This window comes from Azospirillum oryzae (assembly GCF_900177515.1).
In the GTDB taxonomy this organism is placed as follows: domain Bacteria; phylum Pseudomonadota; class Alphaproteobacteria; order Azospirillales; family Azospirillaceae; genus Azospirillum; species Azospirillum oryzae_A.
In genome coordinates this window covers 811,751-869,421 of sequence record NZ_FXAK01000005.1, presented here as the reverse complement: position 1 = coordinate 869,421, position 57,671 = coordinate 811,751, and the positions used below count along the sequence as shown (strand labels likewise).

The 57,671-nt window shown below is 68.3% G+C and carries 43 protein-coding genes (2 of these 43 running past the window's edge); 21 read left to right on the top strand and 22 right to left on the bottom strand.

The window, feature by feature from the left end:
• Window positions 1-110: the start of a hypothetical protein gene (locus tag B9N97_RS12200; RefSeq protein ID WP_085086633.1), read on the bottom strand. The gene continues 844 nt to the left of window position 1, outside the view; only the first 110 of its 954 coding nucleotides appear in the window; it begins with the start codon at window positions 108-110; the stop codon falls past the left edge of the window.
• 234 nt (window positions 111-344) lie between these two features.
• Here B9N97_RS12200 and B9N97_RS34925 point away from each other — a divergent pair, with 234 nt between their 5' ends.
• On the top strand, window positions 345-536 hold the full coding sequence (locus tag B9N97_RS34925; RefSeq protein WP_143266623.1) for a hypothetical protein: 192 nt from the start codon (window positions 345-347) through the stop codon (window positions 534-536).
• A 19-nt stretch (window positions 537-555) separates the two neighbouring features.
• Here the strand turns inward: B9N97_RS34925 and B9N97_RS12195 are convergent, their stop codons facing one another.
• From B9N97_RS12195 to ptsP, 4 genes are all read right to left on the bottom strand, one after another.
• Window positions 556-873 (bottom strand): hypothetical protein, encoded by a 318-nt coding sequence (locus B9N97_RS12195; protein WP_085086631.1) that lies wholly within the window; start codon window positions 871-873, stop codon window positions 556-558.
• Window positions 874-1,053: 180 nt separating this feature from the next.
• The gene (locus tag B9N97_RS12190; RefSeq protein WP_085086629.1) at window positions 1,054-2,820 is read right to left on the bottom strand and encodes a fructose-specific PTS transporter subunit EIIC; all 1,767 of its coding nucleotides are present in this window, start codon (window positions 2,818-2,820) and stop codon (window positions 1,054-1,056) included.
• A gap of 84 nt (window positions 2,821-2,904) precedes the next feature.
• Entirely contained in the window at window positions 2,905-3,867 is a 963-nt protein-coding gene (gene pfkB, locus B9N97_RS12185) for a 1-phosphofructokinase (protein WP_085086627.1), read from the bottom strand.
• Entirely contained in the window at window positions 3,864-6,395 is a 2,532-nt protein-coding gene (gene ptsP / locus B9N97_RS12180) for a phosphoenolpyruvate--protein phosphotransferase (protein ID WP_085086625.1), read from the bottom strand. The genes pfkB and ptsP overlap by 4 nt, the downstream gene beginning before the upstream one ends.
• Before the next feature lie 272 nt (window positions 6,396-6,667).
• Here ptsP and B9N97_RS12175 point away from each other — a divergent pair, with 272 nt between their 5' ends.
• The 11 genes from B9N97_RS12175 (at window position 6,668) to B9N97_RS12125 (ending at window position 23,949) form a co-directional block, all read left to right on the top strand.
• Window positions 6,668-7,681 (top strand): LacI family DNA-binding transcriptional regulator, encoded by a 1,014-nt coding sequence (locus B9N97_RS12175; protein ID WP_085086623.1) that lies wholly within the window; start codon window positions 6,668-6,670, stop codon window positions 7,679-7,681.
• A 608-nt stretch (window positions 7,682-8,289) separates the two neighbouring features.
• A complete protein-coding gene (locus tag B9N97_RS12170) occupies window positions 8,290-9,657 on the top strand; it encodes an oligosaccharide flippase family protein (RefSeq protein ID WP_085086621.1) in 1,368 nt (455 codons plus the stop codon).
• 29 nt (window positions 9,658-9,686) lie between these two features.
• Window positions 9,687-11,537: a glycosyltransferase gene (locus tag B9N97_RS12165; protein WP_085086619.1), complete on the top strand. Its 1,851-nt coding sequence runs from the start codon at window positions 9,687-9,689 to the stop codon at window positions 11,535-11,537.
• Window positions 11,534-13,678, top strand: a complete 2,145-nt coding sequence (locus B9N97_RS12160) for a hypothetical protein (protein ID WP_085086617.1) — start codon at window positions 11,534-11,536, stop codon at window positions 13,676-13,678. The genes B9N97_RS12165 and B9N97_RS12160 overlap by 4 nt, the downstream gene beginning before the upstream one ends.
• 59 nt (window positions 13,679-13,737) lie before the next feature.
• On the top strand, window positions 13,738-16,062 hold the full coding sequence (locus tag B9N97_RS12155; protein ID WP_085086615.1) for a GumC family protein: 2,325 nt from the start codon (window positions 13,738-13,740) through the stop codon (window positions 16,060-16,062).
• A gap of 57 nt (window positions 16,063-16,119) precedes the next feature.
• Window positions 16,120-17,277, top strand: a complete 1,158-nt coding sequence (locus B9N97_RS12150; protein ID WP_085086613.1) for a glycosyltransferase — start codon at window positions 16,120-16,122, stop codon at window positions 17,275-17,277.
• The gene (locus B9N97_RS12145) at window positions 17,274-18,299 is read left to right on the top strand and encodes a glycosyltransferase family 2 protein (RefSeq protein ID WP_085086611.1); all 1,026 of its coding nucleotides are present in this window, start codon (window positions 17,274-17,276) and stop codon (window positions 18,297-18,299) included. Before B9N97_RS12150 ends, B9N97_RS12145 begins: the two co-directional genes overlap by 4 nt.
• Window positions 18,296-19,816 carry an O-antigen ligase family protein gene (locus B9N97_RS12140; RefSeq protein WP_244560688.1) on the top strand — a complete coding sequence of 507 codons (1,521 nt, stop codon included), beginning with the start codon at window positions 18,296-18,298 and terminating at the stop codon, window positions 19,814-19,816. Before B9N97_RS12145 ends, B9N97_RS12140 begins: the two co-directional genes overlap by 4 nt.
• Window positions 19,801-20,988 carry a glycosyltransferase family 4 protein gene (locus B9N97_RS12135; RefSeq protein ID WP_244560687.1) on the top strand — a complete coding sequence of 396 codons (1,188 nt, stop codon included), beginning with the start codon at window positions 19,801-19,803 and terminating at the stop codon, window positions 20,986-20,988. Before B9N97_RS12140 ends, B9N97_RS12135 begins: the two co-directional genes overlap by 16 nt.
• Window positions 20,989-20,998: 10 nt before the next feature.
• Window positions 20,999-22,264: a glycosyltransferase family 4 protein gene (locus B9N97_RS12130; protein ID WP_085086609.1), complete on the top strand. Its 1,266-nt coding sequence runs from the start codon at window positions 20,999-21,001 to the stop codon at window positions 22,262-22,264.
• On the top strand, window positions 22,261-23,949 hold the full coding sequence (locus tag B9N97_RS12125; RefSeq protein ID WP_085086607.1) for a DUF2190 family protein: 1,689 nt from the start codon (window positions 22,261-22,263) through the stop codon (window positions 23,947-23,949). The genes B9N97_RS12130 and B9N97_RS12125 overlap by 4 nt, the downstream gene beginning before the upstream one ends.
• A gap of 10 nt (window positions 23,950-23,959) precedes the next feature.
• Here B9N97_RS12125 and B9N97_RS12120 read toward each other — a convergent pair whose 3' ends face one another.
• Window positions 23,960-25,147, bottom strand: coding sequence for a glycosyltransferase family 4 protein (locus tag B9N97_RS12120; protein ID WP_085086605.1), 1,188 nt, complete (start codon window positions 25,145-25,147; stop codon window positions 23,960-23,962).
• A 342-nt stretch (window positions 25,148-25,489) separates the two neighbouring features.
• On the opposite strand from B9N97_RS12120, the gene B9N97_RS12115 reads away from it, so the two are divergent.
• Both B9N97_RS12115 and B9N97_RS12110 read left to right on the top strand, forming a co-directional pair.
• Window positions 25,490-28,261, top strand: coding sequence for a carbohydrate-binding domain-containing protein (locus B9N97_RS12115; RefSeq protein WP_244560686.1), 2,772 nt, complete (start codon window positions 25,490-25,492; stop codon window positions 28,259-28,261).
• A 721-nt stretch (window positions 28,262-28,982) separates the two neighbouring features.
• A complete protein-coding gene (locus B9N97_RS12110) occupies window positions 28,983-29,777 on the top strand; it encodes a LuxR C-terminal-related transcriptional regulator (protein ID WP_085086603.1) in 795 nt (264 codons plus the stop codon).
• A gap of 55 nt (window positions 29,778-29,832) precedes the next feature.
• Here B9N97_RS12110 and B9N97_RS12105 read toward each other — a convergent pair whose 3' ends face one another.
• Window positions 29,833-31,890, bottom strand: coding sequence for a putative bifunctional diguanylate cyclase/phosphodiesterase (locus B9N97_RS12105; RefSeq protein ID WP_085086601.1), 2,058 nt, complete (start codon window positions 31,888-31,890; stop codon window positions 29,833-29,835).
• A gap of 660 nt (window positions 31,891-32,550) precedes the next feature.
• Here B9N97_RS12105 and B9N97_RS12100 point away from each other — a divergent pair.
• Window positions 32,551-33,387 carry a formate/nitrite transporter family protein gene (locus tag B9N97_RS12100; protein ID WP_085086599.1) on the top strand — a complete coding sequence of 279 codons (837 nt, stop codon included), beginning with the start codon at window positions 32,551-32,553 and terminating at the stop codon, window positions 33,385-33,387.
• Window positions 33,388-33,479: 92 nt separating this feature from the next.
• On the top strand, window positions 33,480-35,204 hold the full coding sequence (locus B9N97_RS12095) for a bifunctional protein-serine/threonine kinase/phosphatase (RefSeq protein WP_244560685.1): 1,725 nt from the start codon (window positions 33,480-33,482) through the stop codon (window positions 35,202-35,204).
• A gap of 28 nt (window positions 35,205-35,232) precedes the next feature.
• Here the strand turns inward: B9N97_RS12095 and B9N97_RS12090 are convergent, their stop codons facing one another.
• Window positions 35,233-35,421, bottom strand: coding sequence for a zinc-finger domain-containing protein (locus B9N97_RS12090; RefSeq protein WP_085086595.1), 189 nt, complete (start codon window positions 35,419-35,421; stop codon window positions 35,233-35,235).
• 179 nt (window positions 35,422-35,600) lie between these two features.
• Between B9N97_RS12090 and B9N97_RS12085 the strand changes: the two genes are divergently transcribed.
• From B9N97_RS12085 to B9N97_RS12070, 4 genes are all read left to right on the top strand, one after another.
• Window positions 35,601-36,599, top strand: coding sequence for an ABC transporter ATP-binding protein (locus B9N97_RS12085; RefSeq protein ID WP_085086592.1), 999 nt, complete (start codon window positions 35,601-35,603; stop codon window positions 36,597-36,599).
• Window positions 36,589-37,596 carry an alpha/beta hydrolase gene (locus B9N97_RS12080; protein WP_085086590.1) on the top strand — a complete coding sequence of 336 codons (1,008 nt, stop codon included), beginning with the start codon at window positions 36,589-36,591 and terminating at the stop codon, window positions 37,594-37,596. Before B9N97_RS12085 ends, B9N97_RS12080 begins: the two co-directional genes overlap by 11 nt.
• Before the next feature lie 97 nt (window positions 37,597-37,693).
• The gene (locus tag B9N97_RS12075; RefSeq protein WP_085086588.1) at window positions 37,694-37,885 is read left to right on the top strand and encodes a hypothetical protein; all 192 of its coding nucleotides are present in this window, start codon (window positions 37,694-37,696) and stop codon (window positions 37,883-37,885) included.
• 138 nt (window positions 37,886-38,023) lie between these two features.
• Window positions 38,024-38,263, top strand: a complete 240-nt coding sequence (locus B9N97_RS12070; protein WP_085086586.1) for a hypothetical protein — start codon at window positions 38,024-38,026, stop codon at window positions 38,261-38,263.
• Between the two features lie 171 nt (window positions 38,264-38,434).
• On the opposite strand, the gene B9N97_RS12065 is transcribed toward B9N97_RS12070, so the two are convergent.
• Window positions 38,435-41,755, bottom strand: coding sequence for a maltotransferase domain-containing protein (locus B9N97_RS12065; protein WP_085086584.1), 3,321 nt, complete (start codon window positions 41,753-41,755; stop codon window positions 38,435-38,437).
• A 216-nt stretch (window positions 41,756-41,971) separates the two neighbouring features.
• Here B9N97_RS12065 and B9N97_RS12060 point away from each other — a divergent pair, with 216 nt between their 5' ends.
• On the top strand, window positions 41,972-42,832 hold the full coding sequence (locus B9N97_RS12060) for a polyphosphate kinase 2 family protein (RefSeq protein WP_244560684.1): 861 nt from the start codon (window positions 41,972-41,974) through the stop codon (window positions 42,830-42,832).
• Window positions 42,833-42,843: 11 nt separating this feature from the next.
• On the opposite strand, the gene leuD is transcribed toward B9N97_RS12060, so the two are convergent.
• The 13 genes from leuD to B9N97_RS11995 all read right to left on the bottom strand — a co-directional run.
• The gene (gene leuD / locus B9N97_RS12055; RefSeq protein ID WP_085086580.1) at window positions 42,844-43,455 is read right to left on the bottom strand and encodes a 3-isopropylmalate dehydratase small subunit; all 612 of its coding nucleotides are present in this window, start codon (window positions 43,453-43,455) and stop codon (window positions 42,844-42,846) included.
• Entirely contained in the window at window positions 43,456-44,862 is a 1,407-nt protein-coding gene (gene leuC, locus B9N97_RS12050; RefSeq protein ID WP_085086578.1) for a 3-isopropylmalate dehydratase large subunit, read from the bottom strand.
• Entirely contained in the window at window positions 44,859-46,265 is a 1,407-nt protein-coding gene (locus B9N97_RS12045) for an FAD-dependent oxidoreductase (RefSeq protein ID WP_085086576.1), read from the bottom strand. The genes leuC and B9N97_RS12045 overlap by 4 nt, the downstream gene beginning before the upstream one ends.
• On the bottom strand, window positions 46,262-46,876 hold the full coding sequence (locus B9N97_RS12040) for a cysteine hydrolase family protein (protein ID WP_085086574.1): 615 nt from the start codon (window positions 46,874-46,876) through the stop codon (window positions 46,262-46,264). Before B9N97_RS12040 ends, B9N97_RS12045 begins: the two co-directional genes overlap by 4 nt.
• Window positions 46,873-48,957 carry a hydantoinase/oxoprolinase family protein gene (locus B9N97_RS12035; RefSeq protein ID WP_085086777.1) on the bottom strand — a complete coding sequence of 695 codons (2,085 nt, stop codon included), beginning with the start codon at window positions 48,955-48,957 and terminating at the stop codon, window positions 46,873-46,875. The genes B9N97_RS12040 and B9N97_RS12035 overlap by 4 nt, the downstream gene beginning before the upstream one ends.
• A 19-nt stretch (window positions 48,958-48,976) precedes the next feature.
• On the bottom strand, window positions 48,977-50,734 hold the full coding sequence (locus tag B9N97_RS12030) for a hydantoinase B/oxoprolinase family protein (protein WP_085086572.1): 1,758 nt from the start codon (window positions 50,732-50,734) through the stop codon (window positions 48,977-48,979).
• Complete coding sequence (locus B9N97_RS12025) at window positions 50,731-51,633, bottom strand: isocitrate lyase/PEP mutase family protein (RefSeq protein ID WP_085086570.1); 903 nt, start codon at window positions 51,631-51,633, stop codon at window positions 50,731-50,733. The genes B9N97_RS12030 and B9N97_RS12025 overlap by 4 nt, the downstream gene beginning before the upstream one ends.
• Window position 51,634: 1 nt before the next feature.
• Window positions 51,635-53,062, bottom strand: a complete 1,428-nt coding sequence (locus B9N97_RS12020) for an MmgE/PrpD family protein (protein WP_085086568.1) — start codon at window positions 53,060-53,062, stop codon at window positions 51,635-51,637.
• A 26-nt stretch (window positions 53,063-53,088) separates the two neighbouring features.
• Window positions 53,089-53,802, bottom strand: coding sequence for an ABC transporter ATP-binding protein (locus tag B9N97_RS12015; RefSeq protein ID WP_085086566.1), 714 nt, complete (start codon window positions 53,800-53,802; stop codon window positions 53,089-53,091).
• Window positions 53,795-54,541, bottom strand: a complete 747-nt coding sequence (locus tag B9N97_RS12010) for an ABC transporter ATP-binding protein (protein WP_085086564.1) — start codon at window positions 54,539-54,541, stop codon at window positions 53,795-53,797. The genes B9N97_RS12015 and B9N97_RS12010 overlap by 8 nt, the downstream gene beginning before the upstream one ends.
• Complete coding sequence (locus tag B9N97_RS12005; protein WP_085086562.1) at window positions 54,528-55,526, bottom strand: branched-chain amino acid ABC transporter permease; 999 nt, start codon at window positions 55,524-55,526, stop codon at window positions 54,528-54,530. Before B9N97_RS12005 ends, B9N97_RS12010 begins: the two co-directional genes overlap by 14 nt.
• Window positions 55,523-56,395: a branched-chain amino acid ABC transporter permease gene (locus B9N97_RS12000; RefSeq protein ID WP_085086560.1), complete on the bottom strand. Its 873-nt coding sequence runs from the start codon at window positions 56,393-56,395 to the stop codon at window positions 55,523-55,525. Before B9N97_RS12000 ends, B9N97_RS12005 begins: the two co-directional genes overlap by 4 nt.
• A 110-nt stretch (window positions 56,396-56,505) precedes the next feature.
• Window positions 56,506-57,671, bottom strand: partial view of an ABC transporter substrate-binding protein gene (locus tag B9N97_RS11995; protein ID WP_085086558.1) — the 3' portion only. 79 nt of this gene lie beyond the right edge of the window; the window shows 1,166 of its 1,245 coding nt (coding positions 80-1,245); its start codon lies off the right edge, out of view — the gene reads right to left on this strand; the stop codon is at window positions 56,506-56,508.

Below are 57,671 nucleotides of genomic sequence, written 5' to 3'. Positions count from 1 at the left end.
ACCGGGGCCAGCCGGGGGAAACCGAGAGTGGCGAAAGCGGCGGCATTGCCGGACAATGGCGCGACGCGAAGGCCGGCAATGCCGCCATTCGGCGCCGTGACATCGTTCATCCCAACCCGATCCTTCACGCCAGCGATCCCGATCATGCACACTGTGGAAGAGATGGAGACCCTGCGAAGTCCGCTGGACAATCCGGATGCTCTCTAACCATTATGCGTGCGAAACAAAGGGGTGCAAGCAATAAGCGGTGTCAGGACTGACATGGAACTGTTTCAGCTCCACAACGAATTTTCTTGTCTTTCAACGCCGGCGCGCATGCCGAAGCCTGCAGAACAAGGTGTCGAGTGAGCCGGACTGAAGCCGGACCGCAGAGTGCCGAACGGTTGTTCCGCCGCAAGGCGCTGGAGCGTCTTACGACAACCGAGGATTTCGACCAGCCGCCGACCCTGGTCAGCCCGCGCGGGCTGCGGCTGCACCTGCTGCTTGCCGTCCTATGCATCGTGGCGGCGGTCGCGGTCTTGGCCGCCGTCGCCTGAGTTCCGGTCGGCAGCCCGCTCAGCCGTGATGGCGCAGATAGGCGTTCGGATCGCATTCCTCTCCCAGCGCCATGGCGCGGGCACGGTGGATGTGCTGCATCAGCACGTCTCGGAACTCCTGCGCTGTCAGGTCGCTCCATTCCGGTGTCTCGCTGGCGAAGGTCATCTGCGCGGCGGTCGCTTCGAACAGGCGCAGCCATTCGTCCGCCTTGCCGGCCGGATCGTCGTCCTTGCGGAACATCTCCGCCATCAACTTGGTCATCAGCGTGCCAAGCGCCAGCAGGTTCACATGCAGCAGCATGTTGCCCAGCATCACATCGGGCTTCTCGTCGAGCATGGGTCCGTCACTCCGGGCGATGTCTTGACGCTTCACACGGACGGCGGGGCGAAAGCTGGCGCGGATTCATCGGCAAAAAAGAGGCCCCTCCCCGCGGGTGCGGAAAGGGGCCAGGGTCGGGAGGACGCCCGAGAGGAAATGGCCTGAGAGGAAAAGGCCCGAGAGGAAAAGGAATGACGGTCAGGCGTGCGCGCCGGCCCCCTGGACCGCAGTCTTCGGCGCCGCCGCCGTCGCGGCGACCGGCTTCTTCAGGATGCGCAGAGCCAGCGCGGTCACCACGGTGCCGACCACCAGGGCCACCACATAGCCCAGCAGATGCGTCACCGCGTTCGGGATCGGCAGGACGAAGATGCCGCCATGGGGCACCTTCAGCTCAGCCCCCACCGCCATCGAAATGGCACCGGTCAGCGCACCGCCGATCATCAGCGCCGGGATGACGCGCAGCGGATCGCGGGCGGCGAAGGGAATGGCGCCTTCGGTGATGAAGGCGATGCCCAGGACGGCGGCGGCGTTGCCGGCCTCGCGCTCCTCATGGGTGAAGCGGTCGGCGAACAGCTTGGTGGCCAGCGCCAGACCCAGCGGCGGCACCATGCCGGCGGCCATGGCGGCGGCCATCGGGGTATAGACCTGCGACGCGATCAGGCCGGTGGAGAAGGCGTAGGCGGCCTTGTTGACCGGACCGCCCATGTCGAACGCCATCATCGCCCCGATCAGCAGGCCGAGCAGGATGGCGCTGCTGCCCTGCATGCCCTTCAACCAGGCGCTCATCCAGGCCAGCGCCTCGGCGACGGGGGTGCCGACGACGTAGATCATCAGCAATCCGGTCAGCAGCGATCCCAGAAGCGGCAGGATCAGCACCGGCTTCAGCCCTTCCAGGTTGCGGTGCAGCTTGATGTGCCGGTTGAGGAAGGCGGTGCCGTAGCCGGCGATGAAGCCGGCGACGATGCCGCCGAGGAAGCCGGCACCGATGCTGCCGGCCAGCATGCCGCCCACCATGCCGGGGGCGATGCCGGGACGGTCGGCGATCGAATAGGCGATGTAGCCGGCCAGCGCCGGCACCATCAGGGCGAAGGCACCCTTGGCGCCGATCTGGAACAGGGCATAGCCCAGCGTCCCGGCGTTGGATTCCTCATAGACGTAGATGCCGCCCAGCGCGAAGGCGAGCGCGATCAGCAGGCCGCCCGTCACCACGAAGGGCAGCATGAAGGACACGCCGGTCATCAGATGCTTGTAGGGGCCGGTGCGCTGGGCCGACCGCTCGGCCTTGCCGGTGGCGACGGCGTCGGCCAGCGGGACCGCCGGGCCGTGCGTCTTCGCCTCGGCCAGGGCGCGGTTGACCAGCGCCTTGCCGTCGTTGATGGCGGGCTTGGTACCGCTCAGGAACACCCGCTTGCCGGCGAAGCGCGACAGGTCGATCTGGGTGTCGGCGGCGATCAGCACGACGTCCGCCTCGCGGATCTCCTCGTCGGTCAGCGTGTCGCGCGCACCGACGGAGCCCTGCGTCTCCACCCGGACCTTGTGCCCCAGCGCGGTCGCCGCCTGCTGGATGCCCTCGGCCGCCATGAAGGTGTGGGCGATGCCCGTCGGGCAGGAGGTGATGGCGACGATCCGGCGCGGCGCCGCTGCCACCGAAGCAGAGGCAGAAGCGGAACCAAGCACGCTCGCCAGCACGGCGCCGGGGTTGCCCAGCACCTCGTCCAGAGGAGCGGAAACGCGCTTCACCGCGCCGAAGCGTGCCTCGTCCAGATCGCCGCCGCCGACCAGGATCACGCCGTCCGCCGTCGCCGGTGCCGCAGCGTCGAGCGGGGATTGGATGCCGAGGCTCGTGCGGATTTCCACTTGGATGCGGTGGCCGGCCGACGATGCCGCCTTGCGCAACGCTTCAGCGGCCAGAACAGCCTGGGTGGTGAGGTCTCCCGCCGCGATCACTGCCAACAGGTTCGCCATTGTTTCCTCCTCGCGGGTTCGTGCCCCCGCCTGTCACTCTATTGAATTCTGTCCGATGCCGCTGGCCGGACCAGTTGAGCCGGATCAGTCCAGCCGGGTCAGCGTCACCTGTGCCGCAAGCGCCCGCACCGTTGCCGGATCGGGCAGGTTGGGGCCGAAGCAGCCGAGCTTGGCGGCGGCAAAGGCCACCGACAGCCGGGCCACATCTTCCAGCCCGCCATCCTGCTGGAAGGCGGCGATCAGCCCCGCCACCATCGCGTCGCCCGCCCCGACGGTGCTCAGCGCCTGGACCGGGGGCAGCCGGCCATGCAGCGCGCGTGTGCGGTCCCCGTCCATACCGACGAACAGCGCGCCCTCGGCCCCCAGCGACACCACCACAACGGCGACACCGCGCCGGTTGAGGTCGCGCGCCGCGTCCAGAAGGTCGGCATCGGTCGGCAGCGGCCGGCCAGCCCAATCCTCCAGCTCGTGCCGGTTGGGCTTGATGCAATGGGGCAGTGCGCCGGTTGATGCCAGCGCCGCCGCCAGCGGCGCCCCGCTGCTGTCCAGCACCACGCGGGCGCCGGCCGCAGTCAGATCGGCGGTCAGTACGGCGTAGCTGTCGGTGGGCAGGCCATTCGGCAGGCTGCCGGCCAGCAGGACCGGCGTGCCCGGCTCCACCAGCCGGCGAACCGCCTCCCGCACGCGGCCGAGCGCGCCGGGATCGGCGGAGAGGCCCGGCAGGTTGATGTCCGTCGTGTCGTTGGCCGCAAGGTCGGCGATCTTGATGTTGACCCGCGTTTCGCCCGGCAACCGCAGGAAGGCGTCGGTGATGCCCTTGGCCTGGAACAGCGCTTCGAACGGCGCGGCATTGCCGGTGCCGAGCAGCCCGGTGGCGACCACCGGCGTTCCCCAATCGGCAAGGCAGCTGGCGACGTTGACGCCCTTGCCGCCGGCATTGTGGCGCACCGCCTTGGCGCGGTGGACGCTGCCGGGTTTCAGCGCCTCGACCGTGATGGTCTGGTCGATGGCAGGGTTCAGCGTGACGGTGACGACGGGTTTCGTCATGACGCCTCTCCCTCCAGTGCGCGCACCTCGTCGGAGGATTCGCAGTCCAGCGCCCGCTGGGCCAGCGCCCGCAGACCCGCGAGGTCGCTGTCGCGCAGCCGGTCCTTGACGCCGGGAATGTCGCGCGGGGTCATCGACAGCTCGCGGACGCCGAGGCCGGCAAGCAGGGCGGCGCCGAACGGATCACCGGCGATGCCGCCGCAGACGCCGACCCAGCGGCCATGCTTCTCGGCTCCTTCCACCGTCATGCGGATCAGGCGCAGCACCGACGGGTGCAGGCTGTCGGCCTCCGCCGCCAGTTCGGGATGCTGGCGGTCGACGGCCAGTGCGTACTGCGTCAGGTCGTTGGTGCCGATGGAGAAGAAATCGACATGGCGGGCCAGCACGTCGGCCTGGATGGCGGCGGCCGGCACCTCCACCATGATGCCCAGCGGCACCGCCGGGGCGTCCAGCTCCGCCCGGATGCGGTCGCAGACGGCGCGCAGGGTCTCGATCTCGCGCAGCGTGGTGATCATCGGGAACATGATCAGCAGCGCATCCGGTTTCGCTCCCTTGGCGGCGCGGTAGAGGGCGCGCAGCTGCGGTTCCAGCAGTTCCGGATGGCGCAGCAGCAGGCGGGCGCCGCGCACGCCGAGGAAGGGGTTCTCCTCGTGCGGCAACTGCAGGTGCGGCACCTGCTTGTCGCCACCGATGTCGAGCGCGCGGACGATCAGCGGACGGCCGTCCAGCGCCTCCAGCATCGCGCGGTAGGTCTGGTACTGCTCCTCCTCGCTGGGGGCGTCGCCGCGCTCCAGGAACAGGAACTCGGTGCGCATCAGGCCGACGCCTTCGGCCCCCTGCGACAGCGCCACCGGCACCTGATCCGGGCGGTTGACGTTGGCGCCGATCTCCACCGTGTGGCCGTCGCGGGTGCGGGCGGGCAGGCCGCGCCGCTCCTCCTGCTGGGCCTTCTTGACGCGCTGCTCCTCGATCCAGCCATGTGCGGCGGCGAGGTCGGCGTCGGTGGGCTCCAGATAGAGGCGACCGGACTGGCCGTCGAGGATGGCGGTGGTGCCGTTGGCAAGCTCGGTCAGCGCGCCGCCGCCCGCCACCATGGCCGGCAACCCCAGCGTGCGGGCCAGGATCGCGGTGTGGGAGGTCGGACCGCCCTGCGCCGTCGCCAGACCGATGACCCGGCCCATGTCGAGCGCCGCGGTGTCGGACGGCGACAGGTCGTCGGCGACCAGGATGCAGGGGGTGTCCGGCAGGTCGCGGATGGAGCCGCCGCGCAGGTCCGGATCGATGCGGGTCAGCACCCGGCGGCCGACGTCGCGCAGGTCGGCGGCACGGCCGGCCAGCACCGGGTTGGGGTTGGCGGCCAGCTTGGCGGCACTGCGCTCCACCGCCTCGTTCCACGACCAGCCGGGGCCATGCCCCTCCACCATCAGCTGGCAGGCGAGCGTGATGACGTCGGTGTCGTTCAGCAGCTCCGCTTGCGCCGCGAAAATTCCCGCTTCGGCGGGTCCCAGCCGGCGGGCGGTGTCGTCGGCCAGCGCCTTCAGCTGCTGGCGGGTCAGGTTCAGTGCCTCGTGCAGGCGGTTGCCGCCTTCCAGCAGTGGAGCCGGACGGTCGGGAACCGTCAGGTCTGCTTTCGGCATCACATGCACCGGCCCGATGGCTAGGCCGGGGCTGGCGCCGACCCCGGCGACCACCGGCATCTCGCGCCCGGCCGTGGTCGGCGGGGTCCAGCCCTGCACCACCGCCTTCGCCTTGCGCGCCGCCGCGGCGGCGTCCGCCTTCTCCCGCGCGCTCAGGCCGGTGATGGTGGCGCGCAGGCGGTTCAACACCGCGTGCGCGTCGGAGCCATCGGCGGACACGGTGATGCGGTCGCCGGGACGCAGGCCAAGCTGCAGCAGCGCCACCAGCGTCTTGCCGTCCACGGCCTCGTCGCCATGTCGGACGCGGACGCGGCCGGAAGCCGCGCGGGCGGTCTCGACCCAGGCGGCGGCGGGGCGGGCATGCAGGCCGGTCGGGTAATCGACCACCCACTCGAAGCTCTCGGCCAAGTCGCCGGCCTCTGACGCGGGCGTGGCCGGCGCGGCGCTCTCGTCCGACAGGGCGGCGACGAGGTCGGCGGGATCGCCGGTGGTGAAGAGGGCATTCAGCCGCGCCTCGTCCTGCATCAGGCGGGTCAGGCGGCGCAGGATGGCGATGTGGGCGTCGGACTGGGCGGCGATGGCGACGACCAGCCGGGCGGTCTGCCCGTCGTTCCAGACCACGCCGTCGGGCACCTGCAGGATGGCGATGCCGTTGCGGCGGACCAGATTGCGGTCGTCCACCATGCCGTGCGGGATGGCGACGCCATGGCCGAGGAAGGTGTTCGCCACCGATTCCCGGCGGATCATGCTGTCGGCATAGGCGGGGTCGATGCAGCCCGCGGCGATCAGCAGCTGCGCCGCTTCGCGGATCGCCGCCTCCTTCCCGGCCGGGGCGGCGCCCAGGCGGATCAGATCGGGGGGAAGGCTAAGGGGGTGCGTGTCGGTGGCCATGGCAACCGTCTCCTCCGCGGGTTCTTGTCTGTCCTCTTGATCCTCAGTGAAAACGATTACAGACGGACTGTCAACGGCTGCCGCAGTGCAGCATCAGCACTTTTTCGGAGGAGCGGCTTGTCAAGCAGGCTGAAATGAGGAATGCTTCCGGCATCTAACTGGAAACGTTTTCAGAAGCCGCCCTCGCCTGAACCCGCTCTGGTCATGCCGGGCCGCGCACGGCTAAGATCGCCTCCCCTTACGGGGCACCCCCTACCACCACTGGTTTGCAGATGAACGCCTCCGGCAAGACAGCCAGCATCAAGGACGTGGCCCTGGCCGCCGGCGTATCCGTCGCCACCGTGTCGCGCGTGCTGAGCAACGGCCCGGTCAGCGAGGCGTTGCGCAAGCGGGTGGAGGATGCGGTGCGCGCCACCGGCTACCGACCCAACCTGTCCGCAAGGCGGCTGCGCTCACAGCATTCGCAGACCATCGGGCTGGTGGTGTCGGACATCCGCAACCCCTTCTTCACCGCCGTCAGCCGCGCGGTGGAGGATGCGGCCTATCGCGCCGGCATGCGCGTGATCCTGTGCAACAGCGACGAGAATCCGGAGCGGGAGGAGTTGTACCTGCGCCTGATGCAGGAGGAGCGGATCACCGGTCTGATCTTCGCCCCGACCTGCGCGACGCTCGACCGGCTCGACACGCTAGACCTCGACTTTCCCGTCGTGCTGATCGACCGCAACGCGCCGACCGCCCGCCACGACGCGGTGGTCCTGGACAACCCGCGCGCCGCGGCCATGCTGGTGGAGCATCTGCACGCCCAGGGCTATCGCCGCATCGCCGGCCTGTTCGGCAACACCAGCACCACCGGCCAGGAACGTTACGAGGGATATCGCTCCGCCATGTCGGCCCGCGGTCTGGCGCCGGCCGCCCGCTTCCTCGCCCCCTATGCCGACGCGGCGGAACAGGCCGTGGTGGCGTGGATGGCGGAACATGACCGGCCGGAAGCCTTCATCGTCAGCAACAGCCTGTTCCTGATGGGCGTGGTGAAGGCCGCCCGCCGGCTGAAACTGCCGATCCCCGACGGGCTGGCGGTCGCCGGATTCGACAATGAACCCTGGACGGAACTGGTCGGTCCCGGCCTGACCGTCATCGAGCAGCCGGTGCAGGACATCGGTCAGTCGGCGATGGCCCTGCTGTTCGAACGGCTGGAAGCGCCGGACCGTCCCCGCCGCCGCCTCGTCCTGGGCGGCACCTGCATCGTGCGCGGCTCCACCGCCGCGCGGATGGCCGACGCCGACTGAACCGGCGGGACTGAACCCGCGCGTCCTGCCGCGAGCAGGCGAGCGGCCCGGATCGCAACCCTTCGTGGACCGTCCTGACCGGGCGGGATCCGGCGTCCGCATCGAACGGGCTGCGACAGCCTCGCCGCACCCGGCAGCGAAACGCAACCGCGCTTCACCCTCCCCTCTCGTGTGCCGCCGGTCCGGCAACGGACTACTCCCGATGCCTGAACATGGGCGTTGCCGATAACCGACGCCCGAAAGATACGCTAAGACTCCCGGTTCCTGACAACGGACGATCAAAGAAAAATACTCCCCCGGTGTGCGGGAAGAACAGTTCCGAAAGCGGCGTTGACCGTCGTCCAACACCCCACTACCGTTCAGTTTGCAATGCACAACAAAAATGCTCGCCCGAGCTAATAACGGCGACCGCAGATTTCTGTTCCATTCCGCGTTAATTTTTAAACTAACCAAGTAAATGTTGGGTCAAGCAACTAATTCTTGGTGGCGTTCATGACCCATGATGGTCGCCCCTGGTGGGGGCCAGCCAGCCGACAAAACAAGAAACACGGATTCGGGGGAAGACGCGGTGCGCACACTTCAGGGACTTCGACGGGGGTGAAGGCGCGATGCTGAAAGGTCTGACCGGACGCAAGGCGGCGGCGAAGGGGGGCAGCTTCGCCCGGCATGGCGTGACGACTGTACTCGTCACCGCCGCCACGATGGCGCTTGGACTGCTGACGGGAATCCTCGTCGCCCGCACCATCGGTCCGGAGGGTCGGGGGGCGCTGACCGCCGTCCTCACCACCATACAGATGCTGGGCTGGCTGTTCGGCATGGGCTGCGGCAAGGCGGTCACCTATGCGCTGTCGCGGGACCATTCGGCCGGCGGCCGGCTGCTGAGCACCTGGACGCTGATCCTGCTGCCGCTGGCGGCGCTGGCGATCGGCACCGGCTATCTGCTGCTGCCGCTGCTGCTGGCCGCGCAGCCGGTGGAGACGCTGGAACTGGCGCGGCTCTATCTGCCCATGATCGCCATGGCCCTCCTGGCGGAGCTGATGCTGGGGCTGATCCTGGGCGACCAGGACTTCCGCAGCTTCAATGCGCTGAACTTCATCCAGCCGGCCGGCGTCGCCACGCTCTACGCCATTCTTTGGCTTGCCGGCCACTTCACGGTGGAATCCGCCGTCATCGTACAGGCGGCGATGAGCACGCTGGTGCTGGTCGTGGCCACGGCCCTGCTGGTCCGCCGCCACGGAATCGGCCGTCCCGATCCGGCGCTCGGCCGGCAGACGCTCTGGTACGCGCTGCGCACCCACGGCGACGTGGTGGGCGGCGTCATCACCCAGCGGCTGGACCTGCTGATCATCCCCGCCTTCCTGCCGGCGGCCCAGGTCGGGCTCTATGCGCTCGCGACCAGCCTGTCCTGGCTGATCGTCAGCCTGTCCAGCGCGTTGGCCACCGTGGTGATGCCCGCCGCCACCCGGCGGGGCCAGTCGGGACGGTCGCTGGTGCTGAACAGCCTGCAGGTGACCTTCGCCATCGGCGGGCTGCTCGGCGGCGGGCTGTTCGTCTTCGCCGACATCGCCATCGGACTGGTCTATGGCCCGTCCTTCGCCGACAGCGCGCTTCCGCTGCGGTTTCTGCTGCCGGGTGCCGTTCTCTACGCCGCCGCGTCGATCCTGCTGAACGGGCTCTATGCGGAGAACAGGCCCTTCACCGCCACCATGGCCAACCTGCTGGGCATGCTGGTCACGCTCGGCGGCCTGCTGCTGTTCCTGCGCAGCGGCGGGATCCTGGCAGCGGCCATCGTCTCCACGGTGGCCTACACGCTGGTGTTCGCCACCGCGGCGATCCTTTACCGGCAGGCGACGGGGCTGCCCTGGCGCGTCTTCCTTCCCGACCCTGCGATGCTCGCGGCACTACCGCGGCGCCTGATCGCACTCGCCAAACCGTCTCCGGCGACCGCCGCTCCGGCCGGACCCGCAGGCAAATGACAGAACCTACAGGATTTGGGGGAACCACAATGCGACTGTCGCTCTTGACGCCCGAATACCCACCCGGCGAAAAGCTCGGCGGTATCGCCACCCACACCCACACGATGGCCCGCGCGCTGGCGCGGCTGGGCCATGCCGTCCAGGTGGTGACCCCGTGGAAGGCCGGCGGCCTGCCGGCCGGCATCACCATCGAGGATGGCGTGACGGTGAACCGCGTCGATCCGGGGCCGCGCCTGCATGCGGTCGTGGACCGGTTCCGGACCAACCGCCGGCTGGCCGACGCCGTCCGCTCCTTCCGTCCCGATGTGGTCCATGCCGCCGAGTTCGATGCCGACGCCTGGTGGCTGAGCCGTTTCAGCACCATTCCCGTGGTGACGCGGCTGGCGACGCCGACCGGGCTGGTGATGGACACCAACACCCAGCCCTGGGTGCCGCACACCCACCTGCTGAACGCGCTCGAACGCGACCAGACCAAGCGCAGCGCGGCGATCTACGCCTCCACCCGCGCCATCGCCCGGCGGGTGGCCGATTACTGGCGCATCCCGCCGGAGCTGATCCAGGTCATCCCCAACAGCATCGACCTCGCCGCGGTGGCGGCGAACCGGACGGCCGAGCCGCCGATGGCGCTGCCGAAGCGCTTCATCGCCTTCTTCGGCCGGTTGGAGGGGCGCAAGGGCATCGCCACGCTGGGCCGCGCGATTCCCGGCGTGCTGGCCGCCAATCCCGACCTGCACCTGATGATGATCGGCGGCGAGGACCCCGCGAGCGCCGCGATCATCGACCAGTTCCGCCGCGATGTCGCTCCGGTCGCCGACCGCGTCCATTTCACCGGCGCCCTGCCCCGCAACGACGCGCTGGCCGTGGTGGCGCGGGCGGAGATGGCGGTCGTCCCGTCCCTGTGGGAAAGCTTCGGCTTCGTGGTGGTCGAGGCGATGGCGCTGGGCGTGCCGGTGGTCGCCAGCGACTGCGGCGGATTCCCGGAAATCATCGAGCATGGCCGCACCGGCTGGCTGGTCCCGCCGGGACAGGCGGAGCCGCTGCGCGACATGCTGATCGCCCGGCTGGCCGACCCCGAGGGGCTGAGGGCCGCCGCCGCCGCCGGACTGGAGCATGCGAAGAGCTTCGACGTCGATACGGTCGCCGCCCAGGTCGCCGCCCTGCTGGAGAACGCCAAGGCGGAGCGGTCGCAGGCTGCCGGGTCCGGCATCTACAACAATGGCTATCGCCGCCATTTCCGCCCCGACCACCCGACCACCCCCTTCTACCGCATTTATGACGAGAAGCGCCGCGCGGTGGCGGCGGAGCTGGAGCGGTTGCCGAGGATGCGCATCCTCGATGTCGGCGGCGGGTACGGCCGCATCACCGGTCCCTTCGCCGGCCGTCACGACGTGACGCTGGTCGACATCTCGCACGAGATGCTGGCCGAGGCGAAGGAACGTTTCCCCGCCCTGACCGTCCAGCAGGCCGACGCCCGCAAGCTGCCCTTCGCCGACGACAGTTTCGACATCGTCATCGCCATGGACCTGCTCTGCCACCTGCCCGACCTGGAAGCCGGCGTGCGCGAGCTGCAGCGGGTGGTCAAGCCCGGCGGCCGGATCGTCTGCGACACCACCAACGCCAACCCGCTGTGGGTGATCGCCTATCCCCGCTACTACCGCTGGCGGCCCGACCGGCTGCTGGCGACCATGCGCTGCCACGGCGTCCTGCCGGAATGGAAGGCGCTGGTCCGTCACCACTGGGCGCCGGAGATGCGCAAGGCCATCGCCGCCACCGGCCTGACCCTGCAGAAGACCGACCATTTCGGCCCGCCGGGGGTGGCGAAATGGCACCTGTGGTGGTGCCAGCGCGGCGGCAAGGGCACGGAGGGGCACGCATCGTGACCAAACCGCCCCTGCTCCTCTTCCTCGCCCATGGCGCCGACCCGCACCGCGTCGCCATCGCCCCGGTGCTGGCCGCCGCGGCGGAACGCGCCGGCTGGGCCTTCGACCTCTATTACGATGGGCGGCGCAGCGGTCGCCATTTCGGCGGCTGGGAGGATGGCAACCGCACCGAGGCGACCGGGACCGGCAGCCTGATGGCCGGCGGCCGGCACCTGGACCACGCGCTGTGGCTGACCACCCGTTACCGCGTCGTGGCGCTGGGCGATCCCGCCTCCCCCTTGTGGCCGGTGGTGGAGGCAGGGGGGGAATGCGCCCTGCGGAGCACCGACCCGGCCGCGCTCTATGAGGCCGCCTTCCGCCTGCTGGAGCAGCCGATCCCGGAAGAGGTCGCGGTGCTGGACATGGCGCCGCAGACCCCGCTCGGCATCGTCGCCGCGCCGTTCCTCTACCCGCAACTGATGGCGAAGCCCTACCTCGGCATCGATGTCGGCGCCGACGCCGGACTGCGGCAGCGGCTGGAGGCGCTGGGCGCCCGCCATTTCACCGGCCATTGCGTCGACCCGGTGCGGGCCCGCCACTTCCCCGGCGGCCTCGACGCGGTCGAAGGCAGGGTGGCCGGGGAAAGCTATGCCAGCTTCAGCGCCGCGCTGGCCCACCGCCATGCCGGCTGGGGCCGGGGAACGTTTCTGGGCGATCCCGACCTGATCGCAGCGCAGCTGCCGCTGGCGGCGGCCAAGCGTCTGCTGCCGCTCTACGGCCGGCCGCAGACCGACGTGATCGAGCGCGCCGCCGACCTGATCCGCAACGGGGCCGACCCGGTCTATGGCCGCCAGTTCGACGATCATGACTTCTTCGCCCTGGGCCGTCTGGGCCGCGGTTTGCAGATCGTCGATCCCGATCCGCCCTTCGCCAGCACGGCCGACGTGCCGTTGCGCATTGCGGAGCCGCCGCGCCCCTTCACCGACTATGAGCCGGACGACGCCACCCTGCGCCGCTGGGCAGCGGAAGGGCGGGTGCTGACCACGCTGGTGCTGTGGTCCGGCATGATCCGCGAACTGCACTGCATCCCGCGTATCCTCGATCTGGTGGCGGCGACCGGCCTGCGCTGCGGGCTGGTGGTCACCGTCGACAGCCTGACCCAGTCCAGCCCCGCCGACCTCGCGCTGCTGTCGGTGCCGGAGGAACGCGGCGGCGTGCTGGGCCGGGTGGAGCTTCTGCTGGGCAGCACCGGCCGCGGCGTCTGCGCCGAAGGCGAGATGCCAAGCGACGAGCTGGCCCGGCTGCTGGCCGACGCCCGTGCGGAGATGGCGACCATGCTGCCGCCGGGGCTGATGCCGCGCGGCTGGTGGCCGCTGGTCGACTCCCCCCTCGTGCCGGGCCGCACCCAGCGCCTGCATTGGGAGGAGGGCCGGCCCGTCCTGCGCATCTCGCCCCGTCCGCGCCCGTCGGAAACCCCGGCCGCCAGCGTGGAGGCCGTGTCGGAGGGCACCCCCCGCAAGGCGCCGACGCGGGCCGGGGCTCCGGCCATGGACGCCCGGCGCATGATCGGCAATGCGCTGCGCCGCTACCGGCTCGACCGCTTCTACGAGGCGTGGCGGCCCTATGACAGCGCCCGCCCCGGCCCCCTGCGGCGGGACGTCGCCGCCGCCGTCCGCTCCGCCGGATTCGATTACATGTGGACCAAGGCCGCCTTCGGCTCGGCCGAACCGGCGCTGGTCGACGGGGAGTTCGTGGCCCTGCCCTTCACCGCCGGCGATTGGGACGGCTGGTCGCCCTTCTACACCATCCGCAACACCGCGCAGGTGCGGGCGGCCGAACGCCGGCTGACCCGCGGCGGGCGGCCGGGTTGGCTGGCGTCCAACATCGATTCCATCCTGTGGATGCTGCCGGGCGAGGTGCTGGAGAAGGGGCGCGCCCTGTTCCAGGTCGCCCGGCTGGTCGCCGGCGGCGGCGGGACCGGAGCGCTGGTCAACGTCACGCCCAACACCGTCGCCCGCTACGCCCGCATCCTGGCGGAGGCGAAGACCGGACAGGGCATCCCCACAAGTCCGGAGCCGCCAGCGGAGATCCGCGGCGGCCCGGCGCCGGACGCCGCCTCCGCCCCCCGCCAGCCCACCCGCGACCCGGCAGAGGTCGCCTGAACCAATTGGGCCGCATCGCACCTCCGCGCACAGTTTGTCGAGATGAAGGAGTTCAGCCTATGGACGCACCGGAACACCGATTGCCGCCAGGCACGGCCGGTATCCCCTCCGGCTTTGTCGCACCGCCGGTCGGAACGGGCGCCGACAAGGTCAATGTGGGCCGGCTGGTACAGACGCTGTGGCGCCAGAAATGGCTGATCCTGGGGCTGACCGCGGTGCTGTGGCTGCCCGCGGTGCTGCTGATCAACTCGATGACGCCGCTCTACAGCGCATCGGCCGTGGTGGTGATCGATCCGCACACCAACCGCGTCATCAACATCCCCTCGGTGTCGGAACCGATGGGAATGTATCTCGACACCGTCAACACCGAGGTCGAGATCCTGCGGTCCCGCGACCTCGCCCGCCGCGTGGTGGAGACGCTGAATCTCGGGCAGGAACCGGAATATGCCGCAACTCCCAACAAGCCGGGCCTTCTGACTCCGCTGTTCGATGAAGGCCGCGCCTTGCTGACCGAGGTGGCGTCCGGCCTTCCCGAACCGCTCTCCTCCCTGCTGACACCGCCCGCCCGCCCGTCCGTTCCGACCGGCAGCGCGGAGGATAAGGAAGCCGCCCGCCTGATCTACGCCTTCCAGAAGAACCTGCGCATCAGCCCCGGCGTGCAGTCGCGCGCGATCCGCATCGCGGTCGAGGCCAAGGACCCGCAGCTGGCGGCCCGCGCCGCCAACGCGGTCGCCGACGCCTACATCGCCATCCAGGTGGAGGCGAAGCGCAAGGCCACCCAGAACGCCAGCGAGTGGCTGCAGAGCCGATTGGACGAGCTGCGCCAGGACATGACCAGCACCGGCCGTGCCGCCGTCGAGGCGATGCGTGCCGAAACCGGCATGGCCAAGGGCCGCGATGCTCCGCTGGTGAACGAAGAGATGTCGGCCCTGAACGCCCAGTTGGCGGAGGCGCGCACGGCGCTGACCAATGCCCAGGGGCGGCTGCGCCAGCTGCAGTCCGTTCAGCCCGGCAACCCCGAATCGCTGACCGGCGCCGACATCGGCGGCGACCCGCTGATCACCGGCCTGCGCCAGCGTCAGACGGCACTGAGCGCCCAGTTGGCCGAGCTACGCGCGCAATATGGCGACCGTCACCCGGCGCTGGCGCGGCCCGCCGCGGAGCTGCGCGAACTGAATGCCGCTCTCGCCACCGAGGTGGACCGGGTGATCCGCAGCCTTCGGGGCGAGGTGGAGCAGCAGGTCGCCAAGATCCAGAGCCTTTCCCGCCGGCTGGAGGCCCTGCGCACGGAATCCTTCGACAACCTGCAGGCGGACGTGAAGCTGCGCGAGCTTCAGCGACAGGCCGACGCGTCCGACGACAACTATCGCCGCGCCGTCACCCGCCTGAAGGAGACCCAGGTGCTCCAGGCGCTGGAGATGACGCCCGACGTTCGCATCGTGTCCACCGCCGACGTTCCGGTGGGGCCGGTCGGGCCGGGCAAGACCGTGCTGGCGGCGTTGGCCGCGGTGGTCTGCGGCGCCATCGCCACCGGCATCGCGCTGGTGCGGACCGCCAGCCAGCGCGGCGTCTACAGCTCCCATCAGGTGGAGGCGGTTCTGGGCCTGCCGGCCGTCGGCATCGTGCCGCTGCTGGGCCGGATCAAGCGGTCCGCCCGCTCCGACGCCAACGGCGATCCCTATTCCAACACCGGCGGCGGCGAATTCGCCGAGGCCGTCTGGCGGCTTTGCGCACGGCTGCATCTGGTCCGCACCGGCGCCGAGCCGGCCACCGTCAAGGGCGGCGAGGTGGTGATGCTGACCTCGTCGGTCGCTGGCGAGGGCAAGACGACGCTGGCGGTGGCTCTGTCCGCTTTCCTGGCCGACACCGGCCGCCGGGTCATCATCGTCGACTGCGACACCCGCCGTCCCGCCGTGCACCGGCTTCTCGGCGGCACCCGGCCGCCCAAGGGGCTGACCGACCTGCTGGAAGGCGATGCGACGCTGGATCAGGTCGTGCAGATCGACGACCGCCGCCGGGTGGCGGTGATCGCCGCCGGCCGGCCGGTCGACCGGCCGCAGATCCTGTTCGGCTCCAAGGCCATGCTGTCGCTGCTGGTGGAGCTGTCCGAGCGCTACGACGTCGTCGTCCTCGACACGCCGCCGGTGCTGTCGGTGTCCGACGCGCTGATCCTGGCGCCGCTGGCCGACCGTGTCCTCTATGTCGTGCGCTGGGCGCGCACCGCCACCAGCCTTGCCAGTGCCGGCATCAAGCAGGTGCGGCAGGTCGGCGGGCGGATCAGCGGCGCGGTGCTGTCGATGGTCAACGCCCGCGACCACGCGAACCTGGAATACGGCGCCCGCCCGCCCAGCGGCCGTTCCTACCGCCTGCGCCGCATCGCCTGAGCCTAAAAAAAACCCTCGGCCGAAGTCGAAGGCCTGCCCCTTGCCGGAGGACCCACAATGAAAGTCGCGATCGTCCATTACTGGCTCGTCGGGATGCGCGGGGGGGAGAAGGTTATCGAAGCCCTGTGCGAGCTGTATCCAGAAGCCGACGTCTTCACCCACGTCTACCGGCCGGAGCGCATCTCCCCCGTCATCCGCAGCCACCGGGTCACCACGACCTTCATCGACCGGCTGCCGATGGCCCACCGGATGTATCAGAAATACCTGCCGCTGATGCCGCTGGCACTGGAGCAGCTCGACCTCAGCGCCTACGACCTCGTCATCAGCAGCGAATCCGGGCCGGCGAAGGGGGTCCTGACCCGGCCGGACGCGCTGCATGTCTGCTACTGCCACACGCCGATGCGCTATGTGTGGAGCGGCTATCACGACTACCTGCACTCGGCCGGGCCGATGGTCCGGCCGCTGATGCCCTACGCCATCCACCGGCTGCGGCAATGGGATCTGGCGACGGCGGCGCGGGTCGACCGCTTCATCGCCAATTCCGAGACGGTGGCGAAGCGCATCTGGCGCGTCTACCGCCGCGACTCCACCGTCATCAACCCGCCGGTGGAAACCCGGCGCTTCGCCACCGCGGAGCCGCCCGGCGATCACTACCTGTTCGTCAGCCAACTGGTGTCCTACAAGCGTGCCGACGTCGCAATCGAAGCCTTCAACCGCATGGGCCGCAAGCTGGTCGTGGTCGGCGAGGGCGAGGAGTACCGCCGGCTGAAGCAGATGGCCGGGCCGACGGTGGAGTTGCTGGGCCATTGTTCCGCCGAGGAGCTGGACCGGCAGTATGCCGCCTGCCGCGCCCTGATCTTCACCGCCAACGAGGATTTCGGCATCGTTCCGGTGGAGGCGATGGCCGCCGGCCGGCCGGTGATCGCCCTGAACCGCGGCGGCGCAACCGAGACGGTGAAGGACGGCCTGTCCGGCCTGTTCTTCGACCATCAGACGCCGGAAGCGCTGATCGAGGCGGTGCAGCGTTTCGAGGCGCAGGAACACCGCTTCAATCCCACCGTCATCCAGGCCTATGCCGCCCGCTTTGACCGTTCCGTGTTCAAGGCACGGCTGCGCGAGACCATCGACAGCTGGGTGAACGGCGAGGAGCCAGCCCTGGCCCCGGCACGGGCCGCCGCCAACGACGCCCGCGGGCGGGAGCTGGCTCCGGCATGAGCGTCGCCATGAACCCTACCGGCAAGATTTCCACCGGCATGCCCCGCCCCGCCCCCCATGTCCCGATCGATCCCCATGCCACCGAGCGGTTGGGCGTCACGGTGATTATCCCGACCTACCGGCGGCCGGACCAACTGGCCGGCTGCCTGGACGGTCTGGTCCGGCAGACGCTGGCGCCGGTCCAGGTTGTCGTCACCGTGCGCGACACCGACCCGGAGTCCGCAGAGGTCGCCCGGCGCTACGCATCCACCCTGCCGATCGAGGTCGCCGGCATCGACGTGCCGGGGCAGGTGGCGGCGATCAACCGCGGCATGGACCATGCCCGCGGCGACATCGTCGCCATCACCGACGACGACGCCGTTCCCCATCCCGACTGGGTGGAAAGGATCGAGGCCTGGTATCGCACCGATCCCCGCATCGGCGGCGTCGGCGGTCGCGACCACGTCTATCACGGCACCGTGCCGGAAACGGGGGAGGCCCGGGTCGTCGGCCGGCTGCAATGGTTCGGCCGGGTCATCGGCAACCATCATCTGGGCGTCGGCCCGGCCCAGGACGTCGACGTGCTCAAAGGCGCCAACTGGAGCTTCCGCCGCGCGGCGATCGACGGCCAGCGGCTGAACACCCGGCTGCGCGGCAGCGGCGCCCAGGTCCGCAACGAGGTGGATTTCTGCCTGCGGCTGTCCCGTCAGGGCTGGCGGCTGGTCTATGACCCGATGGTGGCGGTCGACCACTTCCCGGCGGTGCGCTTCGACATCGACCAGCGCGGCGCGAACCACTTCCATCCGCTGGCGCAGGAGAACGCGACCTTCAACGACACGCTGGCCCTGATGGCCCATTTCGGCCCGGCCAACCGCGCCGCCTTCGCCGCCTGGGCCATGCTGGTGGGGACCTGCGAGTTTCCCGGACTGGCGCAATGGGCGCGGCTGGCGCTACGCGGCGACCGCCATGCCGGGGCGAAGCTGCGCGCCACCTTGCGCGGCCGGCTGGAGGGAATGCGCCACTGGCGGGAGACGGCGGCATGACCTTCGCCACCACCGGCTTCGAGCATGGCCATCATGGCATGGGCCATCACGGCATGCCTCATCACGCCACCGGCGGCCTGCCGTCCCTGAATAAACTGGCGGCGCCGGTCTTCTGGTTCCTGGTGGCGGTTCCGGTCCTGATGGGCAGGGCCGGCGTGCTGGAGATCGTCTTTCCGGTGGGGGCGCTCGCCGTCGGTGCGCTGCTGGTCACACGCGACCCGGCCCGGTTCGCCGCCTTCACATGGTGGTTGTGGTTCCTGACGCCGGAGGTGCGCCGGCTGGTCGATTACCAATCGGGCTGGAGCATCATCAGCCCGATCATGGTGACGCCCTTCGCCGTCGGCGCAATGACCGGTCTGGTGATCGCGCAATATCTGCCGATGCTGCGCTATCGCGCCTATTTCGGATTTCTGCCGGTGATGCTGGGCATCTCCTACGCCTACTTCAATGGAATCTCCCAGGCGGGCGTGGCGGCCGCGACATTCGCACTGCTGAACTGGGTGGTGCCGGTTATGCTGGGGCTCTATGTCGCCCTGCACTGGCCGATCTACCCGCAGATGCGCGACGCGGTGCTGCGCGCTTTCGTCCTGGGGCTGGCGCTGGTCGGCGGTTATGGCCTGATCCAGTATTTCATCATGCCGGCCTGGGATGCGCGATGGCTCATCAATGTCGGGATGACCAACCAGGGCATGCCGCTGCCGATGCAGGTCCGGGTGTTCAGCACGATGAACTCCTCCGGCCCGCTGGCCTTCCTGCTGGTCACCGGACTGGCCCTGCTGCCGGCGGCGCGTGGTGTAATGGTGCCAGTCGCCGGCGCGCTGGCTCTCGGATCGCTGTTGCTCAGCCTGGTGCGCGCGGCCTGGCTGGCCGGTCTGTTCACTTTCGCGTGGCTGCTGCTGACCATGCCCGGCCGCCATCGGATGCGCCTGATCGCGGTCGGCGTCGGGCTGGTCCTGTGCTCCCTGCCGCTTCTGAGCGTGCCGAGGGTCAACCAGGCCATCGCCTCCCGGTTCGACACGCTGAATTCGATGGAGAACGACCGCAGCTATCAGGACCGGCAGGAGTTCTATGTCACCTTCCTGTTCTATGCCCTGACCGAGGTGCGCGGCGCCGGGCTCGGCACCATCGACACCGCGACCAAGCTGACCAACGAGGACGGACAGCTGGGCGTCATGGCCTATTTCGACAGCGGCATCCTGCGCGTGCCCTATGAGCTGGGCTGGCCCGGCGCGTTCGGCTATGTCGCCGGCCTGATCATGCTGACGGCCGGGATGCTGCGCCGCGGCGGCGCCCCGCCGGACCCGTTCGCCCGCTGTGCCGAGACGGCGGCGCTGACGATGCTCGGCTGCATGGTGTTCGAACACACGCTGGTGAAGGTCACCGGCGTCGGCTTCTGGTTCTTCCTGGGCATGGCGATGGCGGCCAAGAACTACGGGCTTGCCGGCCTGCAGAGCCCGATCCTGACCACCGCCCCCGCACAAAACTTCCAAGAGGACAAGCAATGGACGGAAGCCTGATCCTGCCCGGCACGCTGCCGGGGGAGATGCGGGAGGCCAGCGTGCTTCAGCTTGGGCTGGGCTGGTTCCCGGAGACCCATGGCGGGGCGGAGAACATGTTCTACAACCTCGCCCGTCACCTGCCGCAGCAGGGCATCGCCTTTTCCGGGCTGGTGCTGGGCACCGTTTCCCGGACGCTGGACAATGGCGCCCGCATCGACAGCTTCGCACCGCCGACCGCCTCGCTGCCGCGCCGGGTGGCGGCGGCGCGGACCGCCATCGCCGAGACGCTGCGCCGGCAGGCGCCCGATCTCGTCGCCTCCCACTTCGCATTGAATACGGTGGGCGCTCTGCCCGCCTTGCGCAACCGGCCGCTGGTCGTCCATTTCCACGGCCCCTGGGCATTGGAAAGCGCGGCGGAGGGCGCCGGCCCGCTGGCGGTGCGGCTGAAATTCATGGTGGAGCGGCTGGTCTATCGCCGCGCCACCCGCTTCGTCGTCCTGTCGCAGTCCTTCGCCTCCATCCTGGCCGAACGCTATGGGGTCCGGCCGGAGCGCATTCATCGGGTGCCGGGCGGGGTCGATGCCGACCGCTACGACCTTTCCGACAGCCGCCATCAAGCGCGCGCGCGCCTGGGCTGGCCGCAGGGGCGCCCCATCCTGCTGACGGTGCGCCGGCTGGTGAAGCGCATGGGGCTGACCGCGCTGGTCGATGCCATGGTGGAGTTGCGCCGCCGGATACCCGACGTGCTGCTGGTGGTCGCCGGACGCGGGCCGGAGGCCGCGGCGCTCCAGGACCGCATCGGCGCCCTGGGGCTGGAGGAGCATGTGCGGCTGCTGGGCTTCGTTCCCGACGCGCATCTGCCACTCGCCTACCGGGCCGCCGACCTGTGCGTGATGCCGTCGCAGGCGCTGGAGGGCTTCGGCCTGACGGCGCTGGAATCGCTGGCGGCGGGCACCCCGGTGATGGTCACGCCGGTCGGCGGCCTGCCCGAGGTGGTGGAGGGGCTGGACGGCGACCTCGTGCTCGCGGGGATCGACGCGCGCTCCATCGGCATCGGCATTGCGGAGGCGCTGAGCGGAGTCCGCCGGCTGCCCGACGCCGACGCCTGCCGGGCGCTGGTGCGCAGCCGCTTCGACTGGCCGGTCATCGCCGCCCGCACCGCCGCCGTCTATCGCGGTGCCCTGCAGTGAGCATCCTGCGATGAGCACGATCGTCATCCTCTGCGACCACGCCCACCCCAGCGGCGGGCTGGCGAAGGTCACCATCGCCGGCGCCGTCGGGCTGGCGCGGCGCGGCCACCGGGTCCACTTCTTCACCGCCGTCCCGCCCATCGACCCCGCTCTGTTGACCGATGGAATCACCGTCCATTGCCTGGAGCAGCCCGACCTGAAGGGCAATGCCGACCGCGTGCAGGCGGCGCTGCGCGGCATCTGGAACCGGGAGGCGGCGCGCGCATTGGAAAGCCTGCTCGGCAGTTGCCCGGCGAACGACACGCTGGTCCATATACATGGCTGGGCCAAGGCATTGTCGCCCAGCGTCTTCCCGGTCTGCCGGAAATCCGGCCTGCCGGTACTGCTGACCCTGCACGACTATTTCCCGCTCTGCCCCAACGGCGCCTTCTTCGTCTTTCCCGAGGGCGTCAACTGCCCACACCGGGCACTGTCAACCGGCTGCCTCGCCACCGATTGCGACGCCCGCGCGCGGCACCACAAATGGTGGCGGGCCGCCCGTCACGCGGCGGGGGCGCTGGCCGGCGGCTTCATCGACGGGATGGCGCTGGTGACGCTCAGCGACCGGCAGCGCGCGGTGATCGCCTCCCATCTGGCGCCCGGCACCATCACCCTGCCCGTCCCCAACCCGGTTGAAGTTGAGGACCGTGGGCCCGCCCCGGTCGCCGGCAACCGTCCCATGCTGTTCGTCGGCCGCCTGTCGCGCGAGAAGGGCGCCGCTCTGCTGGCCGAGGCGGCGGCGCAGGCCGACTGCCCGGTGCGCTTCGTCGGCGATGGCGACGAGGCGGCGGCGGTGCGCCGGCTGAACCCGGAGGCGGAGCTTGCCGGCTGGCTACCGCCCGACGCCGTGCTGGAGGAGGTGCGGCGGGCGCGGGCGCTGGTGGTCCCGTCGTTGTGGTATGAGACGTTCGGGCTCGCCGCCTACGAGGCGCTGGCGAACGGCGTTCCCATCGTCGTCAGCGACAATTGTGCGGCGGCGGAGGCGGTGCTGCCGGGAGAGAACGGTTTCCTGTTCCGCAGCGGCGATGCCGCCGACCTAGCCCGCTGCCTCCGACTGCTGTCCCACGACGCGGAGGTGGAGCGGATGGGCCGCAATGCCCATGACGGGTACTGGCGCGCGCCCTTCACGTTGGACCGCCATCTCGACCGTCTGGAGGAGGTCTATTTCGCGGCGCTTAGCGACGGCATCGGTTCGCTGGGCGGGCTCCACCGGCGTACCCGGGCCTTCGCGCCATGAGCGGCGGTCCCGGCTGCCGCATCGGCAGGCGCGCGCTGCTGGCCGCGGCCCTAGCCCTGCCCGTCGCCCGGCCCCCCTACGCTGCCCAAGCTGCCGCCCAAACCTCCCAGGACAAGCCCTTGCGCCCGGCACCGGCCCCGCCGCCGAGAAGCGGCCCAGCCCTGTCGATCAGAGAGCGAGGCGCCATCGGCGATGGCCGCAGCCATCCTTTGTCGGAGCGTTACAAGAGCCTGGAGGCGGCACGGCGCATCCATCCGCATGTCCGCTCGCTGGACCAGGAATGCGATTGGGCGGCTTTGCAGGGCGCCGTCCTGGAACTGGCGCGCAGCGGACAGGGCGGGACGGTACTGGTGCCGCCCGGCGATTACCGGCTGGATGGCGAAATCGTCCTGCCCAACCTCGACCGCTATGACGACGCCTTCAACGAGGTGGAGATCGTCGGCGCCGGCATGCGCGCCTCGCTGCTGTCCTGGCCGGAGGATCTGGGGCCGGGTCGCTTCGCCATTCGCGCCGGCAGCCGGCAAGGCGTGCGCGACGACGACAAGGGCTATCAGCGCAGCCGCATCGCACATATCAGCCTGTGCGGGCCGAAGTCCGGCAACCGGCCGGGCGATCCGCCGCCGGGCATGGACGGGTTGGCGCTTACCTCCCGTTTCCTGCTGGAGCGGGTCGGGGTGTTCGGCTTCCGCGCCGGGGTGGATGTCTGGCGCGACCATTCCTCGCTGATTTCCTGCCAACTGACCAAGAATCACATCGGCGCCTATTGGTCGGCGGGGACCGACAGCTTCGGCGATCATCTGTTCCTCGACACCGATCTCGCCGGCAACACGCTGGCCTCGATCGCCGTGGCGCCGGAGAACGGCATCGACCACTCCAGCTTCATCTCCTGCCATTTCGGCTTCTCGCCCTACGCAATCCTGGCGGAGGACGGGGTGGCGAAGCGGACCTTCCTGTCCAACAACAAGTTCCTGGACTGCGCCTTCGAGGCCTGCGGCAACGGCTGGATCCAGGGGCCGATGGCGGAGATGTACGGCAATGTCCTGATCGGTTGCAGCGGGTCGCTGCTGCCGGCCTATCGCTTGGCCAAGCGGCCGGTCACCGGCCTGATCGTGGTGCGGGCGCTGGAGCGCAACGAGTTCACCGGCGGCAGCGCCAGCTTCGGCGACGGCACCAACGACCGCGCTGTCGACATCGAGACAGCCGCCATCGTCGCCGCCTCCGCCGTCGGCAACCGGTTCGACGATGCGGAGCGGCTGATCCGGCTCGGCCGCGACGGCTTCGCCCCGGCTCTCGCCGTCTCCGGTACCTGCCGCGCCAACCGGTTCCAGGCGCTGGACTGCTCCGGCGAATTCCGCAAGGTCGGCGCCGGCGGGGTCGACGCCGGCAATCTGGTGCAGCGCGACTATGACCGGGTGCGCCGGCTGGAACCCGACCGCCCGGCCGACGGGGTCGCCCTGACCACGGCTGGCGCCGGCGGCATCGTTCCCGTCGCCACCGCTGGAACCGTGCCGGTCGGCAAGACCCGCGCCGCCATCCGCATGGGCACCGTCCTGCGCCCCGGTAGCGGCACCTCTCAGAGGGTCGATCCCACCCCTGGGCCGGCAGCGCCGGTCGGCATCGCGGCGGTGGACGCGGCGGCGGGAACCGACAGCGTGGTCATGGAACTGCGGCTGGAGTTGCGGTAAGGGCGACCGGTCAGGACGCCGACCCGGCCAACACCCGCCGGCCGTCGACCGCCTGATCCGCCGGCCCCAGTTCCTCCAGCAGATCGGCATACTGCCCGGCCGTCACCGACCAGTCCTGGCATTCCGCGATGCGGCGGCCTGCCTCCCCCATACGGCGGCGCAGCGTCGGGTCCGCGGCAAGATCATCCATCGCCCGCACCAGATCCCCATGCGCGTCCGGGTCGTCCAGCAGGATGGCGGCTCCGTCCTCCAGCAGACGGCCGGCGCCGGCCAGCCGGGTGGTGACGACCGGCAGGCCGCTGGCCGCCGCCTCCAGCAGAACAAGACCGAAGGGTTCATAGCGGGTCGGGAAGACGAACAGGTCGGCGGCCCCCATCAGCGCCGCCACGTCGCGCCGGTGACCGAGGAAGCGGACCCGGTCCTCCACCCCCAGCGCCCGTACCATCGCCGGAAACGGGCCGCCGCGCTCGTCGCCGACCACCGCCAGCGCCAGATCCGGCACCTCGGCCAGCGCGCGCAGCACCCCATCCAGATTCTTGCGGTCGCTGCGGGCATCGCCGACGAACAACGCCACCGGCCGGCCCGGCGGCAGGCCGAACAGCGCCGGATCGGACGTGCCCGGACGAAACTCCCGGACATCGACGCCGTTGTCGATCACGCGCAGCCGGGCAGGCTCGATGCCGTCCCGGCGCAGTTCGTCCGCAACGGTCCGTGAGACCGCCACCAGCCTGCCGGCGCGGCGGAAGCTCCAGCGCTCGAACCCGACATTCAGCAGCGTGTAGAGCGCCCGATAGAGCGACAGCGGCGAGATGCCCTTGCGGATGGGATGTGTGGCTGACCGCATCCAGGCGGAATGGACGAAATGCACGGCGTTCACATCCGACCGCGCCCAGCTGACGAAGCCGTTCACCACCACCCGGTCTATCCCGGCCTGCCGTTCCCGCGCCAGGGCCCGGCTCGCCCGCCAGGCGAACAGCTGGTCCTTTGCCAACTGCGTCGGCACACCGCCGCCTGTAACCGGCACCCAGCGCAAGCGCGGATGGCGTGCCAGTTCCTCCGCCAGTTCCGACGCGATGGCGACGACCTCATGCCCGCGGCGGAGCAGTTCATCGACCACCACGGCGTTCACGCGCCCCTGTCCGTCATGCCGGACGATCTTCTGCGTGACGACGGCGATGCGCAGGGAAGCGGTGCGCATGGAACGATCTCCTGCCCGGCTTGATCGGCGGTATTTACGGCGGTTCGTGCCGAAGTGGACCACGGCGCCGGCACCTACGCCAAACAAACGAAAGATACGGACGCCACACAACAGGCTTAAGACTGCCGTTGTCAGAATCAGTCCTTCAGACGCTAAAGCATTCGCGGACTCAAAATCGATTTTTTTGGAAGAGTCAAAGATGAGTCAGAGTCATGTCCCAAGATTGACTCTCCTTTCTATAGTGAATTCTGTGCGACTACTCCCAACGAGCAGGGTAATCCAACCGATACGGTTAACCCGACCTAGCAAGATCTTAATATCCGATTAATGGGAGTCGTGCCGATGGCGCTCACCGGGTCCAATCTCATCGATGTCACCTTTGCGATCGACGCATGGGGACAAGCAGCCGGCGGCGTCTGGCCGCATCTGGCGCTCAAGCTCGACGGCGCGACCATCGGTCAGGCGACGGTGAACAGCAGCACCCTGGGGCGCTACACCATCTCCGCCAAGGTCGCGGCCGACAGCGCGCACAAACTGCAGATCGTCTACGACAATGACGGCCTGTCGGGCGGTGCCGACCGCAACCTGTTCGTCCGCGCCGTCTCGGTGAACGGCACGTCGATCGCCGCCACCGATCCGTCGGTCACCTATGACAAGGGTGCGGTCGACGGAAAGGACGTGGTGAAGGGGCAGGAAGCCCTGTACTGGGGCGGTGCGCTGAACGTTCCGCTGCCGGCGTCGCTGTTCCCGGCAGCCAATGCAGTCGACGCGGCTCCGGCGGCGACCAAGTCCTACAGCGTCGTCGTCAACGCCTGGGGCAAGAGCGCCGGCGGGGTGCCGCCGCACTTCAAGCTTCTGGTCGACGGCAAGGCGGTTGGCGACGCCAAGGTGGCCGCCACCAGCCAGACTGCCTACAAGTTTACGGTCGATCTCGATCCGACCCAGGCGCACAAGGTCCAGGTCCAGTACGACAACGACGCCTTCGTCAACGGCCAGGACCGCAGCCTGTATGTCGGCTCCGTCGTGGTGAACGGGCACAGCGTCGCCTCGACCGCCGCCGGGGTCACCTATGACCGAGGCGCGCTGGACGGCAAGGACGTCGTCTCCGGCCAGCAGGGCCTGTGGTGGAACGGCACGCTGAGCGTTCCCGTCACCAAGGATATGCTGGCCGGCGGCACGACGACCACGCCAGCCACACCGACCGCTCCCACCACGCCCGCGCCGACCACGCCGGCTCCGACGGCGCCGACGGCCACGCTGCCGAAGAACGACCATACCGCCAGCGCCGGGGTCAGCAGCGACCGGCCGCCGCTGATGTCCGACGTGTCGACCATCTCCTGGGGTGCCGACCGCGGGCTGGCGCCGCAGCACCTGTTCTGGGAATCGGTGCCCGACTACTCCAACGCCTCTCACCTGAAGGAAACCCGTGACGTCGCCGCCGGTCACCTGTCCGACGGTGTGATGCCGCTGATCGGCCTGCAGTTGTGGGAGGACACCTTCGAAGAGTCCCAGAACGGCGGTGAGTTCGCCAGCCTCGGCGGGCACAAGGCCTGGGTGTCCTGGGTCAAGGCGCACCAGCAGTATCTGGGCCGCGACGCCGACGGCAACGTCCTGAACGCCGACAGCAGCAATCCCTATGGCTGGGGCTATATCAGCCCGCTGATGCCGCTGGACGCCAAGGACGCGCCGGCCGGTTGGACCGGCGGCACCGCCCATTACGCCGACTGGATGGCCGACAAGCTGGGCCGCCTGTCGGCCCTGACCGGCACCCGCGGCTATGAGCTGGCCGACTTCTTCGACGGCAGCCCGCATTCGGGCGTGATGGACTTCTTCAACAGCCGCATGATCGCGGAGTTCAGCGCCAAGACCGGCATCAAGGTGGCGGGGTCCACGCTGGCGCAGCAGGCGGCCGACATCGTCGACAACCACCCGACCCAGTGGCTGGATTACTTCGTCGACGGCTGGGCGAACAGCTGGAAGGCGCTGGATGACGCCATCGTCAAGAACACCGGAAAAGCGGCTTGGCTGACCACCCAGGTGTCCTTCACCCCGGCGGCGATGCGTGAATTCGCCGGCGTCGATGCCCGCGTCATCACCGACACGATGAACGAGAAGGACATCCTGTTCAACGTGCAGACCCTCGAACGCTTCGAGATGCAGCACAAGCAGGCGCCGGCCTCCTACGAGCAGGCGATGCTGGGCATCCATGCCGCCCGCGCGCCGGACGCCCATTTCGGCCACATGATGTCCTCGTCGGAGGATGATTACTGGGGTGCGGTGAACAGCCTCTACACCGGCGTGACCGGGACGGTGCGCGAGGAGCTGGGCTGGGGCCGTCTGGAACAGACCTGGCTGCAGAGCGGCTGGACCATGATCGCCGACGACCAGGGCGGCGTCCGCCGCGCGGCGGAGCAGTGGTCGCGCAGCTATCACGACTGGGGCGAGGTGAAGCAGCCCTGGCTGGACATGCTGCGCGACATCGTGCCGACCCGCCCCTTCGGCCCGGCGCTCTATTACAGCGTCAATGCCGAGAAGGCGATGAACGCGCTGGAGCCCGACGGCAACGCCATCGGCAACGCCTATCTGGGCGAGCTGCTGGAGCCGATCACCAAGCTGCATGATGCCGGCGCGACCTTCGGCTATTACGTCAGCGACGCGGCCCTGCCGTCGATGACCAAGGCCAGCACGCCCAGCGCCTGGATCATTCCGCAGGCGACCTATGACGGGCACAACCTGTTCAGCGATGCCGAGATCGCCGCGCTGAAGGCCAAGGCGCCGGTCCTGATCGGCGACGAGGCGCTGAACTACCATTACCCGCTGACCTTCACCGACAAGGATCCGGACGCCCAGATCACCGGCTATGGCTTCTACGATCAGAAGGACCGGCTGATCGTCGTCGCCTCCGACCGGGTCGATTTCAATGACACCTCGGCGCGCAAGGCGGTCGCCACCCACGTGGAGCTTCAGCTCGCCAACGGCCACTACACGGTCCAGGACCTGATCCACAACACCACGCAGAGCTTCGACGTGGTGAACGGCGTCGGAGGCTTCGACACCACCATCGCCCGTTGGGACACCGGCGTCTTCGCCATCAGCCACGACGTGGCGGCGTAAAGCGGTCGTCCGACGGCAAGCTGTCGAAACGAAAGCGGAGTCCCGTCCCGGCGGGGCTCCGTTTTCGTTTCGATGTTCAATGAAAAATGTCCTGGCAAACTCTGTTTAAGAGTCTATATTATCGTCCGTGAAATCGCCCAGTGCAGCTTAAACTCAAGTCGAAGCATCTAACATAAGTTGTCTTGCAAAGAACTTTTTCTTCTTTGAACGGCAATATCGTTTGGCTTCCTTTGCTTCGAACCCTCCCCGCTTGGCGCAATCCGACAGAGAGCGGTGCCGCTTTACCGGGTAATCACTTCCACATTCGCGTGCAAGAACGATTTATTACTGCTGGCCTTCTGACGAAGGACTCTGCCCGGACAGTATGAGTCCACGCCCAACTGAGCCTGGAATCATTCCAGAAGTGCAGCAGACAATGCCGTGAGTGCCGGATCATAGTTTGATCTAAATTCGAACGGGCGAGCACGAGAAGACCGATACAACGTGCACCGTCCATCGGATGTGCGGCATTGCGCGGCTAGGCGCGGAGGCATCGGAGACTATGGTGGCAACGGCCTGAACGGGGGGCCGAGGGATGTATGCCGGGCACGAGAATCCGGCAGTCCCGAGTTGCCATGCACCGGTACCATCGACGTCGAAGCAAAGCGTCCAGGGGGGAATCCTTGCCTTCCGGCCGCGCGATACCGTCCGCCATTTCGTCTATTTCTTGGGGGAGACGGACATGTCCGATCGCATTCGTGTGATTGTTCACAATCAAAGCCGATTGCTGCGCGAATCCATCCTGAACATCCTGGACGACTGCTTCGAGGTCATCGATCCGCAAAGCCGCCTCGCAACCGGGCTTTCACCCAAGACGATGTGGAACGGCCGGGTCAACGGCGGCCTCGACCGCCATTCCGACGGCATGTCGGCCGGCGGCGTGGCCACGCTGGAGCCGCCGGCCGGCAACAGCGGTTCCGAAAGGACGGCCGACATCGTTCTGTTCGACCTCGCCTCCCTGAAGACCGACGCCTGGAACTTCCGTAGCTGGTACGGCGAGCAGGCCAAGCTGGCGATGATCGCCGACGAATTCTCCGCCCACCACATGCGGATGGCCCTGCGCTTCGGCGTGCGCGGCTATCTGCTGAACCGGATGGCCCCGACCGCCTTCGTGCTGTCCCTTCGCCTGATCCATGCCGGCGAGCCGGTCGTGCCGGAGGAATGCTTCGACTATTTCTCCCCCACCGCGCTTCGCCGCGGCGGAGAGGACGGGGCGGTGGCCCAGCATGAAAGCGAACTGCTGGGCTATCCCGGCCTCTACCCGCGCCACGCCCGCATCCTGAAGCTCATCATGGACGGATGCAGCAACAAGGAGATCGCGCGCGAGATGGGGATGACCGAGGATCTGGTGAAGCTGCATGTCCGCCACATCATGCAGACCATCAATGTCCGCAATCGCACCCAGGCCGCGCTCTGGGCCGCGCAGAGCGGCATCATCCAGGAGATGGAGTATTTCCTGGAACGGACGGCACCCTAATCCCACCCGATAAGGGCAAGGGCGCCGGAATGGCGGCGCCCGGCCCTTGCGGGTCTCAGGCCGGCACCACGCTGCCGGTCAGGAAGGCTTCGAACTGGTCGACCGGGAGCGGCCGGCTGATCAGATAGCCCTGGATGCGGGTGCAGCGCTGCAGGCGGAGCATGTCGGCCTGCTCCTTCGTCTCCACACCCTCGGCAATGGTGTCGAAGCCCAGGCTTTCGGCCAGATTGACGATGGTGCCGACGATGGCCGGATCGGTGGTCGACTTGACGATGTCGCGGACGAAGCTGCGGTCGATCTTCAGCGTGTCGATCGGGAACCGCTTCAGATAGGCCAGCGAGGAATAGCCGGTGCCGAAATCGTCGATCGACAGACGGACCCCGATGTCCTTCAGCCCATTGAGGATCGTCACCGCCTTCTCGATGTCGCCGATCATGGCGCCTTCGGTCAGTTCCAGTTCCAGCCGGTTGGCCGGGATTCCGGCGGACTCCACCACGCTGCGGACGAAGCCGACGAGGCGGGCATCCTGGAACTGGCGCGGCGACAGGTTTACCGACACCGACGGGATGGGCAGGCCGCGTTCGATCCAGCCCGCCAGCCGGCGGCAGGATTCGATCAGCGTCCAGGCGCCGATTTCCCAGATCAATCCGGTTTCCTCGGCCAGCGGAATGAACTCCGCCGGGCTGACCATTCCGCGCACGGGATGGCGCCAGCGGATCAGCGCCTCCGCCCCGATGGTGTGGTTGCCGGCAAGGTCGATCTTCGGCTGGAAATGCAGTTCGAACTCGTCGCCGCCGCTGGCGCGGCGCAGATCGCTCTCCAGCCCCAGGGTGAAGCCCGACCGCTCGCGCATCCCGTTGTCGTAGAAGACGTATTTGTGCTCCGGGTTGCGCTTGGCATGGTACATCGCCAGATCGGCGTTGCGCAGAAGCTGGTCCGCCGTCTCGCCGTCGTCGGGGTAGAAGGCGATGCCGATGGACGCGCCGCAGAACAGCTCCTGGTTATGGACGCTGAACGGCTCCGCCATCGAATAGAGCACCTTCTCGACCAGCCGGGCGCCGGCGGAGCGGTCGGCGGCGTCGGGCGCCACGATCAGGAACTCGTCCCCGCCGAGCCGGCCGACGGTGTCGGTCATGCGGGTGCAGTTGCGCAGACGCCGCGCCACCAGCTTCAGCAACTCGTCGCCGGCATGGTGGCCCAGCGTGTCGTTCACCTGCTTGAAGCGGTTGAGGTCGAGGAAGGCGACGGCGACCTTGCTCTTGCCGCGCTGGGCGCGGACGATCGCTTCCTCCAGCCTTTCGCAGACCAGCCAGCGGTTGGGCAGATCGGTCAGCCGGTCGAAGCTGGCCTGATAGCGGATCTGGTGTTCCTGCGACTTGCGCTGGCTGATGTCGGCGATGGTCAGGACATAATGTTCCAGCACGCCGCTCGGCGCACGAACCGACGTCACCGACAGGGCGGCGGCGAAGGCGTCGCCGGAGTGGCGGAAGCTGGTGACCTCCCCCTGCCAGCGCCCGGCCTGCCGCGCGGTGGTCCAGATGGCGTCGATGAATTCCCGCTCGTGCGAGCCGGGGGCGAACAGGACCAGCGGCCGGCGCAGCAGTTCCTCCCGCTGGAAACCGGTCATGATCTCGTAGGCCGGGTTGATCGCCTGCACCGTCAGTTCGGGATCGACGATCAGGATGCCGTCGGCGACGCTGTCGAACACGGTGGCGAGCAGCCGGATCTTCTCCTCATGCTGCTTGCGTTCGGTGATGTCCTGGACGGTGCCTTCGTAATAACGGATGCGGCCGGCGGCATCGCGAACGCAGCGCGCGCTCTCCGCGATCCAGATGATCGACCCGTCGCGGCGGAAGACGCGCGCCTCGAAACTGTGGACACGATCCTGGCGGGCCATCAGATCGGCGAAGGCCTCGCGCTTGCCGGGATCGACATAGAGCTGGCAGGCGATGTCGGTGAGGTTGGCGATCAGGTCTTCGGGCGAAGCATAGCCATAGATGTCGGCAAGTGCCGGATTGACCCGCAGGTAACGTCCGTCGACCGTCGTCTGATAGATGCCTTCGACAGCATTTTCGAAGATGCTGCGATACTGTTCTTCCGTCTCGTGACTCATGGTGCGCGCCTCATCCGACGCCAATCCCGAACCGCCTGGAAAAAACATAAGCCTGCAACTCAAACAACGATTGTGGAACTTCCACTTTTCCGCAATGCGGCAAAGTAGACGCCGGTTCGGAGAGTCCCGTCAAGCGACATCGCCGACACTGTCTCATAGTATGAAGGGAAAATATAACAAAAAGGTAACCGTTCCTGACCCATGACGGCTCCTACGACCGTTATTCTCTGCCAAGGCTTTGAACGGAAATGGAATTTCTCGGCAGCATCGTTAAAAACCGGAAAGATTTCGGTCGGACTGCGGAGCGTGCGTTGGCAGACGATCTGTTCAGCCTCATAGTCATTCCTGCACAAACGATTATTTTTTATTCAACATCGCACAGTCTTTGGGCAATGAGGCAGTTCACCTCCGGGCGCCGGTAGGGAGGGGCGGCGGAGATCGGCCGGTTGCCGGCCTCTTTGCGTTTGGCACACGCCATGCATAGGGTCTTTCCGTTCAAGCCAACGGCGGTTTGACCCGCGCGGGACCAAAGACCGGGGCCCGCACCCAAATCACACGCAGCGCGTCCTCCCTTCCCCGCCCCGCACCGGACCGGTGCCGCGCGGGCTCTACCGGACGCTGCGTGCCGTTCCTTCCGCGCTTGTTCCAAGGGGACACGTCATGTCGTATCTGGTGCCCTCCGAGTTCGTCACCAAAATGGTGGATGCCGGCGAATCCAAGATTTTCATGTCCACCCGCGACACCGTCATCCGCGCCTTTATGGCCGGGGCGATCCTGGCGCTGGCGGCGGTCTTCGCCGTCACGGTCACGGTCCAGACGGGCTTCCCGATCATCGGTGCCATCCTGTTCCCGGTCGGCTTCTGCATGCTGTACCTGTTGGGTTTCGACCTGCTGACCGGCGTGTTCGTGCTGTCGCCGCTGGCGCTGATCGACAAGCGGCCGGGCGTGACCGTCGCAGGCGTGTTGCGCAATTGGGGGCTGGTGTTCATCGGCAACTTCCTGGGCGCGCTGACCGTCGCGGTGATGATGGCCGTGGTCTTCACCTATGGCTTCTCGACCCCGCCGGACAAGGTCGGGTCGGTCATCTCGCACATCGGCGAGAACCGGACGCTTGGCTATGCCCAGTATGGCGCCGCCGGCATGCTGACCATCTTCCTGCGCGGCGTGCTGTGCAACTGGATGGTCTCCACCGGCGTCGTCGGCGCCATGATCTCCACCTCGGTCAGTGGCAAGGTGATCGCCATGTGGATGCCGATCATGCTGTTCTTCGGCATGACCTTCGAGCATTCGGTGGTGAACATGTTCCTGTTCCCGTCGGCGATGCTGATGGGCGGGCAGTTCTCGATCATGGACTACATGATCTGGAACGAGCTGCCGACGGTGCTGGGCAATCTGGTCGGCGGCCTGGCCTTCACCGGTCTGACGCTCTACGCCACCCATGTCCGCACGGCGCCGAAGCGCCGCCTGCATCAGGCCGGCCTGCAGCCCGCCGAATAAGGCGCCCGTCCCGTCATCCCGTCACCACCCCGGTCCAAGTTGGGCCGGGGTTTTTCCTGCCAAGGGCCGACATCGTGCCAAGGGCCGACATCTTGAAAGAGCTGCGGATTTCCATCGGCCAGTGCTCCGACAAGGGACGGAAGGAGTCCAACCAGGATTTCCACGGTGCGTTGATCCCGACGCCCCCGCTGCTGGGCATGAAGGGGATCGCGGTTGCGCTGGCCGACGGCATCAGCAGCAGCCGGGTCAGCCACATCGCCAGCGAAACCGCGGTGAAGAGCTTCCTGACCGACTATTACTGCACACCGGAAAGCTGGTCGGTGAAAACGTCGGCGCAGCGGGTGCTGGCGGCGGCCAATTCCTGGCTTCACGCCCAGAACCTGCGCAGCGAATACCGCTACGACCAGGACCGCGGGTTTGCCTGCACGCTCAGCGCGCTGGTGCTGAAGTCGGCCACCGCCCATCTGTTCCATGTCGGCGATTCCCGCATCTACCGTATCGCCGGCCGCGCGCTGGAACAGCTGACCACCGACCACCGGGTGGCGGTGTCGTCGGAGGTCAGCTATCTCGGCCGGGCGATGGGCGTGGTGCCGCATGTGGAATTCGATTGCCGGGACCTGCCGGTGGAAGCCGGCGACGTCTTCCTGCTGGCCACCGACGGCGTCTATGAGCATGTCGATGCCGATTTTTTGATCAACGCCATCGCCGACCATGCCGACGATCTCGACCGCGCAGCCCGACTCGCGGTGGAGGAGGCGCTGCGGCGGGGCAGCACCGACAATCTGACTCTCCAGATCGTGCGAATCGACGCCGTCCCCGATGCGGGGACCGACGACCTGTTGTCCCGCCTGTCCGACCTGCCCCCGCCGCCCCTGCCGGAACCTGGAATCGAGTTCGAGGGCTACCGAATCCTCCGCGAGTTGCATGCCAGCAGCCGCAGCCATGTCTATCTGGCCCAGGACAGCGCAGGCGGCCCTGCGGTGGCGCTGAAGGTTCCGGCCATCGACCGGCGCGACGACCGCGCCCATCTGCGCCGCTTCCTAATGGAGGAGTGGATCGCCCGGCGGATCAACAGCCCGCATGTGCTGAAGGCCCCACCGCAAAGCCGGCCGCGCCGCCACCTCTATGTCGTCACCGACTATCTGGACGGGCAGACCCTGACCCAGTGGATGCGCGACCACCCCGGCCCCGACCTGCCCACCGTGCGCGCCATCGTCGAGCAGATCGGCAAGGGACTGCAGGCCTTCCACCGGCTGGAGATGCTGCACCAGGACCTGCGGCCCGACAATGTGATGATCGACCGGACCGGGACGGTGAAGATCGTCGATTTCGGATCGGTGCTGGTGCCCGGCATCCTGGAGACCATGCCGGATGCCGACCGCGGCGAGATCCTCGGCACCCTGCAGTACACCGCCCCCGAATATCTGCTGGGCGAGGGCGGAACGACAGCGTCCGATCTCTATGCGCTGGGGGTCATCGCCTATCAGATGCTGACCGGCCGTCTGCCCTACGGCGCCGACGCGGCGACCGCCACCACGCGGGCGCGCCAGCGCAAGCTGGTCTACCGCACGGCGCTCAGCGACCAGCGGGACATCCCGGCGTGGCTTGACGGCGTGCTGCGTAAGGCGGTCCATCCGGACCCGGCCAAGCGCTATCAGGAATTGTCGGAGTTCCTGTACGACCTGCGCCACCCGCGCAAGCAAGCCGCGGGAATGCGGCGCCGGCCGCTGATCGACCGCAACCCGCTGGCCTTCTGGCAGGGGCTGTCGGCATTGCTGGCGCTGGCGGTGCTGGTCCTGCTGGCCGGCCGGGTCTGATCGGCCCGCCGGCAGGACGAACGCGCAATCAGTGCCCGTGGGCGACCTTGGCGCCTTCCTTCAGCTTATAGAGGCGCGAGCAGTAGGGGCATTCGACTTGCCCTTCGCGATCCAGCGTCAGATAGACCAGCGGATGGCCCAGCGCGCCGCCGCCGCCGTCGCACCCGACGGTCGAGGTTTCAACAAGGATCGTCTCGGTCGGCTGCATGGCAGTCATCCTCTGTTTTGACAGGCGCGCCGGTTCACGCCATCGTGGACACGCCCGCTGTCCGGGCCCCCGATCGGGGTTCCGCGCGCGCGGGCCGGATGATACCCATCGCGCGCCGCGGATCAACGGGGGAAACCGCCGGACTCGCGGGCTTTTTCGTCAACCGCAATCATCATGGTTCAGGATCAATGGCCGCGCCCACCGATACCCCCACGCCCGTCTCGCTTCCCGCCAACGCGGTGGAGCTGCGCGGCCTGACCAAGATCTACCAGCCGACCGGCAAGGCCGGGCCGAAACATGCGCTGAAGGGCATCGACCTCGCCATTCCGCGCGGGTCGCTGTTCGGGCTGCTCGGCCCCAACGGCGCCGGCAAGTCGACGATGATCAACATCCTCGCCGGGCTGGTGAACAAGACCGGCGGCACCGCCACCATCTGGGGCCACGAGGTGTCGGAGCATCCGCGCCGCGCCCGCGCCTCCATCGGCGTGGTGCCGCAGGAACTGAACATGGACCCCTTCTTCACCCCGCGCGAGATGCTGGAGCTTCAGGCCGGCCTCTATGGCGTGCCGAAGAAGGAACGCCGGACAGACGAACTGCTGGAGGCCGTCGGGCTGGCCGACAAGGCCGACGCCCATGCCCGGTCGCTGTCCGGCGGCATGAAGCGCCGCCTGATGGTGGCGAAGGCGATGGTCCACACCCCGCCGGTGCTTATCCTCGACGAGCCGACCGCCGGCGTCGACGTGGAACTGCGCCGCCAGCTCTGGGATTATGTGCGCACGCTGAACAAGTCCGGCACCACCGTCCTGCTGACCACCCACTATCTGCAGGAAGCGGAGGAGCTGTGCGACACCATCGCCATCATCAACCATGGGCAGGTGGTGGCGTGCGAGCCTAAGACGACCCTGCTGCGGCGGGTCGACAACAAGGCGCTGTGCCTGACGCTGGAGCGCGACCTGACCGCCCCGCCGCCGTCGCTGGAGGGTTATACGGTGGAGTTGCCGGAGCCGCGGCGGATGGTCGTCCGCTATCAGCCGAGCCGCCAGCGCGCCGGCGCCATCCTGTCGGCATTGGCCGCTTCGGGAATCGGGATCGTCGATGTCACGACCGAGGAATCGGATCTCGAGGATATATTCCTCCAACTGACGGGTGGTGCGCACAGCGACACAGGGGTAATCCATGCGGCATAGCGGTTCGGCGGCTGTCGGCTTGGCGGCTGTTCTGGGGTTGGGACTTCTGCTAGGCGGCTGTGCCGCCGATTTCCAGCCGATGGGAACGGCCGTCGTCCAGCCGCAGCTGAACGACCGCGTGCTGATCGCCGCCGATGGCTTCGAGCTGCCGATGCGCTCTTGGCTGCCGGCCGATGGCCATGTTCGGGCGGCTGTGGTGGCCCTGCACGGCTATAACGACTATTCCAACGCCTTCGACGGCGCCGGCCGGGACTTCGCCGCGGCCGGCATCGCCACCTATGCCTATGACCAGCGCGGCTTCGGTGCAACCCGCGAACGCGGCGTTTGGGCCGGCACCCCCACCCTGGTCAGCGACGCCCGCACCGCGGTGGAGATGGTGCGCAGGCGCCATCCCGACGTCCCGGTCTATCTGATGGGCGAGAGCATGGGCGGGGCGGTGGTGCTGACCGCGATGACCGGCCCCAATCCACCGAAGGTAGACGGCACAATCCTTGTCGCCCCCGCTGTCTGGGGCCGGCAGGCGATGGGCTTCTTCCCGCGCGCCGCTCTGTGGATCACCTACAACCTCGTGCCGGGCATGGTGGTGCATCCGCCGCAGGATCTCGGCATCCATCCGTCCGACAACATCGAGATGCTGCGGGCGCTGGGCCGGGATCCGCTGGTGATCAAGGGCTCGCGCGTCGATGCGCTGGAGGGGTTGACCGACCTGATGGGGTCGGCGCTCGACGCTTGCCAACGTCTGCAGACACCCTCGCTGGTACTTTACGGCGCGCATGAGGAGGTTCTGCCGCCGCGGCCGGTGGAACGCGCGCTGAAGGATTTCGAGGCCGGCGGGCGGCATGTCGTCGCGGTCTATCCCGATGGCTACCACATGCTGCTGCGAGACCTGAAGGGCAAGCTGGTCGTCAACGACGTCATCGCCTGGATCGAGAACCCCAAGGTGCCGCTGGCCAGCGGCGCGGACCGGGCGCCAAGGGCGCTGCTGGCGGCCAAGTAAAGGGCGGCCACTATTTGTCACACGCGGCGGCGCGATTGCCGGTCAGACGGATTGTTCCTTATCCATCGTGACCTGCGGCATTCGCGGAGGGTTGCCAATGCGTGATGATCTGAATGACGACCCCGCTCCCGACCTGCAGCTGTCCCCGGCGGAAGTCGAGGAAATGGCTGCGGAACTCAAGGTTTCGCCGTTGTGGGTGCGACTGGCTCTGCTGTTCCGGCCGGCCAACCGGGCGGCCTTGGTGGCGATGGTGGCCTGGGCCAGCGGATTGCCGCTTCCGCCTACCTGAAAGGCGCATTCGGCCGCATGGAACCTTTGCAGCCAAAGGTATAGTACCCCTTAGGACCAAAGCAACTCTGCCACTTTCAGCGGTTGAGGGCTAAGGTACCGCATAAGCGGACACCGAACGTCCCCGTTGGGAGGAACCATGCACAGCGTCGAATCCCAGGTTACCCCGTCCGGCGCCCCCCGCGCGCCGACGACCGCCCAGTCGACCATGTCCTCTACCATGGATGTCCAGATCATCGCCGACCGCTACGGCTGGACCACCCCGATGGCGCGCTGGTGGATGGCCTTCGCCGCCTCTTCGGTCGGGCCGAAGCCGGACACCATGATCGCCTTCCTCGACAAGACCGTCGGCGGCGTGACGATGATCCGTCGGCGGTGAAGTCGGTGGACAAACGAGATTGAGAAAAGCGGCCCTGCGGGGCCGCTTTTTTCTTATCTGGCTTTTTGGGAATGTTAGACCTCCACCTAACCTCCGCCGCTCTCCCACATCAGCACTTGCTCCCTCCCCCGCCCAGCGGGGGAGGGTTGGGGTGGGGGCAAGTGAGTGACTTCACACCCCCGGCGGCACGATCCTCCAGATCGCCGCGGGGTTGCGGTGGGGATCCAGCCATACATGCTGGAACTTGCCGATCCAGGTGAAGCGGTGGCCGCTGAACAGATCCTCCACCTGGACATGGGCGCCGTCCGGCAAACCCAGTTCCCACAGCGGAACCTCGATGGTGCCGCCATGGCCGTTGTGGGGATCGAGGTTCACCGCGATCAGGATCACATTGTCCTTGGCCGCCGTCATCTTGCCGTAGAGCAGGATGTTGTCGTCGAAGGCGTTGTAGAAGCGCAGGTTGGTGAACTGTTGCAGCGCCGGGTTCTCTCGGCGGATGCGGTTGATGGCGGTGACGTAGTCGCGGATGTTGCCGGGCTTGTTCCAGTCCCAGTGCCGGACTTCGTACTTCTCCGAGTGGTTGTATTCCTCCTTGCCGGGATAGGCTTCCGCCTCGCACAGCAGGTAGGGGCCGTAGAGGCCGTAGACACCGGCCAGCGTCGCCGCCAGCACAGCCCGCATCATGTGCGCCGGCCGGCCGCCATGGGTCAGGATCGGCGGCAGGATGTCGGGCGTGTTGGCGAAGAAGTTCGGCCGCATGTACTCCCGCGATTCACTCTGCGTCAGCTCCGTCAGATACTCGGTCAGCTCCGGCTTGGTGGTGCGCCAGGTGAAGTAGCTGTAGGACTGGGTAAAGCCGACCTTGGCCAACCGCTTCATCAGCTTCGGCCGGGTAAAGGCCTCGGCCAGGAATAGGGCGTCGGGGTAGCGGTCCTGCACCTCGCGGATCATCCATTCCCAGAAGGGGAAGGGCTTGGTGTGCGGGTTGTCGACGCGGAAGATGCGGACACCCTCCTTGCACCACATCAGCACCACGTCGCGCAGCGCGTACCACAGATCCGGATAGGACTGGCGGTAGAAGCTGACATTGACGATGTCCTGGTACTTCTTCGGCGGATTCTCGGCATAGCGGATGGTGCCGTCGGGCCGCCAGTAGAACCAGTGCGGATGCTCCTTCACCCAGGGATGGTCTGGAGAGCACTGCACGGCGAAGTCCAGCGCAATCTCAATGCCATGGCGCTTGGCCTCGCGCACCAGCCGGCGGAAGCTGTCGAAGTCGCCGATCATCGGGTCGATGGCGTCGTGCCCGCCCTCCTCCGCACCGATGGCATAGGGCACGCCGGGATCGTCGGGACCGGGGTTCAGCGTGTTGTTCTTGCCCTTGCGGAAGGCGCGGCCGATCGGGTGGATCGGCGGGAAATACAGCACGTCGAAGCCCATGTCGCGCACCATGGGCAGCAGGTTCACCACATCGTCGAAAGTGCCGGGCCGCGACGGATCGGGCGAGGCCGAACGCGGGAAGATCTCGAACCACGCCGAATAGGCGCCGGCGGTGCGGTCGACATAGACCTCCAGTTCGCGGACATAGCGGGACTTATACTGCCGCTCGCCATACTGCTTCATGACGCGGCGCGGCTCGTCCGACAGGGCGTAGTCGATGGCCTCGCGGCCGGCCAGCGACTGCATCCGCTCGATCACCGCCTCCAGCGCGGCACGGCCGTCACCATGGTTCAGGTCCAGCGCCTGCTCGACGAAGCGGCGGCCCTCCACCAGTTCCAGATCGACGACCATGCCGGCATCGACCTTCTTCTTGAAGTCGGCGCGCCAGCTTTCCCAGACGTCGCGCCAAGCCTCGATGCTGTAGGTGTAGCGGGCGTTGCGGGTCAGCGGCACGCGGCCGACCCAGCGGTCGTTCTCGTGGAAGCGCATCGGCGCCTCGCTCCACTCCTCGTCGCCGTCCGCCTTGTACATGACGGAAGCCGCGAGGACGAAGGTGCCGTCGGTGTAGATGTCGGCCCACACCTCCATCACGTCGCCGACCGCGCGCTTGACGGCGAAGCGGCCGCCGTCCAGCTCCGGATAGACATTCTCGATGGTCATCCGGCCGGCGGCGATGGAATCCATCCATTCCCGCTCCTCCACGTCGTGGAGTTCGACCGGGTGGCTGCGGGCGGCGCGGGCGCGGAAGACGCGCAGTTCCATCGGGCGCAGCATCATCGCCTCGCCCGGCTCCATCGGCAGCGGCTCCGCCTCCGGCGTCACATCCTCGAACGCTTCATAGGTGCCGCCGGTGGCGGCCAGGATCGGGCCGACGTCGAGCGTGTGCGGCCGGTTCTCGTCCGGGTTCAGCACCAGGATGGCGCAGCCGTCCGGCTGGTCGAGCGCGGCGCCGTCCACCTGCCGGATCAGGCCCAGCACCGGGCTGTGCGGCGAGGTCACGCGGCGCTGCGGTCCCTCGACGTTCAGGGCCGGAGTGGCGGCCTTCATGGCGTTGACCGCGCCGATGAAGCCGGTCAGGTCCAGCTTCGGCTGTTCCCAGTCGGCGGGGCTGGTGCGCACCACATCCAGCTTGCGGGTGAAGCCGTATTCGTAGCCGACCGGCATCAGCACGCCGGTGGAGAAACTGGCGGCGAACAGATAATGCATCTTCAGTTGGGCGGCGAGCCTTACTGCGTCCTGGCTGCCAACTTCCGCCGCCAGCCGGTCGGTATCGTGGCTTTCCGGAAAAGCGATGGATGGCGCGATCCAGCGGAACTCGTCATACTGGTCCAGCAGCCAGTCGGCCTTGAAGTCCCACCATTTGGCGCTGTTGAACAGGAAGTCGAAGCCGGCGCCGCACAGTTCGCGCACCTGTTCCACGGTGCAGCCCAGCGTCTCGGCGAAGAACTTCACCTCCGGGTTCACGGCATGGGCGGCGTCGATCAGGCTCTTCCACACCTCCGCCGGAACCTGATAGGCGGCGTCGCAGCGGAAGCCCTTCACGCCCAGCCCGATATAGTGGCGCAGATAGTCGGACCAATAGCCGATCAGCCCGGCCCGCGACTCAGCCCGGTCATAGTCCAGCGAGGCGAGGTCGCCCCACACCGTGACGTTGGCGGTGTTGTTGGGATCGACGGCGCCGGGCCGGTGCAGGTCGCCGTCGGGGCCGCGCTTGTACCAATCGGGATGTTGGTCGACCAGCAGGGCATCGCGGGAGGTGTGATTGATGACGAAATCCATCATCACCGACTGGCCGTGCGCCCCGGCCTCCCCGATGAAGCGGCGCAGCAGTTCGTCGTCGCTCTCGTGCGAGCCGCCACGCAGCGCGTCATGCAGCCGATAGGGATCCTTCACCGCATAGAGGCTGCCGGAGAATCCCGGCTGATGGATCGGGTTCAGGAATATCCAGTCGAATCCCATCCCCTGGATCCGCGGCAGGTGACCGGCCCAATCGCGGACCGGACCAACCAGGGTCGGAAACAGGTTGTAGATGCGTGGTCCGACGATGCTCATGGAACCCCCTTCCTTGGCCCTGCTTCTCCGTTGACAGCCGCCGGTCCCCGTTGTGGGATCGACGAAGCGACATCGGCGCTGTCCCCTCCGGAATGCACCGATGCCCACACTGCGGCCGACACCATGCTCCCGCCGGTCAACCCGTCGGGGCGGTGAAGGTTCCGCCCGCCGCATATGGCAACCCGCAACGGACATCACCAGCACAGGATGCACCTAATGGCCGAGAAGCCCGGCAAGGCCTCGAAAATCCGCCTCGGTAAACTGGACCAGAAGAAGGTGCGGATCGACACGGCGGAGGAGTACGACCGCCGACTCGGCAAACTGCAGAAGGAACTGCTGCACATCCAGCAGACCTATTGGCACGAGAAGCGCCGCGCCATCGTGGTGTTCGAAGGCTGGGACGCCGCCGGCAAGGGCGGGGCCATTCGTCGCATGACCGAGCCGCTCGACCCCCGCGGCTTCCATGTCTGGCCGATCTCCGCCCCCACGGCGGAGGAACAGGGAAAGCATTACCTGTACCGCTTCTGGACCAAGCTGCCGGCGGCCGGCACCTTCGCCATCTTCGACCGGTCATGGTACGGCCGCGTCATGGTGGAGCGGGTGGAGAAGTTCGCCAGCAAGGAGCAGTGGAAGCGGGCCTATGACGAGATCAACGAGTTCGAACGTCTGCTGACCGACGACGGCGTCCGCATCGTCAAGCTGTTCCTGCACATCACCCCGGAAGAACAGCTGGAGCGCTTCCGCGAGCGGATGAAGAACCCCTACAAGCGCTGGAAGCTGACGGAGGAGGATCTGCGCAACCGCGCCCGATGGGACGACTACGTCAAGGCGGCGGAGGCGATGTTCGACCGCACCTCCACCCCCCAGGCGCCGTGGCACGCGGTGGAGGCGAATTCCAAATGGTTCGCCCGCCTCAAGGTGCTGGAGATCGTCACCGCCGCATTGAAGGACGGCGTGAACATCGCCCCGCCCCCCATCAACGGCAATGTCGCCCGCATCGCCGCGGAGGTGCTGGGCATCGATTCCGACCTGTCGGATTCGGGCGTTTCCGACGAGGAGCGCAGCGGCAACGGGTAAGGCGCCGCCGGTCAGGCTACGCCCGGTACCACCCCTGGCACCACCCACGGCCGCCGCTCGGCGTCGCGCTGGTCGAAGAGGTCGATGGCGTCCTGGTGGCGCAGGGTCAGCGCGACGTCGTCGAGCCCTTCGATCAGACACTCCTTCTTGAAGGGGTCAATGGCGAAGGGCAGCGGCCGTCCGTCGGGGCCGGTAAGCGTCTGGGCCGGCAAATCCACGGTGACGGTGGCACCCGGCGCTTCCTGCAATTGCCGGCGCAGGGCGGCCACCGCGTCCTCCGGCAGGGTGACGGTCAGCAAACCGTTTTTGGCGGCATTGGCGGCGAAGATGTCGCCGAAGCTGGGGGCGACGACGCAGCGGAAGCCGCCGTCCACCAGCGCATAGACCGCCCCCTCCCGCGACGATCCGCAGCCGAAGTTGCGGTCGCTCACCAGGACGCGAGCCCCGGAATAGGCGGGTTCGTCCAGCGGGAAGCCGGGCTTGCGCTCGTCATGGAACAGGAAGTTGCCGTAACCGGCGCTGCGTGGCTTCTTCAGGAAGCGGGCGGGCAGAAGCTGGTCGGTGTCGATGTTGGCGATGTCGAGCGGCACCGCCGGCGCAGTCAGCGTAACAAAGGGGTCCATTTATGAGGCTCCCAACTTGCGGACATCGGTGAGGCGACCGGTCGCGGCGGCGGCGGCGGCCATCGCCGGGCTCATCAGATGCGTGCGGGCGTTCGGCCCCTGGCGGCCGGGGAAGTTGCGGTTGGTGGTGGAGGCGCAGCGCTCCCCCGCCGGAACGAGGTCGCCGTTGATGCCCACGCACATCGAACAGCCTGGCTCCCCCCATTCCAGCCCGGCGTCGATGAAGACGCGGTCCAGCCCCTCCGCTTCCGCCTGCCGGCGCACCGGGACCGACCCCGGAACCACCAGTCCGGGCACCACGGCACGACGCCCGCGCAGCACGGCGGCGGCGGCGCGCAGATCCTCCAGCCGGGCGTTGGTGCAGGAGCCGATGAAGACGCGGTCGATGGATACGTCCTCCAGCGCCATGCCGGGGGCGAGACCCATGTAATCCAGCATCTTTCGCATCTGCCCGGCGCGCACCGGATCGGCCTCGGCGCCCGGATCGGGGACCGCCGCAGTCACCGGAACCGCGGTTTCCGGACTGGTGCCCCAGGTTACGGCCGGCGCGATGGTGGCGGCATCCAGCGTCACCTCGCGGTCGAAGACGGCACCGTCATCGCTGGGCAGGGTCCGCCAATGCTCCACCGCCCGGTCGAACAGCGCGCCTTCGGGGGCGAAGTGCCGCCCCTCGATCCAGGAAAAGGTGGTGTCGTCGGGCGCGATCATGCCGGCGCGGGCACCGGCCTCAATCGACATGTTGCAGACGGTCAGCCGGCCTTCCATCGACAGGCCACGGATGGCGCTGCCGGCATATTCGACGACATGGCCGGCGGCCCCGTCGGCGCCGATGGCGGCGATCACCGCCAGGATCAGGTCCTTGGCCGTCACATGCGGCCCGAGCACGCCGTCCACGGTGACCCGCATGGTCTTGGGACGGCGCTGCCACAGGGTCTGGGTCGCCAGCACATGCGACACCTCGGTGGCGCCGATGCCGAAGGCAAGTGCGCCGAAGGCGCCATGGGTGGAGGTGTGGCTGTCGCCGCAGACGATGGTCAGGCCGGGCAGCGTCAGGCCCTGTTCCGGCGCCAGCACATGGACGATGCCCTGTGCCGGGTCGTGCAGCCCGAAATGGCGCAAGCCGTGGCGGCCGGCGTTCGCCTCCAGCATCGTCACCATGTTGGCGATCTCGGGATCGGCGATCGGCTTTGCCCGGCTGTGCGACGGCACGTAATGGTCGGCGACGGCGAAGGTCAGTTCCGGCCGGCGCACCTTGCGGCCGGCATGGTCGATCATGCCGAAGGCGTGGAAGGAGCCCTCATGCAGGAAATGCCGGTCGATGGCGAGCAGGGCCTGACCGTCGGGCCGGGTCGCCACGACATGGGCGTCCCAGACCTTCTCGAACAGGCTGCGTGGCTGTTGCGTCATTGGGTTTTCTCCTTGACGGCATCGGCCGCGGCCGTCCCGGCGATGCGTCCCAGCGCCACCGCGGTCAGCAGGCCGTTGCCGGACAGATAGCCGGACGCCTTCGATCCAGAGACACCGCAAGCGGCACCGCCGGCGGCATAGAGGTTGGGCAGCGGCTCGCCCCGGGCATCCAGAACGCGCGCATCGTCATCGACGACCAGCCCGCCCTGGGTGTGAAACAGTGCGCCGGTGACGCGGACGGCCCGGTAGGGCGGCACCAGCGGGGCCGAACCGGCGAAGCTGCGGCCGAAGCCGTCGATTCCGCCCGCCGCCTTCAGTCGGTCGATCTCGGCCAACGTAGCGGTCAGGGCGCCCGCGTCGATCTTCATCTGCCGGGCGAGTTCGGCGGGGGTTTCGGCGGTCAGCACCGCGCCCATCGCTTCGGCGTGCCGGAAATCCTCGAACTGGCGGGCGATGCCGGCGATGCGCTCGTCGAACACGGTCCAGGCGATGCCGTCCGGCTGGCGCAGCACGATGGCGGCCTGTTCCGAATAGCCCTGCGCTTCGTTGGAGAAACGCCGGCCCTCGGCATTCACCTGCACGCCGCCCTCGGTGATGGTTGCCCAGGTGACGAGGATGCCGGCGGGATGCGCAACGGAGCCATGGCCCTGGTGCCCCGACAGGTGCCGGGTGGCGGCGCCCAGAGCCTCGCCCCACAGCAGCGCGTCGCCATGGTTGCCGGGATGCCCGAAATAGAGCGCGTCGGCCAGTTCCGGCACATGCCGCTCGACCAGCGCCTTGTTGCCGCCATAGCCGTTGCAGGCGAGAACCAGCGCTCCGCAGCCAACCCGCTCGACGCTGCCGTCCGGGCGAGTGATTTCCACACCGCGCACGGCAGGGCCATCGGCATACAGCGTCGTGACATGCGCCTCGCACAGCACGTCGATGCCCGCGGCCTCGACGGCGCCGCGCAGCCGGTCGATCAGTTCCGCGCCCGAGCGGCTGGGCAGCCCGTGCATGCGCCGCGCGCTGTGTCCCGGATAGCTGAAATTGTCCACCACCGAGAAAGGCAGCCCATAGCGGTCGGCCAGCCATTCCAACGCCGGACCGACCGCCTGGGCGACGCGAGCGACCTCCGCCGGGTCCGGTTCGCCCTTCGCCTTGGCGATGATGTCGGCGGCGAAGCGCTCCGGACTGTCCTCGATTCCGGCATCGCGCTGCCAACGGGTACCCGGCGCCGGGATCAGCCCGGCCGACAGGGCGGTGGAACCCTGGGGCAGCGCGTCACGCTCCAGCACCAGAACGCCGGCGCCCTGCTCATGGGCGGCCAGCGCCGCGACCATGCCGGCCGCCCCGCCGCCGATCACGACGACGGGAACAGTGAACTCGAACTCCACGCCATCGGCGGACAGGATGCGGCTCATTGGTTTGCCACCTCCTCCAGCATGGTGGCGACGCTCGCCACGCGGCAGACCGGGCGCAGCGCGGCGACGGAGACCTCATGCACCTCGCGGCTGAAGGCGGCGCAGCCGTCCTCCAGCAGGACGGCGTCGAACTCGCGGACATGGGCGTCGCGCACGGTCGAGGCGACACCGCCGTTGGTGACGATGCCGCAGACCAGCAGCCGCTCAACCCCACATTTCCGCAGCACCCATTCCAGCCGCGACATGTAGAAGGCGGAATAGGCGACCTTCTCCACCTCCACATCGACCGGCTGGAGCGCGTCCACCGTCCGGTGCCCCCAGCTTCCGGGCTGGAAATCGCCCTTGGCCAGGAAGGGGCGCAGCGATTTCAGGTGGGGCGAGATCATCGGCTCGCCGCCGCGGCCGGGCACCAGGGTGAAGTTGGTGGAGATCACCCAGCCGCCGCGCGAGCGAAGCAGATCGGCCAGCGGCTTCACCCGCTCCGGCAGGGCCAGGATCTCCGGCGCCGTCTGTCCGGCGCGGCCATAGGCGCCGTCCGGGTGGATGAAGTCGTTCTGCAGGTCGCAGACGAGCAGGGCGGTCCGTTCGACAGGAATGGCGGTGCCGCTCATCGAGCGCTCCTTTCCACGATGACGTTGCCGAACCCGTCTACGCGGGCGCTGAGGTCGGGGTCGATCACGGTGGTGGCGTCCGGCTGCTCCAGGATAGCCGGCCCCTGAATGACGGCGCCGACCGGCAGGTCCAGCCGGTTGTAGACGGCGGTCTCGTGCCAGGCCCCGTCGAACCACACCGGACGCGATCCGGCATAGGCGCCTTCCACCGTCGTCCCGGCCGCCGGAGCGAGCGCGGAGAGGTCGAAATGCGGACGGCGGCCGATGGCGGCGGTGCGCAGATTGACGATCTTGGCGCCCACGCCCGGCAGCAAGCGGCTGAAGGACGCCTGATAGGCGCGTTCGAAGGCGGCGCGGATGGTCGCCTCGTCGATCCCGGTCGTGCCGTTCTCGACCGACACCGGCAGCGGCACGGCGACCGTGTGGGTCTGGCCGATATAGTGCATGTCGAGTTCGAAGACGAGGTCGATGCGCTCGACGCTGAGCCCGGCGGACTCCACCACGGCGCGGGCGGCCATGGCCTCCTCGACCATGCGGCGATCGAGCGATCCGGCGTCGATCCCCGCCAGCGGCAGGTTGACCGTCTGCACCTGATCGTGACGGATGTCGGCGATGACGCAGCCGAGCGCGGAGGTCACGCCGGGGAAGCGCGGCACCAGCGCCGCCTTCAGGCCGACCTCCTTGATCAGCGCGCCGACATGCAGCGCCCCGCCGCCGCCGAAGGGCACCGCGGCGAATTTGGCCGGGTCATGGCCGCGCTCGATGGAGACGAGCCGGATGGCGCCTGCCATCTTGCTGTTGGCGATGCGCACCACCGCCTCCGCCGCCGCCATGACGTCGAGGCCGAGCGGCTCGGCGACATGGGTGGCGATGGCGGTGCGGGCGGAATCGACGTCCAGCCGCGCCAGCTTGCCGCCGATGGGACGCTCGGCATTGATGCGGCCGAGAAGCACGTTGGCGTCGGTCAGGGTCGGGCGGGTGTTGCCCTGGCCGTAGCAGACCGGACCCGGCCGCGAGCCGGCGCTCTCCGGCCCGACCTGCAGCATGCCGCCGGGATCGACCCCGGCGATGGAACCGCCGCCGGCGCCGATGGTGATGATCTCGATCATCGGGGTGCGGACGACCAGACCGAAATCGATGGTGGTCTGGGCGGCCAGCATGGTCTGCCCCTCCACCACCAGCGACACGTCGAAGCTGGTGCCGCCGAGGTCCCCGGTGATGACGTTGGGGAAGCCCGCCGCCTTGGAGATCGCCGCCGCGGCGATGACGCCGGCTGCCGGCCCCGACAGGGCGGTGCGCACCGGCAGCCGCCGCGCGGTGTCGGTGGACATCACGCCGCCGTTGGACTGCACGATGTGGAAGCGTCCGCCGAACCCCTCCCCCGCCAGCGCATTGTCGAGCTTGGCGAGATAGCTGCCGACCACCGGCTGGAGATAGGCGTTCAGCGCGGTGGTGGAGGTGCGTTCGAACTCGCGGATTTCCGGCAGGATGCGGGACGAGCATTCAAGGTTGGCGTTCGGCCAGACCTCGCGCGCCGCCTCCAGCGCCGCCAGTTCGTTGGCCGGGTTGGCGTAGGCGTTGATGAAGACGATGGCGAGCGCCTCCGCACCCTGCTCGGCCAGCTTACGGGCGGCGGCGCGGACCTCCTCCGGGTCGATTTCGGTGCGGATGGTGCCGTCGGCCAGCGTGCGCTCCGCCACCTCCAGCCGCATGTCGCGGTCGACGACGGGGACGAAGTCGCCCCACAGGCCCCAGGTTTGGCGGCGGTCGCGGCGGCGCATCTCCAGCACGTCGCGGAAGCCGGCGGTGGTGATGAGGCCGACCTTGGCGCCCTTGCGCTCCAGCAGCGCGTTGGTGCCGACGGTGGTGCCGTGGACGATGGAGCCGAGGTCGGCGACCGGACCAAAGCTCTGCAGCCCGGCGAGGAAGCCGACCGCCTCATCGCCGCGGTTGGAGGGCACCTTGGCGGTGCGGAAGCTGCCGCGCGCCTCGTCGTAGTGGAACAGGTCGGTGAAGGTGCCGCCGACATCGACGCCGACGATGGCGCCTTTTGCCGCACCCTTGGAAATGCCGTTGCTCATGGTCTTGATCCCGGTGTCGTCAGGCGGCGGAGGATTCGCGCAAGGCGGCGGTGGCGGCGAGGTCGAGCGCGCCGTCATCGGTCAACGCCACACCATAGGCGTTACGCGCCGCATCGCGGCCGAGATAACCGAGCCGCACGTCGCGGGCGACAGCCTCCGCATCGCGCCGCTTCGGATCGCCCCAGCCGCCGCCGCCCGGCGTCTCCAGCCGCACGCGCTGGCCATCGCGGATCTTCACGTCGGTGACCTTGGAGGCGAGCGGCGGCGACTTCTCGCCCTCGTCGCTCTGCCAGGTGAAGCGGTTCAGCGCCGCAGGGGTGCCGCCGGCGACGCCGAAGGGCGCGAAGACACCGCGTTCGCCCAGCAGGAAGACGTCGGCGTCGGTCAGCGCCTCGATCTCATAGATCGCCCCGATGCCGCCGCGATGCAGGCCGGCCCCGGCGGAGTCCGGGCGCAAAGCCCATTGGGTGAACATCACCGGATAGGCGGCTTCGAGGATCTCCACCGGCGGGATGGTGGCGGTGGAGATCGGGTTGTTGGCGTGGTTCAGCCCGTCCGTCTCCGGATTGCCGCCCAGGCCGCCGCCGAAGAAGGAGAACATCACCCAGCGCGAGCCGTCCTTGCGGTGGCCGGCCAGCGACAGCGCGTTGATGGTGCCGAAGGGCGCGGCGGTGGCGCGGGCCGGATCGGCGAGCGCCAGCGCGCCGAACACCACGCCGATGACGCGCAGGATGGTCTCGGTATAGCCGCCCACGGGTTTCGGCGGCTTCACCGCCAGCAGCGTGCTTTCCGGGATGACGAAGGTGATCGGGTTGAGGCAGCCGGCATTGGCCGGCACGTCGGTGAAGACATGCTTCAGCGCGACGTAGCAGCAGGCGACCGCCGTCGAATAGGCGATGTTCAGCGGCCCGGCGCAGGGGGCGGAGGACCGCGAGAAGTCCAGCGTCATCCGGTCGCCGGCAATCGTCAGGTCCAACGCGATCAGCAGCCGGTCCGCCGTGATGCCGTCATTGTCGAGGTAATCCTCGAAGCTGTAGACGCCATCCGGCAGTTTGCCGATGGCGCTGCGCATCAGCGCGTCGGCCCGCGCGGTGAAGGCGTCGAAGGCGGCGGCGACCGTCTCTTCACCATGCTCGTCCAGCAGTTCGGTCAGGCGGCGCACGCCCAGATCCAGCGCGTTCAGCTGCCCGTTCAAATCGCCGTAGTTCGACACCGGCACGCGGGAATTGGCGGCGAGGATCGCCAGCAGGTCATGGTTCATCACGCCCGCCTTCACCAGCTTCACCGGCGGGATGCGCACGCCCTCCTGGAAGCTGTCGGTGGCGCGGGCGTTGAAGTTGCCCGGCACATTGCCGCCGATGTCGAGCCAATGGCCGACCGACGCCATCCAGCAGAACAGCCGGCCATCACGGAAGATCGGCCGCACCAGACGGAAGTCGTTCAGGTGGGTGCCGCCGTCATAGGGGTCGTTGAACAGGAAGATGTCGTCGGGATGCAGATCGCCTTCCCGAGCCACCTTGTCGATCACCGCCTTGACCGCGAAGGCCATGGCGCCGACGAAGATCGGCAGGCCGTTGGTGCCCTGCACCAGCGTGGCGCCGGTTTCGGCATGGTAGAGGCCGTGGCAGGCGTCGCGCGCCTCGGCGATGATCGGGTTGAAGGCGGAGCGGTAGAGCGTCGCGTCCATCTCGTCGGCGATCTGCTCCAGCCGGCCCTTCAGGACGGCCAGCGTGACGGGGTCGATTGCGGTGGTTCTGGCAGTATAGTTGGTGGTCATGCTGCGTCCTCCCGCTTGGCGGGGCCAAAGTCCTTATAGGTTTCGCCGAGCGCTAGCATCTCCGGCGTGCCGATCAGCTCGTTCAGCGCGTTGAAGTCGAACATGCGGTCGCGGAAGGGCTGGGTGGTGCCGTGCTGCGCCAGCGAGCCGTAATAGTCCTGCGCTTGACGAGCGAGCGCTCGCACGATGCCGCCGGGGAAGATCACCAGCCGGTAGCCCAGCTCACCCAGCTCGGACGCGGAACTGATCGGCGTCTGCCCGCCCTCCACCATGTTCGCCAGCAACGGTCGAATGCCGCCCAGGTCGGTGGCGATGGCGGACAGCTGCTCCCGGCTTTTCGGCGCCTCGACGAACAGCACGTCGGCCCCGGCCTCGACATAGAGCCGGGCGCGGTCCAGCGCCGCGGAGACGCCCTCCACCGCCACCGCGTCGGTGCGGGCGATGATCAGGGTGCCTTCGCTGGTTCGGGCATCGACCGCCGCCTTGATCTTGCCGGCCATCTCGCCCGCGGGGATCACCGCCTTGTCGGTCAGGTGGCCGCAGCGCTTGGGGAAGCTCTGGTCCTCGAGCTGCAACGCGGTGGCGCCGGCCCGCTCGAACATGCGCACGGTGCGCTGGACGTTCAGCGCGTTGCCGTATCCGGTATCGGCATCGACGATCAGCGGCGTCGGCACCCGGTCACGCACCAGGGCGATGGTGTCCGCCACCTCGCTGACCGACACCAGCCCGATGTCGGGCCGGCCGAGCCGGGTATAGGCGATGGCGGCGCCGGACAGATACAGCGCCTCGAACCCTGCCGCCGTCGCCATTGACGCGGTGAAGGCGTCATAGACGCCGGGGGCCAGCACGACGCGGCTTTCGGACAGCCGCTGTTTGAAGCTGAGGTCGGGCATGGTCATCTCAGGCGCTCCCCCCGGCGGCGGCGGGCGCCGACAGAAGCCGGGTCAGGGTTGAAAGATCGGCCGCGCGGTCGATGGTCTCGACGCAGTCGGCAATGGCGGCGGCGTGGGTCGCGCCCCAGACCGGACCGGCGAGTTCGGCGAACTTCGCCCGCACCTCGTCGGGGCTGTAGGGGTCCTCGGTGTCGCCCTTGTTGGTCAGCGCCTCCGCCGCGAAGCTGCGGCCGTCGGCGAGGGTCAGGCGGACACGGGCCGGGCGCAGGCCGGGAAGGCGGGCGGTCAGGTTCGTGTCCTCGCGCACCGTCACCCGGCGGGCGAGATCGCGGGTGGCCGCAGCCTGCCGGGCCTCGTCACGGAAGGCGTCGGGCGTTGCCGCCCCGTTGGCAAGGAAGGTCGCCAGCGCGAAGGGCAACGAGAATTTCGCCGCCAGCATGTTCTTGGGCTCAGCGCCATTCAGCTGGGCCGCCCAGACATAGGTGTCGACCTCGATGGCCGCGACCTGGTCCGGGGCGATCCGCCCGCCGGCCTGCGCCACGATGTCCCGCAGCGCATCCAGCGCGCCGTGAGTGTAGCGGCAGGCGGCATGGCGCTTGAAATAGTTGCGGGCGATCTCCCAGCGCTCGCCCAGCTCATCGATCATCAACTCCGGGCGGAAATCGCGGGCGATGACACCGCCGAACACGCTGCCCACGCCATCGGTCTCGCCGACAAAGCCGCTGGCCGCGAGATCCCAGGCGGTCAGGCCAAGCTGGTTCGACACGCCGGCATAGGCGTTGCGCACGGTGCCGCCCTCCAGCATCGTCCGCCGGCTGGTGGCGAGGCCGAGGGTGGAGGCGATGTTGATCGTCTCGATCATCGCCGCCGCGTCGGCCCGGTTCAGATGCGCCACCGCCAGCGCCGCCCCCGCCGTGCCCCAGGTCCCGTGCGGGTGGGTGGTGACCAGCAGCTTGGCGGCGATGCCGATGCGCGAGCCGATCTCATAGCCCAGCGCGAGTGCCGTCAGCAGTCCGGCGCCGGAGGATTTCAGCCGCGGCCCCGCGGCCAGCGCCGCCGGCAGCACATGGATGCCCGGATGGCCGCGGGCATACTGGTTGCCCTCGTCCAGTTCCAGCATGGTGCCGGCGACACCGTTCAGGAAGGCGGCCGAACCGGCGGCGAAGCTGCGCCCCGCGCCGATGGCCGGGCAATCTCCGGCGCCGGCGGTCTCGGCCATGCGCTCTGCCAGCGCCCGGCATTCCGGTTCCTGCATGCCGGCGGCGATCACGCCGATGCAGTCGAGCAGCACCAGCTTCGCCCGCTCCACCACCGGGGCCGGCAGGTCGGCGAAGGTCAGGCCGGCGGCGAAGGCGCCCCAGCGGTCGAGCCAGGACGGGCGGGCGGCGGCGAGCAGTTCGCTCGCCGGCTTCACGTCGAAGGACAGGCTTGTCATGTCACCGCTCCCAGGCGGACGGCCCATCAGAGGCCGAGATAGGTGCGTTTCAGTTCAGGGTCGCGCGCGATCTCGTCGGACGGTCCCGACAGCGCGAAGACGCCGTTCTCAAGGATGTAGGCCCGGCGGGCGACCTCCAGCGACTGGACGACGTTCTGCTCCACCAGCAGGATCGCCAGCCCGTCGGCATTCAGCTTGCGGATCAGCCCGAACATCTCTTCCACCACCAGCGGCGAGAGGCCGAGCGACGGTTCGTCGAGGATCAGCAGGCGCGGTTCCGCCATCATGCCGCGGCCGATCGCCAGCATCTGCTGCTCGCCGCCGGACAGGGTGCCGGCGAACTGCGCCTCACGCTCCTTCAGGCGGGGGAAGGTGGCGAAGATGCGCTCCAGGTTCCGCGCCCGGTTCGGCTTGCCGCGGCGGTAGCTGCCGAGTTCCAGATTCTCGCGGATCGACAGGTTTGGGAAGATCTTGCGGCCTTCCGGCACCTGGATCAGCCCTTCCTCCACGATGCGCGCGGCCGGCTTGCCGTCGATGCGGGTGCCGCCGAACCGGATCTCGCCGGTCCAGGGCGGCAGCACGCCGGACAGAACCTTGTTCAGCGTCGTCTTGCCGACGCCGTTGGAGCCCAGCACCGTGACGATCTCGCCCGCATGAACGGCCATGTCGATGCCGCGCAGCACCTCGGTGGCGCCATAGCCGGTCTTCAGTCCGCGGATTTCCAGAAGCTGCTCAGCCATGGGCCGCCCCCTCCGCCTTCAGTCGGGCGGCGGCGCCGTGGCCGAGATAGGCCTCGATCACGCGGGTGTCGGCGCAGACGACGGCGGGGGGACCTTCGGCGATCATGCGGCCCTGGGCCAGCACATAGACGCGCTCGCACAGGTTCATCACCGCCTGCATGACGTGTTCGATCATCAGGATCGTCACCCCTTCGTCGCGGATGCCCCGGATCACCGGAATGATGTCGCGGATCTCCGACGGGTTCAGGCCGGCGAGCACCTCGTCCAGCAAAAGCAGCTTGGGTTCGGTGGCGAGCGCGCGGGCCAGCTCCAGCCGCTTGCGCCCGGCCACCGTCAGCCCGCCAGCCGGCCGGTCCAGCTCGGCGCCCAAGCCCACCCGGCGCGCCACCTCGCGCGCCTTGGCAATGGCGTCGGCCCGCTTTGCATGGCGCAGATAGGCGCCGACCGCGATGTTCTCGCACACCGTCAACCCGGCGAAGGGCTGGACGATCTGGAAGGTGCGGCCGATGCCGCGCTCCGCCCGCCGGTGCGGCTCCTCGGCGGTGATGTCGGTGCCCTCGAAACGGATGCGTCCGTCGGTGGGGGCGATGAAGCCGGAGATCATCGAGAACAGCGTGGTCTTGCCGGCGCCGTTCGGACCGATCAGCCCGATGATGCCGCCGGGCTGTAGCGACAGCGTCGCGCTGTCCACCGCCATCAGCCCGCCGAAACGCTTGGAAACGCCCTCAACGGCCAGCATGGGAAACCTCCTTGGGGCCGCGCGTGACCATCCCGCGGCCACGGTCGCGCAACCGCTCCAGCAGGCCCAGGATGCCGCCGCGGGCAAACGCCACGGCCAGCACCAGCACGCCGCCGAAGACGATCAGGTCGATGCCGGGAATGCGGCCGGCGAACTGCTTGGCGATCTCGCCCAGCCCGTGCAGGGTCAGCGCCCCGACCACCGGGCCGAAGACGGTGCCGACGCCGCCGATGATCGGGGCCAGCAGAAGCTCCACCGAAATCCAGCTGCCATAGGCGATGTTGGCGTCGATGTAGAGGAAGTATTGGGCATAGAGGCAGCCGGACAGCGCCGTCACCGCGCCCGACAGGGCGATGGCGCGCAGCTTCACCTTCAGGGAGTCGACGCCCAGCGCCTTGGCGGCATCCTCGTTCTCGCGCACCGCCACCAGCTGCGCCCCGAAGCGCGAGCGCTGAATCCAGCGCGTCAGCAGCAGCACCGCGGCAACGAAGGCCAGCACCAGCCAATAGAAGACGGCGCGGTCGTCGAATTGCAGATTGGCGGCGCGGACGTCGAGCTTGATCAGCAGGCCGGCAGCCCCGCCGGTGAAGGAGGCGGCGTTGGCGAGGATGCGGAACACCTCGGCGAAGGCCAGCGTCACCAGCGCGAAGTAGGAGCCGCGCAGCCCCGACCGGAAGCTGAGGAAGCCGATCACCCAGCCGACCACACCGCCGGCCACCGTCGCCAGCACCAGACCGGCCCAGGCGTTGACGCCATAGTGCAGTTGCAGGATCGCCGTCGCATAGGCGCCGGTGCCGAAGAAGGCGGCATGGCCAAAGCTGAACTGGCCGCCGAAGCCGCCCAGGATGTTCCAGCCCTGCGCACCCAGCGCCACGATCAGCATGAAGACCAGGAAGTTCAGCACCGGGCTGGAGGTCACAACCAGCGGCAGCAGGGCCGCCAGGATTGTCAGGACGGCGATCGGGATCAGGTCGCGCGCGGTCATGCCTTGGCTCCGAACAGGCCGGTCGGCCGCACCAGCAGCACGGCGATGAAGATCAGGAAGATGCCGATCTGGCCCAGGCTGTCGCCCAGGAACAGGCCGCACAGGCTCTCCACCACGCCGATGAACAGGCCGCCCAGCAGCGCGCCGGGGATCGATCCCATGCCGCCCAGCACCACCACCGTGAAGGCGACCAGCACGAAGGCACCGCCGATGCGCGGGTTGACGTAGAAGGTCGGCATCAGCAGCCCCGCCGCCACCGCAAGACAGGCGCAGCCGAGCCCGAAGGTGACGGCATAGACATGCGGCACGTCGATGCCGACCAGATTGGCGCCCAGCTTCTCCTTGGCGACGGCGCGGATCGCCTTGCCGGTGTCGGTGCGGTTCAGCAGCAGCCACAAGAGACCGGTCACCACCACCGCCACCCCCAGCCCGATCAGGCGCGGGTAGCTGAGCAGCAGCGGCCCCAGCGCCACCACCTGGAAGGAGTAGTCGGTGTCGAGCGTGCGGGTGTCGGACTGGAACAGCGCCAGCAGCACATTCTCCAGCACGATGGACAGGCCCAGCGTGACCAGCAGGATGTTGCCGTCGTCGCCATGGCTGGCCGGCCCGATGACGAAGCGCTGCAGGCCGTAACCGAGCGCGAACATCAGCGGCACCAGCGGCAGGATGGCAAGATAGGGGTCCATCCCCAACACCGCCCAGGCGATCCAGACCGCGAACATCGCGCAGGTCAAAAGCGCGCCATGGGCGAAGTTGATGATGTGGAGCACGCCGTAGATCAGCGTCAGGCCAAGCGCGATCAGGGCATAGACCGCGCCGGTCATCAGACCGTTCAGCGACGCTTCCAGGATGATCTGAGGTGAATACATGGCAGCCCGCGCATGAGGGGAATGGTCCCCTCACCCGCTCTGCGATGCGCCTGCGTGTGGCGCCGCGGACGGGTGGGGGGAATGCGGAGGTGCGACGGCGAAAAAACCGATCAGGCCGCCGGGAAGTTGGCCTTCGCCTCGGCGAATGCCTCCGGATAGATCACCTTGATGTCCTCACCCTGGATCTGGGTGTTGATCGGGGTGGCGCCCTCGTTCTGGCCATTGACGAACTTCGTCGGGCCATAGGGCATGATGTGGCCGGCAAAGGTGGAGGCGTTCAGCGCCTCGATGATCTTCTTGCGGTCGGTGGAGCCTGCGCGCTCAATGGCGTCAGCCAGCAACAGCACGTTCGAATAGTTCAGCGAGACATTGTAGGCGAAGGACTTGCCCTGCCCTTCCACCGTCTTGCGCAGGGCGAGAGCCTTCGGGTTCTTCGGATCGTGCCAATGGTTGCAGTCGATGACGTTCTGGGCCGCCTGCGGGAATTCCTTGACGAAGCGGCCGTTCGACGCCGCACCGCCCAGGATCGCATAGACACCCTTCGGCTTGATGCGCTGCTGCTGCATGGTGCGGGCGAGCAGCACGAATTCGCCATAGTAGTTGGACGGAATGACCAGATCGGGGTTCAGCGAGCGGATGCGCAGCGCCACGTTGGACATGTCGCGCGCCGGCGTCGGATGGGCGATGGTCTCCAGAATCTCGAAGCCGCGCTTGGGCAGTTCCGCCTGAAGCAGCTTGGCGAGGCCGGAGCCGAACAGCCCGTCCTCATGCACCAGCACCACGGTCTTGGCCGGCTTGCCCGCCTTGTCGTTGATGGCGGACAAGTTGTCGAGCGCCACCTGCGTGACCTTGCCGAAGCCGGGGCTGAAGCGGAAGGTGTTGGTCAGACCGCGCGACATGATTTGATCCGACACGCCGACATCGACCAGATAGGGCAGGTCGTAGCGCGCCGCCGCCTGCGACGCCGCAAGGCAGATCGGGCTGGCGAAGCCGCCGACGATGGCGCAGACGCCGTCGGCCTGCATGCGCTCCACCTCCTGCGTGCCGGCTTCGGGCATCGAACGGGCGTCGCCGAACACCATCTCCAGCTTGGCGCCGCCCAGCGACTTGATGCCGCCGGCCGCGTTGATCTCGTTGATCGCGATTTCCGCGCCCAGCCGGCCCAGATCGCCGTCATGGGCAAGCGCGCCGGTCACCGGCTGGAGGATGCCGACCTTCACCGCCGAGGTCTGCGCCCGTAGGATCGACGGGGCGGCCACCGGCACGGTGACGAAGG

Bases quoted from the DNA above. Each gene is read 5' to 3' on its own strand.
- B9N97_RS12195 (WP_085086631.1), bottom strand. From the start codon at position 873: ATGCTCGACGAGAAGCCCGATGTGATGCTGGGCAACATGCTGCTGCAT.
- B9N97_RS12190 (WP_085086629.1), bottom strand. From the start codon at position 2,820: ATGGCGAACCTGTTGGCAGTGATCGCGGCGGGAGACCTCACCACCCAG.
- pfkB (WP_085086627.1), bottom strand. From the start codon at position 3,867: ATGACGAAACCCGTCGTCACCGTCACGCTGAACCCTGCCATCGACCAG.
- ptsP (WP_085086625.1), bottom strand. From the start codon at position 6,395: ATGGCCACCGACACGCACCCCCTTAGCCTTCCCCCCGATCTGATCCGC.
- B9N97_RS12175 (WP_085086623.1), top strand. From the start codon at position 6,668: ATGAACGCCTCCGGCAAGACAGCCAGCATCAAGGACGTGGCCCTGGCC.
- B9N97_RS12170 (WP_085086621.1), top strand. From the start codon at position 8,290: ATGCTGAAAGGTCTGACCGGACGCAAGGCGGCGGCGAAGGGGGGCAGC.
- B9N97_RS12165 (WP_085086619.1), top strand. From the start codon at position 9,687: ATGCGACTGTCGCTCTTGACGCCCGAATACCCACCCGGCGAAAAGCTC.
- B9N97_RS12155 (WP_085086615.1), top strand. From the start codon at position 13,738: ATGGACGCACCGGAACACCGATTGCCGCCAGGCACGGCCGGTATCCCC.
- B9N97_RS12150 (WP_085086613.1), top strand. From the start codon at position 16,120: ATGAAAGTCGCGATCGTCCATTACTGGCTCGTCGGGATGCGCGGGGGG.
- B9N97_RS12145 (WP_085086611.1), top strand. From the start codon at position 17,274: ATGAGCGTCGCCATGAACCCTACCGGCAAGATTTCCACCGGCATGCCC.
- B9N97_RS12140 (WP_244560688.1), top strand. From the start codon at position 18,296: ATGACCTTCGCCACCACCGGCTTCGAGCATGGCCATCATGGCATGGGC.
- B9N97_RS12135 (WP_244560687.1), top strand. From the start codon at position 19,801: ATGGACGGAAGCCTGATCCTGCCCGGCACGCTGCCGGGGGAGATGCGG.
- B9N97_RS12130 (WP_085086609.1), top strand. From the start codon at position 20,999: ATGAGCACGATCGTCATCCTCTGCGACCACGCCCACCCCAGCGGCGGG.
- B9N97_RS12125 (WP_085086607.1), top strand. From the start codon at position 22,261: ATGAGCGGCGGTCCCGGCTGCCGCATCGGCAGGCGCGCGCTGCTGGCC.
- B9N97_RS12120 (WP_085086605.1), bottom strand. From the start codon at position 25,147: ATGCGCACCGCTTCCCTGCGCATCGCCGTCGTCACGCAGAAGATCGTC.
- B9N97_RS12115 (WP_244560686.1), top strand. From the start codon at position 25,490: ATGGCGCTCACCGGGTCCAATCTCATCGATGTCACCTTTGCGATCGAC.
- B9N97_RS12110 (WP_085086603.1), top strand. From the start codon at position 28,983: ATGTCCGATCGCATTCGTGTGATTGTTCACAATCAAAGCCGATTGCTG.
- B9N97_RS12105 (WP_085086601.1), bottom strand. From the start codon at position 31,890: ATGAGTCACGAGACGGAAGAACAGTATCGCAGCATCTTCGAAAATGCT.
- B9N97_RS12100 (WP_085086599.1), top strand. From the start codon at position 32,551: ATGTCGTATCTGGTGCCCTCCGAGTTCGTCACCAAAATGGTGGATGCC.
- B9N97_RS12090 (WP_085086595.1), bottom strand. From the start codon at position 35,421: ATGACTGCCATGCAGCCGACCGAGACGATCCTTGTTGAAACCTCGACC.
- B9N97_RS12085 (WP_085086592.1), top strand. From the start codon at position 35,601: ATGGCCGCGCCCACCGATACCCCCACGCCCGTCTCGCTTCCCGCCAAC.
- B9N97_RS12080 (WP_085086590.1), top strand. From the start codon at position 36,589: ATGCGGCATAGCGGTTCGGCGGCTGTCGGCTTGGCGGCTGTTCTGGGG.
- B9N97_RS12075 (WP_085086588.1), top strand. From the start codon at position 37,694: ATGCGTGATGATCTGAATGACGACCCCGCTCCCGACCTGCAGCTGTCC.
- B9N97_RS12070 (WP_085086586.1), top strand. From the start codon at position 38,024: ATGCACAGCGTCGAATCCCAGGTTACCCCGTCCGGCGCCCCCCGCGCG.
- B9N97_RS12065 (WP_085086584.1), bottom strand. From the start codon at position 41,755: ATGAGCATCGTCGGACCACGCATCTACAACCTGTTTCCGACCCTGGTT.
- B9N97_RS12060 (WP_244560684.1), top strand. From the start codon at position 41,972: ATGGCCGAGAAGCCCGGCAAGGCCTCGAAAATCCGCCTCGGTAAACTG.
- leuD (WP_085086580.1), bottom strand. From the start codon at position 43,455: ATGGACCCCTTTGTTACGCTGACTGCGCCGGCGGTGCCGCTCGACATC.
- leuC (WP_085086578.1), bottom strand. From the start codon at position 44,862: ATGACGCAACAGCCACGCAGCCTGTTCGAGAAGGTCTGGGACGCCCAT.
- B9N97_RS12045 (WP_085086576.1), bottom strand. From the start codon at position 46,265: ATGAGCCGCATCCTGTCCGCCGATGGCGTGGAGTTCGAGTTCACTGTT.
- B9N97_RS12040 (WP_085086574.1), bottom strand. From the start codon at position 46,876: ATGAGCGGCACCGCCATTCCTGTCGAACGGACCGCCCTGCTCGTCTGC.
- B9N97_RS12035 (WP_085086777.1), bottom strand. From the start codon at position 48,957: ATGAGCAACGGCATTTCCAAGGGTGCGGCAAAAGGCGCCATCGTCGGC.
- B9N97_RS12030 (WP_085086572.1), bottom strand. From the start codon at position 50,734: ATGACCACCAACTATACTGCCAGAACCACCGCAATCGACCCCGTCACG.
- B9N97_RS12025 (WP_085086570.1), bottom strand. From the start codon at position 51,633: ATGACCATGCCCGACCTCAGCTTCAAACAGCGGCTGTCCGAAAGCCGC.
- B9N97_RS12020 (WP_085086568.1), bottom strand. From the start codon at position 53,062: ATGACAAGCCTGTCCTTCGACGTGAAGCCGGCGAGCGAACTGCTCGCC.
- B9N97_RS12015 (WP_085086566.1), bottom strand. From the start codon at position 53,802: ATGGCTGAGCAGCTTCTGGAAATCCGCGGACTGAAGACCGGCTATGGC.
- B9N97_RS12010 (WP_085086564.1), bottom strand. From the start codon at position 54,541: ATGCTGGCCGTTGAGGGCGTTTCCAAGCGTTTCGGCGGGCTGATGGCG.
- B9N97_RS12005 (WP_085086562.1), bottom strand. From the start codon at position 55,526: ATGACCGCGCGCGACCTGATCCCGATCGCCGTCCTGACAATCCTGGCG.
- B9N97_RS12000 (WP_085086560.1), bottom strand. From the start codon at position 56,395: ATGTATTCACCTCAGATCATCCTGGAAGCGTCGCTGAACGGTCTGATG.